Origin of the sequence: Paenibacillus sp. OT2-17 (genome assembly GCF_009827695.1) — a bacterium.
Taxonomy (GTDB): Bacteria; Bacillota; Bacilli; order Paenibacillales; family Paenibacillaceae; genus Paenibacillus; species Paenibacillus polymyxa_B.
This window is the reverse complement of the sequence record NZ_WUDQ01000001.1, coordinates 1-57671: the sequence shown is the minus strand read 5'-3', so window position 1 is coordinate 57671 and position 57671 is coordinate 1. Positions and strand designations below refer to the sequence as shown.

Genomic DNA, 57671 nt, shown 5'->3' with positions numbered 1-57671 from the left:
AATATAAGCATTATCAGTGCAGTAGTTACCGTTTCAGCAGTACCTGTTGTTCATAGTTTTTTACTTCGGCCAACCATTCCTCACGAACAGGAACGCCGTTTTGAGCGCAATAGTAATCCCATATGGCACCAAACGGATACGATTTAAACTCTTCGACCAGAGCAAGACGAGTGGTGAAATCCCGTTCCTCTTCCGCCTGCTTTAATGCTTCAATCGGTTCGAGCATAGCGCGAAGCAGCGCTTTGATCGTGTTGCGTGTTCCGATGACCCATGCTGCTACATGATTGATACTGCCATCAAAGAAATCAAGACCGATATGGGTTCGGGAAAGCAATTCACCGCGAACCAGCTCACGGGCAATGTCCAGCAATTCGTCGTCCATCGTCACGACATGATCACTGTCCCAGCGAACCGGTCTGCTGACATGGAGCAATAATTGGTCGGTGAACATCAGCACAGAGGACAGTTTGTTCGAAATGACTTCCGTCGGATGGAAGTGACCGGAATCAAGACAGATAGATTTACCCCGCGTTAGGGCGTATCCCATATAGAATTCATGTGAGCCTACGACATAGCTTTCCGAGCCGATGCCAAACAGCTTGCTTTCAACCGCATCGATGTTGTATTCCTCACTGATTTCCTCGCTGAAAATTTCGTCCAGCGCATCACGCAGACGTTCTCTTGGAGCCAACCGATCAACCGGAGTATCTTTATAGCCATCCGGCATCCAGTGGTTTGTGACACAGGGCTGACCGAGTTCTTTGCCAAAATGCTCTGCAATCCTGCGTGATTTTTTGCAGTGTGTGATCCAGAAATCGCGGATTTCCGAATCCTTGTGACTCAGTGTGAAGCCGTCTTCCGCTTTGGGATGGGAGAACAAAGTTGGATTAAAATCAAGCCCGAGCCCTTGCTGTTTGGCCCAGTCTACCCAGTTCTGAAAATGGCGTGGCTCCAGTTGATCCAGATCTACTTGTTCTGTGGTATCCGCATAGATTGCGTGCAGATTGACCTTATGCTGACCCGGAATAAGTGATAGGGCTTTTTCTAAATCCTGACGCAGCTCATCGGGTGTGCCTGCTCTGCCCGGGTAGCTGCCCGTTACGGCAATCCCCCCGCTAAGCTGTTTATCCTTGAACAGAAATCCCTGAACATCATCTCCCTGCCAGCAGTGCAGTGATATTTTGATTTGTGAAAGCTTCCGTAAAATGTCGTCAACTTGAATACCGTGGCGGGCATACAGCTTTTTCGCTTCGTTATAACTGGCTTCAATAGCTTCATTCATGGCTTTACTCCTTTATTGAGATATCTGAATAGAGGATGTTGCTTGTATCTTGAGGCGCTCCCAGCGATCCAGGAGTTCTTGCAAGCCTTCCACCGATTTCGGCTCATATAGCCGAGTCGGAAAGGAGCGGGCGATGGTTCGGCCAGCAGCTTGGAGATCTTCAAGAGCACCAGAGCTGATTAATTGCACGACAATATTGCCGATGGCCGTAGATTCGGAAGGACCTGCCTGAACCTCAATTCCCAAGAGATCGGCTGTTAGCTGACATAGTAACTCGTTGTTAGCGCCTCCGCCGACAATGTACAATCTGGTAATCGTTTCGTCTGTTAAACGTTGCAGTTCGTGTAAGGCATCGCGGTAGCTTAAGGCCAGACTGTCGAAAATACAGCGGGCGAGTGAACCCGGCGTCTTGGGGATGGGCTGGCCTGTTTCTTCACAGAATCGCTGGATTTCAAGGGTCATACTATCCGGGTTTAAGAAGGATGACTGGTTACAGAGGACGAGACTGACAAACGGTGTCTCTGCTGAAGCCAGTTCGGCCAATTCAGCAAAGCTATGTGCGGAACCGCCCTCTCTCCTAACCTCCTGAATCATCCACAATCCCATAATATTTTTCAGAAAACGGTACGTACCGTAAGCACCCCACTCATTCGTGTAGTTCGCCTGCATGGCTGCCTTGGTATTCAAGGCTTTGGAACGTTCCATTCCCAGTAGTGACCACGTTCCGCTGCTAATATAGGCCCAAGATTCTTCCCGCTGTGACGGAACACCTGCAACAGCCGATGCAGTATCGTGAGTAGGAGCAAGAATGATCTGACAGTCCGGAAGATCATATTTTTGAACAAGCTCCGGCAAAAGAGAACCCAGAACCCGTCCAGGCTCGGCAAGCTCTGAAAACTGATTGCGTCGCAGTTGGAGCAGGGACAGCAGGTCTTCATCAAACTCTCGGGTGTTCACGTTGAGAAGCTGCATCGTGGACGCATTCGTCATTTCATTGATCATGATGCCTGTCAGGCGATAGTACAGATAATCGGGGACCATCAATATTTTATCCGCACGGGCAAGCTGTTCCCGATCATGGACGAACAGTTGATATAGGGTATTAAAGTTTAGTTCCTGAATGCCTGTTTTCTCATACACAGCCTCTCGACTGATGATCTGGTGCAGCCTGTCGGGCGCATGGAGGGTACGTGCATCCCGGTAAGCGTATACCTCATGAATGCGGTTTCCTTTCTGATCAAGCAGCACGTAATCTACAGCCCATGTATCAATGCCGAGCGTACAGGAGTGAATCCCCGTCTGTTTAGCTTTTTGCAAGCCCTGAATAATCTCATTCAATAGTTCGTCGATATTCCAGTAATCGTGTCCGTTTTTTTCGGTAAAGGAGTTGTTGAAACGGTGAAGCTCTTGCAAGTGTAGCTGGTCACCTTGCAGAGTTGCACTTACGAGCCTTCCGCTTGAAGCTCCAATATCAACAGCAAGATAATTATTCATACCCAATCTCCTTGCATGGATAAAATACGGGCAGCCTGAAAGTCTGCCTTTTGCTTTCTTAACTAACTCCATACTACTTCCGTTTTTCTTTGTAGTCAACATAAACGGAAGTATAATTTGTGGTTTTATTTTTGTTTTCTAAAATTATAATTAAAATTAAATGTTGTTTTGCATGTATTTTTGTTTTTTATCTGTTTTCTACAATCAGGATTATGCAAAGTCCTCACAATATATATACCTTGAACAAAGGTCGATTTGATTTTACGATATTCCAATTGTGGAAGGTTCTCCAAATGCCGCCGTCTGTATGAAAAATAGTCTTGAAACCGCCCGCCAGAGGGTGTAGTATACAAGATATCAATTTCATATGACTCGTATAATATTGGGGATATGGCCCAAAAGTTTCTACCGGATGACCACTGTAATCGTCCGACTATGAGTGATAGCGCATCGGCTTTGGATGAATGCGGGCATTTATTTGTGCGCCAATCCGTCAGGGATTACAACCCCAAGGACAGGCTTCACTTGAGAAACAACTCAAGGGAGCCTGTCCTTTTTTTGGTTTTATACTATTTTAAAGTACAGAAGGAGCGATACTCGCATAATGAAAGCTTTGGAGGAACGTATTCGTCAAGAGGGACAAATTTTATCTGACACCGTATTAAAGGTAGATTCATTTTTGAATCATCAGGTAGATACAGCATTAGCATTGGAGATTGGTAAGGAGTTTGCACGCCTTTTCGGCAGTGCTCCGATCACCAAGGTGCTTACAATTGAAGCTAGTGGTATTCAATTTGCTATGGCTACTGCTATTGCCTTGGGGGTCCCGTTCATTTATGCGAAGAAAAAGAAGGCAATCACGCTGAATGAGCAGGTATACTTCGCTGAGGTTCATTCATTCACTCGGCAGGAAACCTATCAGGTGAGTATTTCCCAAAAATATCTCGATGCCAGCGACCATGTGCTAATCGTAGATGATTTTTTGGCTACTGGCGCAGCATTGGTTGGACTTACGGATATTGTGAAGGAAGCAGGAGCGGAGCTGGCCGGGGTTGGCTGTGTGATTGAGAAGAGCTTCCAGGAAGGTCGTGGACTGTTGGAGCAGAGAGGCATTGCTGTGCGCTCTCTTGCGCGTATCGCTTCCATGGCACCAGGCGAGGTTCATTTTATAGAGGAAGCTGGCGCGGTGATTCCTCCCGTTAAGGAGAATGTGGGATGTTAAGTAAACAAAAGTTATTCGCGCTGGGCTTCCAGCATGTCATGGCGATGTACGCTGGAGCAATTGCTGTACCTCTAATTGTAGGGGGAGCATTGCACCTGACGCCAGCCCAGATGGCTTATTTGGTGGCTGCCGATCTGTTCACTTGCGGGATTGCTACGTTATTACAGATTATGGGGACACGCTTTTTCGGTAGTAGACTGCCTGTCATTTTAGGTTGTACGTTTACGGCAGTAGGGCCCATCATCGCGATTGCTTCGACCTCAAATTTAGCGACAGCGTATGGTGCCATTATTTTGTCTGGTATATTCGTGGTGTTAGCGGCACCGTTGTATGGCAAGCTGCTACGCTTTTTCCCGACGGTGGTTACGGGTTCGGTGGTTACGATTATCGGTCTATCCCTTATTCCGGTGGCGATGAACAATGTAGCAGGGGGGCAGGGCAGCGCGGATTTTGGACAGCCACGTAATTTGCTGTTGGCGTTAGTCACACTACTGGTTATTCTGCTTGTGAATCGGTTGGCAAAAGGCTTTTTGCGCTCGATTTCCGTGCTTATTGGGTTGTTCGCGGGCACAGTGGTTGCTTATGGAATGGGAATGGTGCATTTTGCTCCCGTGGCGGAGGCTTCATGGGTGAGTGTTGCACAGCCGTTTTATTTTGGTAAGCCAGAGTTTAGCATTATGGCAGTTTGTACGATGATTATCGTCAATATTGTCAGTATGGTTGAGTCTACAGGCGTTTATTTGGCAGTTGGCAAAGCAATTGATCAGAAGGTGGAGCAGAAGCAGATCGTCAATGGTCTGCGTTCCGAAGGACTTGCGATTATGCTTGGGGGTATTTTTAACGCGTTTCCTTATACAGCTTTCTCGCAAAATGTGGGTCTGATTTCACTCACACGCGTCAAATCGCGGAACGTTATTTTTGCTGCGGGCGGTATCATGGTTGTTCTTGGTTTGCTTCCTAAGCTGGCTGCCTTAACGACTGTGATTCCTAATGCTGTGCTGGGCGGAGCGATGATCGTCATGTTCGGCTCGGTCGCTGCATCAGGCATGTCTATTCTGTCAGAAGTGGATCTGCGGAAGGAAAGCAATCTGCTGATCGCAGCATGCAGCATTGCTGTGGGCCTAGGCTCTGCCGTTCTGCCACAAATGTTCGACCAGCTGCCGAGCTTTGCCAAAATGCTGTTGCAAAATGGTATCGTTTCGGGCTCGATTACAGCGATTGTCTTGAACATCGTTTTGACGAGAAAACAGGGCGAATCTGTCAAAAGCGTGACGGTTCAGGAGGTTCCACAGAAGGTTTGATGATTAGGGATAAATAAACCCTTGCCGTCTGGGGACATATAGATATTGACCCTGTCCGACTGTGCAGTGGCGCTAAAGTTAGCTCTTAAGTTGATTTATTTACTAGAGGAATTTGCTAGAGTAGTGGGCGAGGTAGTGGTATAATTTACCTTATGGATTTTGAATAGTGGTGGATGTTTTCGGACCACGGTGCAGCTTCCCGAAAGGGGGTGAAGCCGATGGTCACACTTGTGTCGTGCTACGATGTGTTGCGTTGGATGGTTACGTTACTAAGCCTGGTGTTTAGCATTCGTAAACTTTATCGCTGGCTACGTCGGAAATTTCGGAACAAGCGAAAACCCACCGCGTAATTAGGTTGGCCCCTAACGGTGGGTTTCGTTTGCATTAACCATTAGTTATGCAGCGCGCCGTGGGTGATCCACAGCCTTTCAAGTCCTAAGAGTCTTTGCCGTTGGCGCGGCGAAGACTCTTTTTAGTATACGGACACGATGATTATCTATATACCTAATTTTAGCACGTTCATTTCGTGCACGCAATGAATAGACATCACCTTCATTCTCGCCACATCGTTCAAATTTAAATTATTGTGCAGCATTTATTGACAAGCCTGTGACAACAAAATAAGATCGTAATGGAAAGAAATAAAGGAAGAAAACAGGTGTGAGCCGGACGACTCTATGTACGGGGTTTTGTTGAGACCATGTGGATAGTTGTTGAGCGTGTTCACTTAAAAGGGAAGTTCGGTAGATTCCGACACGGACCCGCCACTGTATACAGGCATCAGCAGGATACTGCTGGAGCTTTCAGAACAGCCACTGGAACTGTGAAGAACCGGGAAGGCCTGAAAGATACGCCTGGAGTCAGGAGACCTGCCTGTTTTGACATCACTGTCAGACCCACGGGATGCTGGGGAGGTGGTTAGGCGTGCTGCATACAGAATGTCTGAAACCGATCTGATCCCTTCTATGTTTTTGGAGCTGGCTTCGAGGTGAGTTTTGACATTTTATAATGAAAGCATTTCTGACTGCTGATCAAGTGGTCCGGAATGCTTTTTTCGCGTTTTGCGTTAGGTTTATATGATTTTACAAGATAGAGGGGGATTCATTGAATGATTAGCAATCGTAGCAGGCGTTCATGGTTGATATGTACAGGGGGGATGCTGTTGCTGGCAGTTATGGCTCTTTCGGGATGTGCCAGCAATAAGACGTCGGATAGCTCCGGCAAAGGTGAAAACGCGTCAGCACAACAAACAGCGACAGGTAAAAAGCTGATAATGGCGTATACATGGAAACCGTCAGGCGTTGACCCGCACGGAGATAATAGCTGGGATGTGATGCGATCCGGTGCAGGTGAGACACTGGTACGTTTGAATGAAAAGCTGGAGCCTGTGGCTTGGCTGGCAAAGGAGTGGAAGCAGGATAGTCCTACAGTTTGGACGTTCAGCTTGCAGGATAAAGTCACTTTTCATGATGGAAAGAGTATGGATGCAGCAGGTGTAAAAGCGTCTTTGCTGCGCTCTATCGAGAAAAGCCATCTGGCAAAGGATTTACTGAATGTGAAGTCCATTGATGTAAGCGGCCCGCTGGCCTTGAAAATCACGACAAACCAGCCGAACGCGGCGCTGGTGTCCAATCTAGCTGATCCATCGACGATTGTACTGGATGTGGCATCGATGAAAGATGAGCAGAGTTACCCAGCAATGACAGGCGCCTTTAAAATTAAAGCGTTCAACAAGGACCAATCGTTGGTCGTAGAGCGTTATGACGGATATTGGGGCGAGAAGGCACGACTGGCTGAAGCGACGATGAAGTTCATTACGGACGGGAATTCGCGTCTGATGGCGCTGCAATCCGGCGAGGTGGACGTAGCGACGGATATTCCGGTTGATAACGCAGAGGTACTGAAAAAGAACGACAAGCTACAAGTGCTGTCGGCTCCCTCCTTGCGCACCCATATGATCGTGTACAATATGGAATCGCCAGTATTCGAGGATGCGGCGAACCGTAAGGTGGTGGACAGCCTGATTCCGCGCACATCGATTGTGAGCGCCGTCATGAGAGGCTTCGGTACGGAAGCAAGCAGTCCGTTCCCGAGCATTCTTCCCTTCGGTAAAGTTGAGCGTAAAGCGCTGGACGGAACGGCGGATCAGCTGTTAACGAAGGATGGCTGGCAGAAGGACGCCCAAGGGACATGGACTAAGCAAGGCAAGCCGTTCGAGGTTACGCTGCTGACTTTTCCTCAGCGTCCGGAACTCTCTGTTATGGCTGAGGTCATCCAAAGCCAATTGCTAAAAGAGGGAATCCAGGTCAAGATTCGCAAGGTGGAAAATATCGACGAGGCGTTGACCAAAAACGATTGGGATTTTGCTATGTACAGTATGCTTACTGCTCATACAGGAGAGCCGCAATATTTTATGGACATGTTTTATTTTTCGAAAAGCGAAGCCAATGTAAGCCGTTATAGTTCCAAACCGCTAGAGAGTATTCTTAACAGCTTGAAGCTGGCGAAGGATACAGCGCAGCGTAATGCCGTGACACTACAAGCGCTGGATATCATCAATACGGATTTGCCACAGTCGTTCATTGTGCATCCTGACAATGTGTTTGGTGTGAAAAAAGGGGTAGAGGGTTTTACACCCCATCCGATCGAGTATTACTACATTACAGCGCAATCCGATATTGCGGAATAACGAGCGGCGTATCCTATGATTCGTTTTATACTGGAACGTGTGGCGCAGCTGCTCATCATTGTATTCGTTGTATCCACGCTGACTTTTGTACTGATGCGCCTGGCTCCTGGAGACCCTGCTACCATTTTGCTCACCGCGCATAATGTCCCTGCCTCTGAGGAGGCGTTGACGACGCTACGGCAGGAACTGGGCTTAAACGAACCGTTTCATATTCAATATGTGAACTGGCTGCGGGATGTGTTCACAGGGCATTGGGGCACCTCGTATGTATCCAAGGAATCCGTGCTAGCCGAACTGTGGAACAGACTGCCTGCTACTGTGGAGCTAGCTGCTGCGGGCTTTGCCGTCATGACGGTGCTTACGCTGGGGTTGGGGCTGGCTGCCTCGCTAAAAATCAGCGGTCCACTGGATCGCCTGGGTAGGCTGTTTGCCCTGCTGGGATCGTCGATCCCCTCTTTTTGGCTTGGGTTTCTGTTGATCTATCTATTCTCCGTTCGCTTGGGCTGGCTCCCATCCATGGGAAGGGAGGATTGGACACATTTAGTGCTCCCTGCGCTGACTCTTGGTGCAGGTTTGGGAGCTGTGCAAGCCCGTGTACTACGCGCTCAAATGCTAGAGCTGGGTGACCGGAATTTTGTGAAAGCAGCGAAGGCTCGAGGCTTTTCCCGAATGCATATCCTGTTTTTTGAGATATTTAAGCATGCGGTTCTGCCTATAATTACACTGCTAGGTACCAATCTATCATTTATGCTGGCAGGTAATGTCATCGTAGAGACCATTTTTTCATGGCCGGGGTTGGGCAAGTATTTTATAGATGCAATTACACAGCGAGATTATCCGGTGATTCAGGGGTATGTTATTTTTGCCGTATTTTTAATTGTAGGAGTTCAGTGTTTGGTGGATGTGGTCCAGACGGCGATAGATCCGAGGCTACGTTTGCGTTAAGGGGGAAGCTGAAAATGAAAAAGATACGGCTTTCCTTTCAAGGGAGCTTGCTGGCAGGAGGCGTACTGTTTGGTCTGATCGTGCTGCTTGGGTTATTGGCTCCATGGGTCGCTCCTCATGATCCTCTTCAAGTGGATCTTTTGAACCGTCTGGCACCACCCAGTCGGAAATATCCTTTCGGTACGGATCATCTGGGTCGGGATGTGCTGTCACGGCTAATTTACGGGATACGGACGAGCGTGCTAATCGCATGTGCAATTACTGTAGCTACGCTGTGCTTTAGTCTGCCTATAGGGTTGCTCATTGGTTATGTGCGTGGACGTGTAGATCAGCTGATCATGCGGGGAATTGATGGCGTATTGGCTTTTCCTGATATTATTTTAACGGTGGCAATTGTGGGCATTTTGGGCCCGGGTTTTGTTAACATGACCCTTGCGATTATTGCGGTACGGTGGGCGGGCTATGTCCGGTATATCCGTAGTCTGGTTCAAAAAGCCTGTCAGGAGGACTACGTTCGGTATGCCCGTTTATCCGGCAATTCACACGTACGTATACTGAGACGTTATGTATTGCCACAAGCGTTGCCGCAGTTGTTGGTTTATGCGGTATGGGATATCGGACGCGTGGTGCTGATGATCGCGGGGCTATCCTTTCTTGGACTGGGTGTACAGCCGCCCAAGCCAGAGTGGGGCGTGATGCTGCATGATGCAACCTCGTATTTTCAGGTGGCTCCGCATGTCATGATTTTCCCGGGCTTGGCGATTATGCTGTTCGTACTTGCCTGCCAGCTTTTGGGAGACCGCTTTTCGGAAAAGGGGGCGGCCAAATAGTGGGAGATCAAATAGCCCTTGGGGGCAAGGATACGATAGAACAAGTGGCAGGGCGAAAACCGTTGTTACACGTGGAACATTTGGAAATCTGCCGCACAGGCGTAGGAGCAAGCGGAAGTGGGAGCAAACCACTGCTGCGGGATGTGAGCTTTTCCATATATTCAGGGGAGATTGTGGCCCTGACCGGACCGAGCGGATGCGGCAAGAGTCTGACCGCACACGCAATCGCAGGCATGCTGGAGCCAGGTATCGGTGTTACGCAAGGGCGTATCTACTATAACGGGGAAGACATTCTCCCGTTCCAGGAACGGCGCTGGCAAAGGCTGCGCCGAGAGGATATTGCCCTGCTCATTCAACAATCGCTGAGCGGGTTGAATCCGATCCGGACTGTCCGCGCCCAGCTGATGGATACGCTTAGACTGCACGGGCGGCGTCGGATGCCGCACGACCAGATGGAGCCGGGGCACGCTGGTGCTGCCCCATCCCACACTGCACCGCAGCAAGTCCACCCGCTGGGCGTGCTGCCACGGATGCGGCAGATGCTGATCCGTGCCATGGAGATAGCCAGAGGAGGCGCTACTCCAGTGCGGGAGGCCTATTTGCGCTCTCTGCTCCGCAAGGTTGGGTTTACAGATCCTGAGCATATTTTGTCGTCATATCCTTTTGAACTAAGCGGAGGCATGTGTCAAAGGGTGCTGCTGGCTGCAATGTTAAGCTCAGGTCCAAGCCTTTTTATTGCCGATGAGCCTACTACGGCGTTGGATGTTATCAACCGCGACAAGGTTTTGGCATTGCTGCAACAATTGAGAGAAGACTTTGATCTCACCATATTGTTGATTTCACATGATCGCCAAGGTATGAGCCGCATAGCAGATCGAGTGTTGGAGATGAGCCCGGAAGGAAGGATGCACCAGTGATGCTGGAATTGAAGAATGTGACCAAAGCATACCCTGTCCGCAAACGGAGAAAAGGCTGGTTCAGCACGCAAGATAGCGAGCAGGCCGTGAAGAAGGTGAGTCTGGAGTTATGGCAGGGGGAGTGTCTTGGATTGGTTGGAGAAAGTGGAAGTGGCAAAAGCACGCTGGCACAATGTATTCTAGGGCTGGAGTCGTTGACCTCAGGGGAGATTTGGCTGGATCATCAGCCTATACATTTTGGAAAGATGAAGGATGTTCAGCTGTACAAGCGAATCCAGTTGGTTGCACAGGATTCGTCCTCCTCATTGCATCCCCGTATGACCATTCGAGATATTTTGGAGGAGCCAATCCACAATTATTTTCCCGGACGAAAAGCGCAGGCGCTGGATATTTGTCTGTCTCTATTGGAATCAGTAGGAATGGAGGCTGACAGTCTGGAAAAATACCCAGCACAGCTGAGTGGCGGGCAAAAACAGCGGGTATGTATTGCCCGAGCGTTGGCGGTGGAGCCGGATATTATCTTGTTCGATGAATCGATCGCCAATCTGGATACGACAACGCAGTCTTCTGTACTGGACATGCTCAAGAGAATGCAGATGGAGCGTCAGTTGTCCTACCTATTCATCACTCATGATCTCCAATCTACTCGTCAGTTTTGTGATCGAGTTGCCGTCATGGTTCAGGGGGAGATCGTGGAAATATTTAAGGAATGGGATGAAGACTTGTTACAGCATGAGTACACGCGTACTCTGTTTCAAGCGTTGGAGAATTAATCCATAAATTTGATATTATACAAATTTAAAATAAATAAGAGGATTGCTTGCCGAATATTGTTGACAAAATAGAACATGGTACCTATTCTAAATATGATTATGATAATCATTATCACATATATAGAAAAGGGGAAATACATTGATGTCCGTTCGACACCGCAAGACTGCCACCCTTATGTTGGTGGCGCTCCTCTTATTATCCGTTGTTTTGGGCTGCGCGAAGCAGGAAAACACCCCTGCATCCACCTCTACTGACGGAGCTGCCAATGAAAAGTCGATCACGCTATCGTGGCCGCGTGACATTGGTACGATGAATCCTCACGTATACAATCCTTCCCAACTTTTTGCACAATCCATGGTTTATGAGCCGTTAGTCAGCTACAAGCAAGGAGGCAAGCTGGAGCCTGCTTTGGCTGAATCCTGGACTATTTCCAAGGACGGCAAAATATATACGTTTAAGCTACGCAAAGGTGTGAAATTTTCGGATGGAACGCTATTTAATGCGGCCATTGTCAAAAAGAACTTTGACGCTATTATGAAAAATGAGAAGACGCACAGCTGGCTTGGTATAGTAGGCGTTCTCGACAAAACTGAAGCTGTAGATGACAGCACCTTCCGAATGACACTCAAAGAACCATACTACCCAGTGCTTCAGGATTTGTCTGTCGTTCGCCCGTTCCGTTTTCTGGGTGAAGCGGGGTTCCCGGATGATGGAGATACGTCCAAAGGAATCAAGAAACCTGTAGGTACAGGACCTTGGATGCTGGATGAATACAAGCAAGATGAATATGCAACCTTTAAGCGTAATCCAAATTATTGGGGCACTGCACCAAAGGTGGATAAAATTACGGTAAAAATCATTCCCGATGGCGAAACCCGTGTAATGGCCTTTGAAAAAGGCGATCTGGATCTGATTTATGGAGAGGGTGTCATTAGTCTGGATGCTTTCAAACAGCTTCGCGACACGAATCAGTATGTTACCACGCTGTCCGAGCCTGTCGGTACGAGAAGCCTGTTACTCAACTCATCCAATCCCAAGCTGGCAGACCTTCGGGTACGCCTGGCACTCCAACATGGCTTTAACAAGCAGGCAATGGTGGAAGGTGTAACCTCGGGGCTGGAGGAAACAGCGGATACGGTTTTATCCAAAAACTATCCGTATACGAATGTAAACTTACAGCCTGTTGGCTATGATGTGGAAAAATCCAAATCGTTGCTGGATGAGGCTGGCTGGAAGCTGCCCGCAGGCGGTACAGTACGGGAAAAAGACGGACAACAGCTGGATTTTGAGCTGATTTTTGATAAGACTGATCCGATCCAAAAGGCGATGGCTGAAACCATTCAGGCTGAATGGGGAGAATTGGGTGTCAAAGTGAACCTGACCGGACTGGAGCTGACGGTTCAAATTAAGCGCCTTAGATCCAACCAGTTTGATCTGTACTTCTGGTACAACTATGGTGCGCCTTATGATCCGCACTCCTTTATTAATGTCATTGCCAAGAAGAGCTTCGGAATTTCCGAGGTGCTGAGTGCCCTTCCGATGAAGAAAGACCTGGATCAGCAAGTACACGAAGCGCTCTCATCGACAGATGAAACCAAGCGTCAAGAGCTGTATGCTTCGATTCTGAAGACGCTTCAGGAGCAATCTGCCATTGTGCCTATTTCTTATATTAAGAAAACGGCAGTGTACCAGAAAAAGATTACAAACTTTGTATTCCCGGCTAATCGGGATGAAAATCCGTTTGAGGGAATTGAAATCGGAAAGTAGCTGAAGCCGATAGGTAACGGTAGTTTACAGGATAGGAGGACAACTCATGATCAGCTATATCGGGAAGCGAATGGTAGCGGTCATTCCTATTGTTCTCTTTGCCACCCTCGTTACCTTTGCACTGATTCATATTTCACCAGTTGATCCGGCCGAGGCCTATTTGACGGCTGCTCATATTTATCCTACTCCAGAGATTCTGGAGCAGAAAAGACATGAGTTCGGGCTGGATCAGCCTTTGCTGACGCAGTATATGCATACACTTCAAAGAATCAGTCAATTGGACTTTGGTACTTCGTATCTGACCAACAAGCCGGTGTGGGATGAGGTCAAGGTTCGGCTGCCCGCCACTTTTGAATTGGCTGTGAGCAGTATGGTGCTATCTATTGTGGTGAGTATTCCACTGGGCGTGCTGGCGGCGATGCGTAAAAATGGATGGATCGACATGCTTAGTCGAGGAATTTCATATTTTGGCGCATCTATACCCCAGTTTTGGCTGGGATATTTGTTAATCTTCTTTTTCTCTGTCCGATTGGATTGGCTCCCTGTAGAGGGGCGAGGAACGTGGCAGCATCTGGTGTTGCCCACGGTGACCCTGTCGCTGGTTCTGATTGCTTTATATACGCGCCTGCTGCGTTCCAGTGTGTTGGAGCAGCTTCAGGAAACGTATGTGCAGTATGCCAGAACTAGAGGGATTCATGAGCAGGTGATTATGCTCAAGCATGTACTGAAAATTGCCATTGCTCCACTGATTACAAGTCTGGGTATGAATCTGGGCAAGCTTCTGACCGGAACAATTATTGTGGAGCAGGTGTTTTCATGGCCCGGGTTTGGCCGTTATTTTGTGGAAGCGATTTTTAACCGGGATATTCCCGTCATACAATGCTATGTGTTTTTGGCGGCATGCCTGTTCATCGTATGCAATTTGCTTGTTGATCTGGTGCATTTGTATATGGACCCCCGAATTTCATCGAAGGGACGAGCAGAGCAGTGATGATAAGGTTGCGTACAATGTTCAAAGGTCAAAAGGTAATCGTGGTCTGCTCTGTCGTACTGGCTGCTCTTTTTATCATTATGGCGCTAGCTCCTTGGCTGGCTCCCCATGATCCGGTTAAAGTCAATTTACTGCACAAGCTGGAGGGACCTTCGAAAGAATACTGGCTGGGGACCGATCATTTGGGTCGGTGCAATTTATCCCGGTTGCTGTATGGAGCGCGGATTTCCCTCGGTTTTGCGACATTAATTTTCCTGTCCTCGCTTAGCATCGGCGTTGTGGTCGGGTCGCTTGCAGGTTATGTAGGTGGCTGGGTCGATAGTGTGTTGATGCGGTTTTGCGAAGGTATTATGGCGTTTCCGAATTTGGTGCTTGTGCTGGGCATTGTCGGTATTTTTGGGCCGGGCCTCATGCAGGTGCTGCTTGCCTTGATGATGGTGCAGTGGGTGTATTATGCCAGAATGTGCCGCAATATGGTCGTCAGTCTGAAAGAACGGAATTTTATAGCTGCTGCAAGGATTAGCGGGTCCTCCTCAGGGGCCATTATCCGGCGGCATATTATTCCGAATGTGCTGCGGCCGATTGTGGTCATTGGTACACTGGAAATGGGTTGGGCGATCATGGATATTTCCGCGTTGTCGTTCCTTGGTCTAGGCATTCAGCCGCCGACCCCCGAATGGGGAGCGATGATTCATGAGGGAACGGGATACATTCGCAGTCATCCGGAATTAATGATCTATCCGGGGGTTATGATTCTGGTGGTGGTGATGGCCTTCAATATATTGGGGGAGGCGCTGTCCGACCGATACGGAATTGCCAAACGTCAGTAAAACAGGAGTGAGTTACAACGATGGACGACAGGGAGAAGGTGCTGGAGGTCAGCGGCTTACAGGTGAAGCTCAAAACCGGTGCCGGGGCGGTATCTCTGCTGGAGCCAACTCATTTTGAGCTGAAAAAGGGACAGGTACTGGGTCTTGTCGGCGAGAGTGGAAGCGGCAAAACAGTGACTTGTAAAGCGTTGCTCCAACTGCTGGATCGCCAGACGATGGACGTGGAAGGTAGTGTCCGTCTGAACGGGCGTGAGCTGAACGGAATGGTGGCCGAGGAGATGCGCCGTATTCGGGGCAAGGAAATCGCGTTTATTATGCAAAATCCGATGAGCGCTTTTACGCCAGTGTATACGATTGGAGCTCAGTTTATGGAAACGGTCCGCACGCACACCGGATTAACCAAACGACAGGCCCATGAACTTGCCATAACGGCTCTGGAAAATATGAATCTGCCCGATCCAGCCAAGCTGATGAAGCGTTATTCGTTTCAGTTGAGCGGCGGGATGCTGCAACGAGTCATGATCGCCATTTCCATGTGCCTGCGGCCAGCAGTGGTTATTGCCGATGAACCAACGACGGCGCTCGATGTGGTCAATCAGCTACAGGTGCTAAGAGAGCTGGATCGCTTGCGTACGGAATACAATACGTCCATTTTGCTGATCTCGCATGATCTGGGCGTCATTTCCCAATTGGCGGATGAAGTGGCTGTCATGCAGCAGGGTCGTATTGTTGAGCAGGCTGAGGTCCATCAGTTATTCGATCACCCGCAGGATGAATATACGAAAATGCTGCTGCATGTCAGACCCAAGTTGTCCATTCGGGGCATAAATCAGGTAGGTGGTTAGTCGCCTGTTCGACGGTTACACTTTCAAAAGGGGAGCGAATGCGCATGCTACAAGTGAAGAAAGTAACTCATAGCTATGGAAGGCGCAAATGGCTGGGCCGCTCTGAACCACGTCCTCCTGTGTTGGCTAACGTTTCGCTTACTATAGAAAGTGGGTTTTGCCTAGGCTTACTTGGTACCAGCGGAGCCGGTAAAAGCACGCTGGGCAAGGTTATTCTGGGGCTGGAGAAGCCGCAGGAGGGTCAGGTGCTGTTCCAGGGACAGGACATTTATAATGCGAGCCCCCAAGTCCGCAGGGGACTGCGACGGGATATGCAGGTCGTATTTCAGGACTGCTACTCTGCTGTAAATCCCCGAATGACCGCCGGGCAGATTATTGGTGAGCCATTGGACAATTACGAACGGTTATCGGTGCAGGAACAAAAAAGAACGGTCGAAAGTCTGCTGGAACGGGTCGGCCTCAAGCCGGAAGATCGGATTAAATATCCGCATCAATTCAGCGGCGGACAATTACAGCGGATCAACATTGCACGGGCGATTGCGCTCAAACCAAAGCTGATCGTGCTGGATGAGTCCGTCAGCAGCCTCGATATGGTTCACCAGATGCATATTTTATCCCTGCTGGGAGAACTGAAGTCTTCGTTTGGATTGTCATATCTGTTCATCACGCATGATATTCGGGCGGCATATGCCGTCTGTGATGGCATTGCTGTGATGGAGCAGGGAAGATTGATTGAGCGCTGTGATGAGAAGGATCAGATTTTTGAATCTGCTCATCCGGCTGTACGACGGTTGATCTCGTCCATTTTGCCGGAACATCCAGCAGAGCGTTTTCCGCTTCATGGATAACAGTGGACCCGCAAGGGTCCTTTTTTTGTGCAACATATGGATAAATAATCGAAATGAAATTTACTTGTTGTATTATTTGAATAACCCGTTATAATATAAAATCATAGTAAATTACTTGGATATTAAAAAGGGGATGTCATATATGAAGAAATCTGCTTTGGTAGCAGCGATTGGCCTATCTCTTGTGTTATTAACGGGTGCCTTGAGTGGATGTTCCTCGAAGGATGCGGCATCGGGGGATAAGGTAATCTATGTAGGCACACAAAATGACTACCCTCCGTTTGCTTTTACGAATGAAAAAAACGAGCTGACCGGGTACGATGTGGAAGTAGTCAAGGAGATCGACAAGAAGCTGGACGGCTACAAGTTTGAGTTTGTACCTTCTGGCTGGGACGGAATTTTCATGGCGCTGGAATCGAACAAGATTCAGGTCGTAGCAGATGAAATCGCCAAAAATCCTGAGCGCGAGCAAAAATATTTGTTCTCGGATGAATCCTACTTTCAGGCACAATCCGTCATTGTTGTGAAAAAAGGCAGAACGGATATACACTCTCTCAAGGATTTGGAAGGCAAGAAGGTAGCCGCATCAGTAGGCGATTCCTACACACAATTGCTGGAACAATATAATGCGAAGAATGGGAATAAAATTATTTTGAAATACAATGATACAGGCACTTCGTCCGATAACCTTCAAGACGTACAAAATGGCCGGGTGGACGCTTATGTGAATGATCCAGTCATGACGGCTGCTACGATCAAGAAGGAAGGTTTGCAGGTCGAAGCGATAGGTGATCCTGTGCAAACGGATGATATCAATCTGGTGTTCAAAAAGGATAAGCAGGGCGAAGAGCTGAAAGCTAAAATCGACCCGATTATTAAAGAGTTGAAAACGGACGGAACACTGAAAAAATTGTCTGAACAATGGACAGGTGGGGAATATATCCCGCAGTAACAACAATGTAAAGGGTAAAGTGAGGTTCCTATGGAAAAGCTGTTTGACCTTGATTATATGCTGAAAAGCCTTCCCCGGATCGTTGAGTATCTACCCGTTACGCTATGGATTGCATTTTTGTCCATGCTGCTGGGTACGATTATCGGGTTGGCAACGGCGTTAATTCGGATATACAAGGTGCCTGTCTTGGCGCAACTGTCTACGCTGTATGTCTCCTACATCCGGGGAACACCGCTCATTGTGCAGCTGTTTCTCGTATATTATGGAATACCCAAGTTTTTATATTATTTTCAGAGCGAATACGGTTTCTTACAGCAATTAAATATCTACGTGATTCCACCCGAGGTTTTCGCATTGTTGTCATTTTCACTAAATCTCGGGGGTTATCTGTCGGAGACGTTCCGGGCGGCGATTCATTCAGTCGACCGGGGACAATTTGAGGCAGCTAATTCCATCGGCATGAGCCAAACACAAATTATGCTCAAAATTGTATTGCCGCAGGCGTTGACGGTGGCTTTGCCCAATCTGGGAAACACGCTGATCAGTACGGTGAAGGATACGTCTTTTATTTTTATGATCGGTGTCGTCGATATGATGGGACAGGCTAAAATTATGGGCGCGCGGGCGTTGGCTTTTTTTGAGGTATATGTTGCGGTGTCCCTGATTTACTGGTTGGTGTGCATTATTATTGAGCGCGGGCTTGTCGTGCTGGAGAAGCGTATTCGAATTTACGAAAGAAGTGAGTAAGAGCATGATCAAGCTTCATCAAATTCATAAGCATTTTGGACAGCATCACGTGTTGAAGGGCATAGACCTGACGGTAGGCAAGGGAGAAGTCGTGGTGATCCTGGGCCCAAGCGGATCGGGGAAGTCCACGTTGCTGCGCAGCATTAATTTTTTGGAGCAGCCGACCAGCGGAGTCATTGAAATTGACGATGTAAAGGTCGATGCCGCTAAGGCGGGAAAAAAGGACATTCTCGGACTACGGATGGCAACGGCAATGGTATTTCAGCAATATCAGTTGTTTAAAAATTTGAATGCACTCCACAATGTGATGATTGGTCTGACCAGTGTGAAAAAGCTGGATCGTAAGCAGGCGAGAGAGATCAGTGAAGGCATTTTGGAAAAGGTCGGGTTAAAGGATCGTATGACCTATTATCCTGCCCAGCTTTCGGGTGGACAGCAGCAGCGAGTTGCGATTGCCCGTGCTTTGGCACTAAATCCGCAGGTGTTGTTGTTCGATGAACCGACATCCTCACTTGATCCTGAACTGGTGGATGAAGTGCTGTCCGTGATCCAAAAGGTGGCGAGTGAAGGCAATACGATGATTATTGTCACGCATGAGCTTGGTTTTGCGAGAGATGTAGCGGATCGGGTTGTGCTGATGGAGCATGGCGTGATCGTGGAGCAGGGACCCGTGGAGCAGTTTTTCACCAATCCGAAGGAAGAACGGACACGGCAGTTCCTGGGCAAAGCGTTGGTACAGAGAGCGCCACAGGAGCAGCCTGTATCCCCATAAGAAGTACGTGGATGGGTTATAGGTATGTGCAGCGCTGTAGAGTTATTGCACCTATAGTAAAAAGCACGTTAGACAAGTCGCAGGAGGCAGGAAAGCCCGCGCTTGTTTGTCGTGCTTTTTTTGGCTCCTCATATCCCAAATTCTTTTCCATTGCAAAGTAGCTTATCACACTTATTCATGATAAATTCTAAGAACAATACAGTGAAGATGTAATCGGGAAGGAACATTGGCATATGAAAAAGGTTTTGTTCATTAATACCGGAGGGACCATTTCTTCCTCCTATCAGGAAAACGGCCTGACACCGACCCAATCGGCTGAAAATATTTTGGCGGAAATTCCGGAGCTGAAGGAGATTTGCGAGATTGATGCCCATAATCTGATGAGCATTGATAGCACAAATACACAACCAGAGGATTGGGCTTCCATCGCCCGGATGGTACATCGTTCGCTCGATCAGTACGACGGCATTGTCATTGCACACGGTACGGATACGATGGCTTATACGGCTTCAGCCTTGAGTTTCATGCTGGGAACCGTAGACAAACCCGTCGTTGTGACAGGTTCACAAGTTTCCATTTTGGCGGAGCACAGCGATTCCAAAAAAAATGTAATTGACTCATTCCTGACCGCATGTGGCGAGGTGGCTGGGGTTTTTGTCGTGTTTAACGGCAAAATTATCAATGGTAGCCGTAGCTCGAAAATCAGAACACGCAGCTATAACGCCTTTGAGAGTATTAACTATCCGTACATTGGCCTCGTGGAGAACGGTAAGGTGGTCTATACGGAGGGCGTATTTGCAAATCGCAGTACCGTTCGTCATCCATACAACGACGGGTATGCTTCCGAAGTATTTCTGCTCAGGCTGATTCCGGGTACGAATCCGGCGATTTTCGATGCCATTCAGGGCTTGGGCTATAAAGGTATCGTCATTGAGGGCTTTGGTATGGGTGGCGTCCCTTTTAAAGAAAGAAGCCTGATCAGTAAAATCGAGGAACTGATGAAGGACGGTATGAGTATTGTCGTGACTACTCAATGTCCTTATGAGGGCGGGGATTTGACGATTTACGAAGTGGGGCAAAAGGTACTGGAGAAGGGGGTTATTCCGGGGTATGACATGACAACGGAAGCGCTGGTGACGAAAATGATGTGGGCGTTGGGGCAGACGACCGATCCGGCCGGGGTAGCCAAGATTATGGCAACGAACTACGCAGACGAAGTTTCCCTGCCTGCGGATACAGCTTCCTTATAGGAAGCTGATTTCCGTAGATACCGGGTTAACGCTGGCCTTGCCCCAGTCTGCTTTTAATCTCAATAGCCACTTTCAGCGCTTGTACAGCCGATTCCAGTGGAATCAGGCTTTCCGAATGTCCACCAAAGCATTCAAGTGCATGATCCAAACTTTTTTCGTATGGATTGGCAGATTCGAGGTTGATTTTTTGCTGTCCTGATGCGGTATACTCATATAATGCGGTAGGTATAAGATCGTTTTCGTCGCTTTCATGAAATACCAGCTTGGCCTTTTCGAAATAAGCTTCATAGGCCACTGTGAAGGGGTAGCTTCCCGGCATGTGGGATGAGGCGATGACTTCTGTGAATGTATCCCGATGCTGAAAGTAAGCACGAACCTGTGCTTGTTCAGGATGGGTAACTTCTGTACCCCAGACTGTACATGGATCACAGGGGCCTAATAGCCAGGTCAGTAAATCCAGTTCATGAATCATGAACTGAGTAGGGATGGAGCTTAGTCCAAGATCCCCCCACAGAGGAGGCGTTTCTCTTTTCAAAGATAAGGAGATAAGCTTTCCGTACTTCTGTTGGCGGTATGCCTCATACAGATAGGTATAGGCGGGATCAAACTTAATGAACTGGTTGACCAGAATCTTTTTGCCATATTGCTCCGCAGCTTGTTGCATAAGAAGAGCGTCTTCGAGATTAAAGCAAACGGGTGTTTCACAAAATACATGCTTACCGTGCTTTAGCGCATCCACAGCATATGACCTATGCAGGTGGGAGGGCAGGCATAGATCGACGATATCCACGTCTGGATCCAGCAGAATATCCTCTATATTTTGTGTGACTTCTACGTTTAGCTCCTCTTTCAGCTTTTGCAGCTTGGTTTCGTTCCTTCCAAATACCATGATTCTGTTTACCTTGGGATGGTTGTTTAACAATGAGGCATGATATGCGCCGAATCCCGTCCCCAATATTCCAATATTCATCATCCATTACACCCCTTTACTTCTATGATACACACCTATTGCTGCCAACAGGGTGTCAACAATCTTTGCATCATCTTTTCAATTCGGGTTAACCATCTATTGTGGAGGTATGATTGTGAGACTGCATCGTTTAATCGCGATTTTATTATGTATCGAATCTAGAGGGAGAATGAAGGCCAAGGAATTGGCGTTGGCACTGGAAACCTCTGTACGCTCCATTTACAGGGATATCGACCTCCTGGCTGAAGCCGGCGTTCCGATTGTTACCGCATCCGGACCGAAGGGCGGAATTTATTTAATGGAGGGTTATACGGCGAACCTGAAACAGTTGAATGGCGGGGATGTCATTCAGTTGTATTTAACAGGGATGGGCATTTATACAGGCGGGCCCACCGAATCGGGTTTGAAGTTAAAGAATGCTCTGCTCAAACTGGAACAGACGATGCCAGACCCGTATCAGTCCGATATTAAGAAAGCCAAAGCGCGGTTTTATTTTGATGATACGCCGTGGTGGACGGAACGTATAGCAATTCCTTGTCTTGAATCCGTAAGAGCTGCAGTGTGGGGGTCCCATAAAATAACCATTCAATATGAGAAGGCTGACGGAATCTGTTCTTCCCGTCATGTGCATCCCTATGGACTTGTGGTGAAAAAAGGAGATTGGTATCTCATTGCCTTCTGTGAAGTTGGGCAGGAGATTCGGACCTTTAAATGTGAGCGAATCAGGGAGGTTCAGCCGTCTACGGAAGTCTTTGAGGTTCCGGTGGATTTTTCGCTGGAACATCATTGGATGAGGCAAGAAACCGCGTTTAAGCAGCTTTGTACAGAGAAAGAATACTATCCCGTTTTGATCCGAACGAATAAGAAGCAAGCGGGAATTATAGCGAAAAGAATGGAAATCATCCAGTCTGTACAGGAAGGCAATCATTTCATTCTAACGGTCAACATGTATAGTTATGAAGCGGCTTGTCGCGATGCTATGGATTGGATCGGTAGGGTTGAAGTTGTGGAGCCTGCAGTACTCCGACAGTTTGTGAAGGAAGAAATTAACCGACTCCAGAGGATATATGGATAAATGATTAAAAAAACACCTGCCTAGGGCAGATGCTTTGCTTGTTAAGTCCAGGCCCAGAGAAATCCGTCACGATCCCATGCAATTCTGCCACCATGAAGCTTGCGGAATGCTTTTTTGATTTCTTTTTCCAGAGATACATGACCATGCTCGCTTATAAACACATACTGCTCTCCATACTCAGAGCGTACATATGCAATTGCATCTTCTTGTTTCAGGGTGCCCACTTCACGGATCTGCGCGACCATCCATTGTGCAATCTCTTGTTCTGTTGTAGGGGTGTTGTCCATTTGTCGCATCCTTTCCTGCGTACCGATTGGGTGTAGCTGTTCGGCTCACCTCCCCGTAGTATACGGCAATTCGGAGAATTATTGAATTTTCTGATATAAATTTACTTGAGCGGTTGGCTAAGTGGGCTTTCTTTTGTATAATTAAGGGAATATTCACGGGAATTTTCTTTTTTTGTATTGTAATCATGCAAGTAATCCCTGGGGGTGCCTGATTTGAAGGAAACAACCACAATTCGCGCAGAGCTGGAGCAGTACATCAGACGAGAAGGAATTACGATTAGTAAGTTTGGGGAGAACACAGGTATTAATGCAGGAACGATCAGTGCCATTATTAACGGTAATCGTCCGATTGCGATGCTGCTGTTGGATCGGATTGGTGCAGGCATGGGGCTTGAAGAAGGAAGCCTCTATGAGTTATACATTGATGAATTTATACGGAATACGGCACCGAATTGGCGACGGGTTCGCCCCTTTTTGCATCGCTGTGCAGAGCTGAACAAACTGGATTGTATTAAGCAAGTCGTGGAGTTTATGATGGACTATCTCATATACGCCCCAGCTTTGTTTGAGACAGCAGAAGAATTATTCAGTGAAGGTAAGTTCGAGGCTGCGGCAATTATTTATAAAAATGTTTCGGAAAGTGAAAAGTACCAACATTCAGAGCGTCTGGCGCTCTGCCAATACCGTTTATTTACGATTGCCGTTGGCGATGACCAGGACGAAAACTTATGGGCAGCCACACATTTCGAAAGCTTTGTGGACCGACTGGGTGAAGCAGACCAACTGGATGCCTTAAGAGACTTGGCCAATACCTATGCCTCCTTGCGGCGTTGGGATAAAGTAGAATGGTTTGCTGAAAAAATGGCTCAAAAAGCCAAGGTACAATACGAGCAAAAATACGGAAATACCAGAAGATCGGAGCGTGGCAAGGAACCTAAGGGTCCTTTGTTTATGTATATTGTATACTCTTATGTGCTGCGCGCCGGGGTGTGGGATGAGCGCGGGGATTACCAAAAAGCGCTGGAATTTGTATCCCTATACTCTGATTTGAGCTGGGTGCAAGAGGATACGGAAGAAGCTCAGCGTTTGAAGGCCCTTTGTAGCAACTGGGCTGAGGCCAACGGGTATTTATATCAATTGATGTCCGGCAGTCTGGATGTGATTCCACAGTATGTAGATTATTTGGAAAAAAACGAAGGTGAAATTCTGGTGGGGCTACATAAAATTATGGTAGCGGCCAACCGTTATGATTTTAATGTAGATCATGTACTGCAGCGCTTTGAAAAACAAATTGAGGCATTTGCAGATCAGCATGTCAAGGTAGGGACCTATACGGAGCAAATGTCAGCAGATCTCTATGCACGATTTTTGGCAGAGATGGCTTGTTATGATCTCAACAAACATCGTTATTCCAAAGGTATGAAATTCCTGCTCGAGAGCCTTTCCTATTCCGTCGTGCTGAATGGTAATCCTGTCACAATCAAATGTGTAGGATTATTTGAAAAGTTTCGGCATACTGCCACTTCTGAGGACAAAGAGGAATATAAAAACTTACTTGGAGAGGTAGAGTACATCCATGATAAAAAAGATCGTTTTTTCTCTGCTCGCATTTAATGTTTTTGTCCTATTGAATTTTTCACCCGTTCCCCCCCCTATGGAAGATCCTAGCGACGTCCACAGCCATGGGCTGGGGGGATGGGCTTTTTCATCCCTTGATACATCTACCTGAAAAGGTCTAGATTGTCGTAACCCAAAAGGTATCCTCTTATGAAGAAGAGGATACCTTTTTTTGATGTGGAAGTGCATTTGAAGGAGCACTTTTGCCGTCAAGAGTGGGGAGTTGGAAGTTGAGCAGGCGGAAACCAGACATGACGCAGATCCACCCAGCCCTGACTGTTAAAAGATACACCGCGCACAGAAGGAAGATAGGCCGTCTGAACGGGCTTTTCATATAAAATATGCAGCTGGTGCTCATCCATGAGCCGAGTTTCGATATGTTCAAATTGCTGCGCCCTAACAGTATGATCGGCCTCCCGTGCAATTTCACGCAGCAGTCTTTCGATATCCACACGGCTATGAGGCTCCACATGCCCAGATACATTGAGATACAAGTCAAACAGGCGTAATTGCTCATCACGGTCACGAAAGAGAGAAAAGATGATTAAGTCTGACTCCATACGGATAGATGAGCTTTTGAATTCGTTCATAGATGCGGCCACGATGTTACAGGTATACCCACAGGATTCGAGCTGAGCCGCAACCCGGTCTGCGTCTGCTTTATACTCGGGAATGGTAGCAATTTGCAGCGCCGCCAGTGGTTCATAAGAATCGTTAGATGAATCCACTGCTGGAGGAAGGGGGCGATGATCCAGACATGCTACAATGCGGGCACGTATTTCTGGATTGCGTAGTGGTCCATCCTTGTGTGTATTACATGTGATAAATTTGCGTACCGAAGCCGCCGAGTGAATCTGGCTCCATGCGGTATCCGTATCTCCCGCCGATACGGGATTATGGATAATGTGAAAAGAAGAAGCGGTGTCTTCCGTATCCGACGATTCCAGCTTAGTCGCCCATGGGAGTTGGACAATTTCCACTCGGTCCAGATGAGCTCGGCCTTGAAAATAAGGTGCGAAAGCCTCCAGTGTACACAGGCTTTCGTTCATTTCCGTGACTTTGAATGCCCCTGTACCGACAGGGCGGATGCCAAAGGCGGCTTCACCCACCTGATTAAGCTCACGCGGCACAATCGCAGCCCGGCTGGTACACAGGAAGGATAGAAACAGCTCGTTCGGCTCCTTTAGTACGAAGCGTACTATCGTTGGACTTAGCGCCTGGACGTGCTGAATTTGCCGGACGATAAAATGGTAAAGTCTCCTTCCCGGCGCTCGACTCAGTCGCTCAAAGGTATAGACGACGTCTTCAGCGGTCAGTATTTTTCCGTTATGAAACAACACTTCTTTACGCAGGAAAAAGGTCCACTGTGTACGAGTGGTATCCACCTCCCAAGCGTGCGCCAATCCCGGCAAAATCTCGCCGCTTTCGTTCGCCCGGCGGGCCAGACCATCAAAGACGTGGCTGGATACGAAGGACTCGGCGAGCCAGTTCAAGTACAACGGGTCCAGCGTATAGAGTTGCTGGCGAATAGGCAGACGCAGCGTGTCGATCTGCTGCTGATCACTGCGCACCTCTGCGTGATGCCCAAAATAATTCAGCAGCCAGCCTTGCAAATGCTCCTGCATGGTGGAGGAGCGTGAATGAACTCGGATCTCATCCAGCGCGCGTTTGATATCATGGCGGTCTATGGCTTGCATCATGGATTGCACGGCAATGTCTTCCGGCTGAATGAGGAAGCGCAGACTGGAGCGGCGGCCTCTGCCTCGGCGGGGAGTCCATTGTATCCAGTCGTGCTGCTCCATTTTCTGAATGATCATCAAGGCGTTGCGGTGAGTACAGTCAAAAATAGCCGCCAGCTCATCCAGCGTCGTCTCTATGGTATGGTTTTCGTCCTTGTCGTCAGCTGCGTGTGAGTGAAGCCGTAAAAATTGGGCATGGAGTTTCATTCAAGGTTGCTCCGTTTCCCCTATATTTGATTAAAAGCGTAGCCACTTTTATAAAATAGGAAATTTTGTTTGAATTAATTTCTCTTTATCTTCTTATTTTATCATCTACAATAAGGGTTATAAAGCATATTTGTGGAGGTATTTACCATGCATGACAAGATGAATGGAACGTCTTTGCCGAAAACGTCGTTTCTGTCCGCCTTTGCTGGCGCAATTGTGTTGGCGCTGGTTCATCAATATCTGTTTTACGGACATGGGCTGGGCGTGTCTATGCCAATTTTTGTTATTGTGTTTTACGCCTATATGTATGCCTTTAATCGAGATCGTTTCCAGTTAGGATCATGGATAGGGCGTTTGCTGTTTGTGATCATTTTCATGCTGGCATTGACATATGCGCTGTTCAATAATCCGGTCCTGTATGTGTTAAATGCGCTGGCGATACCTGCTCTGATTAGCGTACATATGGTGCTGCTGTTTGGGGAGAAAAGGCATGGCTGGTCAGAACCCGGTATTATTGGTCAGGCGTTAAGCCATTGGTTTTATCAAAACTTTCGTCATATCGTGACCCCCTTTCGGATGGTCAAGACAGTAGCCCTTCGGAATGTAAAGGATGAGCGTAAGCGTGTATTGGGCAAAGTGATGATTGGTTTACTTATTGCCTTGCCGCTACTGTTCATTATCATATCTTTGCTGGCTTCGGCGGATGGGATGTTCGAAAAGTTGTTAGCTGGAGTACCCGAATGGATCGGAACGCTGTCCTTTGGGAATGGCATGCTGCGGCTGATCTGGACCTGCTTTTTCACCTTCTGTTTCTTCTGTTATTTGTGGGGATTTGTACAGCCTGCTCCGCGTAATACGCAGAGAGAGACCCAATCATGGCACGGATTAGATGAGCGCACGAATGGCCAAACCACCGAGTATGATGGTCACTCTTCAGTGATGATTGACCGACCAACGGTGCCTTACCACGAGCCGGTCGCGATTAAATTTGACCCTGTCATTACCGCTACGGTGCTGATTGTCATGAATCTGGTGTATGTTGTGTTCGTCGTGTTGCAGTTTGGATATTTGTTTGGTGCATGGGAAGGTGCTCTGCCCGAAGGAACCTCGTATGCCGAATATGCGAGAAGAGGATTCGGGGAGCTGGTTATGGTAACAGGTATCAACTTTGTGCTGATGATCAGTGTATTGAAGTGGACTGAATTTGGCTCAGGCATAGTGCAAAAAATGAACAGCGGCCTGCTGTACATACTCGTGGGTTGTTCGGGTGTGATGCTGTATTCGGGATATACCCGGCTGGTTATGTACGAAGAAGCATACGGATATACGTACACCCGCTATTTGGTACACGCGTTTATGATTTTTCTGGGCTTGCTACTGCTTATTGCAGCAATGCGCATTCATTTCCGTCAACTGCCGTTGGCGAAATATTATATTGTACTCGCTCTGGTCGCCTATGTCGTCGTGAACTATGTGGGCATTGATATACAGATTGCTGAAAATAATCTCGAACGGTATCGCACGACATCGGTGATAGATAAGGAGTATTTGAGTGAGCTATCGGCGGACGCGATTCCGCTGCTGATTGACTTTAGTCGTAAGGAACATGGATCACTAGATGAGTTCTTACAAGCCCGTTTGACGAGCATGACGAGAGAAGAATCGGCTTGGCCTGAATTCAATTGGGCAAAATATCGAGCGCAACGGGAATTGCACGACTATATTTTGGAATGAGAGGTGTTTGGGAATGATCGGAACAGAAACGGCACAGGGTATGGTACTGGAGCTACAGGATGAAATGTCACAGTATCAGCATCAGTTTGGGGTAAGACGGAACGATTTTCTCGTGGAGGCTATGTCTTACGGAATGAGTGAGGAGGAAGCTCGGTCTTATGCTATCCAGAGTATCGGTCCGGTCGTTCCCGTCGCCTATATGCCTACGTTGGCTCCCGGTAAAATCCGACCACTCAGTCCAATGCTGGCAGCGCGGTACCGATATGCGGGGGATTGGAAGGATATCGACGAGCATCTGCTCCTACCTGATGAAGTCCTGCGGATCGCAGGTACAGAGCAGTTCCGCAGCTGGATCAGCGATATGCGGAATTACTGGGTGGAATCGGCTCCGTACCGATTCGGGGATGATCGTCTTTCGCTACTGTCGGTTGCGAGCGAGGAAGAGGGTCACTTTTCCATGCTCGTCTGGAAGGAGCCTGGTGAAGAGCCTGAAGTATGGACGTATGCTTTGCAGCATGAATACCGATTCAGTCATCTGCTCCATTGGTTCAAGTGGCTGAACGGGCGCAGTGAAGAATGAGAGGTACAGATGATGAAAAAGAATCGTAATTGGGTCGTGCTATTTATCGGCATCGCTCTGATGATGGGGGCAGCAGACTATTTAACACAAGCTAAGCCTACGACTCCTCCTGAGCTTATCGTTCCAACCGTAATCAGTGAAGAAAGCCTTCAGTTGTGAGAATGAAGTTAATTTTTTGTAGTATTACGTTGTTAAAGTAAGCCGGAATTCACCCTAATAGTTGAGAGGGAATTGAGGCCAACATCAATGAATGTGGAGCCATTCAGATGTTCAAGCGACTCCGTCATTTCCTCTACAGCTTATATTCAGGGGGAATTTCAATGGCTAGAAATGCAAGTACTTACGCATCTGTAATTGACGGTTTTAAGGTAGAAACGAACAAAAAGTATTCGCCAGTAGGTGGAACGAAGTGTAATATTTTTGCACAAGATGTGATGTCTGCGATGTCGGCTTCCCTGCCAAGTGGCTTAGCCAATCAAATGGCTGATGCTTTACTGGGCGACAATGCGCCGGGATGGTACACTGTAACCTTTCAGGATGCTCAAAAAAGAGCAAATCTCGGGTATCCTACCATCGGAATCAAAAAAGCAGATGGGCATGGTCATGTGGTCGTTGTCAGACCGAAGGGTTCATCGATCACGATTTTGAAGGAGGTACAGGTTGCACAGGCGGGGACCAAAAATTACAACAGTAATACGATTAATTATTCGTGGGTGGCAGCAGATCTGCCTGGGGTAAAATTCTACACACACGACTAATTGTATACAAGATATTGGAAATCTAATGACCCCGGAAGCAGATCCACTCGATCTGCCTCCGGGGTCGTCTTTTTTATTTTGAAACGGAATGTTTAGATACAATAAACGCTTTGCCTGGCTTGATAAAAGCAACAGCATAGCCATTGGAGAAGGAGGAGGATTCCACTCTGTACTCAAGTTTAGTTAGCAGTTGCCCTTGACGATTGATGTAGCCAAATTTGCCGTCTGAGACGGATGATTGTGTTTGTTTACCGACTAAAGCTAAGCCTTCTTTGAACGGAGAAGTAACATCATATTTTTGTTGATATTTAATGACCAGCGTTCCGTTTTTATCAATAAATCCGACTTCGTTTTTTGCATTTTTCACACTCGCCAGGCCTTCACTAAAATCCTGGGCATCCGTAAATTTAAAGGGAATCGCGACTTTTCCCTGTTTATTGATGAATCCCCATTTCCCCTTGGTATTTTGCACCGGGGCCAATCCTTCCGAAAAGTCTCCGCCAGATTTATATTGAGGAGGAATGACTTCTTTCCCTACTGTATTGATATATCCGTATAGCCCTTTGCTATTCTGAACAATAGCCAAGCCATTCGAGAAACCACGACTGTATTTGTATTTATAAGGAATCGCTAGTTGACCAGAGGCATTCACAAAACCGATCTTACCAGTGTTAGGAGCGTAGGCGAGGGCCAGACCGTCTGTAAATACATATTCTGACTCCACATTTTCTTTAAAATGAGAAAGGATTTTTCCCGTTCGATCTATAATTGCATTTTCTTTGGTGTCTGCTATGGTTACCTTTGCTTTTCCTTCAGAAAAGAAATTGGCTTCGGTATATTGGCAAGGGATGACCAGTGCCCCTTTGGTGTTAATGTATCCATAGAGATTGGTTTTTGTATTTTTGACTACGGCTCGCTGCTCATGAAAATCACCAATGGGTTTAAGCTCGGCGGGAAGTGAGAAAGCTTTCTCTCCTTTGGAATTGTAATACAAGAGGTTTCCAGCAGATGTTTCAGCGGCTAATAAGCCATCATGAAAAGCACCATCGCTCAGCGGGCGAGCAACGTTGTAATCCAGAGCAGTTTTAGAAACTTCAATGGTTGTTGTGCTGGATGCGGCCCAGCCTGTTCCAATAACGGAGAGGCTAGTAACCAGAATCAATGCAGCTAATCCTAACTTTTTTAACATGCATAAGCTCCTTTGTGAGTTGACTTTTTAACTTCAGGCTTCGAAAAATCTTACCCTCATACGTAAGGTCTTCCATAATATAGACGATAAAAATGTAGGAATGTTTCTTGATATTCTAAATTTTTCTAATTTTCAGCACATGAGAAAGCCCTGCTTCCAAGTATGTCGCTTGCTCCCTTTCACACCTATCGAGTAATCCTCAAATGTGGGGCAATAAACACATTGATTTTCTCAAAAAAAGTGAAGAAGTAGTGTCATTTTAAAAAAAGTCTATACATATAAATTAAATGTATAGACAAATCAAAAGACTGGATTTATAATTACGCTGTAAACGTTTTCTAGTACTTAACATCCAATCAGACCTTGAAGGGAAGGAATAATCATGAAGAAAATTTTACTGGCTTGCAGCTCAGGTATGTCTACAAGTTTGCTGGTTACTAAGATGCAGGAATATGCTAAGTCCATTGGGGACGAGGCTGAAATTTGGGCAGTAGGTCAAGATCAGGCAGCAGAAGACATGGCTAAGGCTGACGCGGTATTGATTGGCCCACAAATGAGCTTTCTGAAAGGACAACTGGAAAAGGAAGCAGCTCCATATGGTATTCATGTAGAAGTGATCGACATGATGGCCTACGGAATGGTTGACGGTAAGAAAGCCTATGAACAGGCCGTGAAACTGGTGGAACGCAAAAATGGATAAAGTTAATATAGCTGAACTGACGGAAGAGCAAATTAGTTTCCAACTTATTCTTCATAGTGGAAGCGCTCGCAGTAAAGTAATTCAGGCGCTGACCGAATATCGAAAAGAGAATGTAGAAGGTGCGGACGAACTGCTCAAACAAGCCAAGCAGGATTTACGTGCTGCGCATGATATCCATTTTCAAATGGTTAAGAAGGAAGCGGGAGGTACCCAAACTCCTTTCTCGCTCCTTCTAATGCATGCCGAGGATCATCTGATGTCCACGGTTACCATGAAGGATCTGGTTCTAGAATTGCTGGAACTGTTCAAATCCAGAAATTTATAACGGAACATGTAAGTTTGAGAAATTTGGGACATGAAAAGCTTGCAACCCTATTGATGCAAGTCACTTCGCGGGGAGGAATAGGCTTTGTTTGAAAAATTAAGCCGGATACTGATACCTATTGCCGGTAAACTGAACAACAACCGCTATCTTACTGTACTGCGTGATGCATTTATGCTGTCATTTCCATTAACGGTTTTTGGCTCCATTATCGTCGTTATTATCAATCTGCCGTTTCTAAAAGGGTGGATGGGCGACGGCAATTATGCGACTTTTAGCAGTCTGCTGAACATTGCGCCTAATGCCACACTGAATATCATGACCTTATTTGTAATCGTCGGGATTGGGTATTACCTATCTCGAAGTTATAAGGTCGAGCCCATATTTGGCGGCATGATTGCGTTGGCTAGTTTCTTGATGCTCACCCCGTTTGTGTTGACACAAGAAAGCGGTGCCACGATTGCTGGTGTCATTCCGGTTGATCGGATTGGTGCCAAAGGCATGTTCCTTGGTATGATCGTCGCTTTTATTGCGGCAGAGATATACCGAAAGGTGACGCAACGAAATTTTGTCATTAAAATGCCTCCAGGCGTTCCGCCGGCAGTTGCCAAATCATTTGCCGCTTTGCTTCCGGCATGTATTACATTGGGCATATTTTTGATCATTAATGTTGTAGTTACACTGACCCTTCATAATAACCTGCATGATCTGATTTATCATGCTGTACAGGCACCTCTGGTGCATTTGGGCAGTGGCATTATACCTACATTGATTGCTATTTTCTTTGTTCAGCTTTTATGGTTCTTTGGGCTTCATGGACAAATTATTATTAACTCGGTTATGGACCCAATCTGGAATACGCTGGCACTTGAAAACTATGAAGCGTACTCCAAAGGAGCAGAACTGCCGCATATCATCACCAAGCAGTTTGTGGATATTTACACCGTAGGTATCGGTGGTACAGGTATGACACTGGCTGTCGTGCTTTCGATTCTGATCTTCCTGAAGAGTAAGCAATTGAAGCAGGTCAGTAAGCTGGCCCTTGGACCGGGTCTGTTTAATGTCAACGAACCCGTCATATTCGGTCTGCCGATTGTGATGAATCCGCTTATTTTTGTTCCATGGGTTATTTCTCCAATGATCGTTACGCTGATTACTTACTTTGCCATGACCACCGGGATTGTGCCGCCGCCAAACGGAATACAGGTTCCTTGGACGATGCCGTTGTTCTTTAGTGGAATGATGGCTACGGGCTCCCTGATGGGTGGCGTGCTGCAGTTGTTTAATATGGCTGTCGTCTTTGTCATCTGGTTCCCGTTCCTGAAAATTATTGACCGGATGAACGTTCGTAAAGAGCAGGAAGAGGAGCTTAGCCAAGCAGCCATTGCTGGTAAGGATCAAACTGTTGGAATGTAATGTGGATAAGCTGCTAGATTAGCAGCTTATTCATTGCAAAAGAGAGAGGAGTAGAGCTGTGAATCATACCGAAATGAAAGATATAGAGCAGCAAACCATTCAATACCGTTTTCCATCCGACTTCTGGTGGGGCTCATCGGCCTCGGCTACCCAGACAGAAGGAACCGTGGAGGGAGACGGCAAAGGACCGAACATTTGGGATTATTGGTTTGAGCAGGAGCCGAACCGTTTTTATGACGGGGTTGGACCTGGCGAAACGTCCCGTTTCTATACCCGTTACAAAGAAGATATTGCACTCATGAAAGAGCTTGGTCACAACTCCTTCCGGTTCTCTATTTCCTGGTCACGTCTGTTTCCGGCAGGGAGAGGTGAATTGAACCAGCAGGCGGTTCAATTCTATAATGCCGTCATTGAAGAGTTGCATCAGACGGGTATTGAGCCGTTTGTGAATTTGTATCATTTTGATTTGCCGATGGCTTTACAGGAAAATGGAGGCTGGGTGAACCGGGAGACGGTCGAAGCTTACGTGGATTACGCTAACACTTGCTTTGAGTTATTCGGGGATCGTGTAGCCAAATGGTTTACACATAACGAGCCGATTGTCCCGGTGGAAGGCGGCTATCTATACGATTTCCACTATCCGAATGAAGTGGATTTCGGTAAAGCCGTACAGGTGGGATATCATACCCTGTTATCGAGCGCCAGTGCTATTAAGGCTTACAGAGAAGGCGGTTATAAGGGCAAAATCGGAATTATTTTGAACCTGACGCCAACTTATCCGCGTAGTCAGCATCCGGCAGACGTGCAGGCTGCTGAAATATGCGATGCGTTCTTTAACCGTTCCTTTTTAGACCCATCTGTGACGGGAGAATTCAATCCTTTGCTCGTGGAGCTGTTACGCCAAGAGGGATATGTACCAAGCATGGAAGACGGAGATCGGGAGATCATACGCCAGGGCACTGTGGACCTGCTGGGGATTAACTATTATCAGCCACGCAGAGTTAAGGCTCGCGAAAGTCTGCCGAACCCGGATGCGCCTTTTGTGCCGGAACGTTTCTTCGATTATTACGTCATGCCTGGTCGCAAGATGAATGAAATGCGGGGCTGGGAGATTTATGAGAAAGGCATTTACGACATTCTGACCAATGTTAGAGAAAATTATGGCAACATTGAATGCTTCATTTCGGAAAACGGAATGGGCGTTCAAGGTGAAGAAAAGTTCAGAGATGAACAGGGCATGATCCGCGATGACTATCGTATTGATTTTATCCGTGAGCATCTCAAATGGGTCCAACGAGCGATCTCAGAAGGCTCCAATGTGAAGGGCTATCACTTATGGACGTTTATGGACAATTGGTCCTGGACGAATGCTTATAAGAATCGCTATGGTTTTGTGTCTGTCGATCTTCAGGACGGTGGCAAGAGATCCGTTAAACAGAGTGGGCACTGGTTCAAACAGGTGATCGAGAATAACGGATTCTAAGGTGGTCCTCTGGACCGCCTTTTTTTCTTCATCATCGTCAAAGAACTGTGCTGTACGCCGCTGGTGAGAAAGTATAATGTTCGGTATACTTACTTATACCGTAATACCTTAACGTCCCGCCTGCAGAACAAAAGGAACCAGCGCTACCGATGCTTTGGTAAAATGCTGACATAAAACAATTTTTAGTACAGGTGGTAGACAGATGAACAAATACGAGCGGATTGCACAAGAGGTCAAAGAGCGGATTATGAATAAGACCTATAGCAGTGATGATCCGATTCCCGATGAGATCTCACTGGCAAAGGAGTTTCGTGTAAGTCGGATGACGATTAAGCGGGCATTGGACACATTGGTGATGGATGGGTTGCTGAATCGTAAAAGAGGACACGGAACCTTTATCGTCAAATCAGTTCACAATGGCCCTGTTAACGTTGTCGTAAATGAAATGCTGGGGTTAACCAACGTACTGCGCGGGAAAGAGATCAAAAATAAAATCGTCGCCTTTGACGTTCAATTTCCATCCGAAGAGGTAGCGACCCATTTATTTATTGATGCCAATTCTCCTGTATATCATGTGATCCGTCTGCGTGTCGTGGAGGGTGAGCCCTACGTTATCGAGCGCACATACATGCCCACGAAGCTGATCAGCGGTATTACAGAGGAGGTGCTGTACGGCTCGGTGTACAAACATATTAAGGAGGAGCTGGGACTTAATATTGTCGGTTCACACCGTACCATCCGGGCCTCCAAGTCAACGGAACTGGATCGTGAGCATTTGGACTGCGCAGCGGATGATCCAATCTTGGAAATTGAGCAGGTGGGTTATCTGGATACAGGTATACCATTTGAATACTCGTTCTCGCGGCATCGGTACGATAAATTTGTGTTTACCACAGTGAATCGAATGCGTTGATTAGTAAAAAAATAAGCATAAGGGTTCGAGCTACATATTCTCGAATCCTTGTGCTTTTTTGTGTTTACAATAAGTTTAAGGGAAAATGAGATGCTTTATTTTTTACAATAAGCAATAAAACTTTCTATCCATTGTATGGTTATAGTTTCGCGTAAAATAGCACCATCTAATACAAGATAATCGCCAAAATTATCACTATCAAGAGGAGGAATAGTTTCATAACGTTCTTTATTTTTGCGTAAATGTTCCAGCCTATCTTGATGTTGAAGCAGCTGATGTTCCAACAAATATAATCGGGTTGTTATATCCAGATGATTAGAAAAATACATTCTCAGCTTAAACACATCTTTGGGAGTGGGTTCAATAGGCTCTGCTTTTTTTAGCCATTGTAAAAAATCTTCTTTGCCATTCTCCGTAATCGAATACAATTTTTTTTCTAAAATTTCTCCGCTAATTTGGATCTCGTAGACGATAAGTCCCTCATTAAGCAGTTTTTTTAATTCTGGATAGATCTGACTATGCTTTGCAGTCCAAAATTCGCCTAAATCTTTACTGAATTCTTTACCTATATCATAACCAGTCATAGGTTCTTTATTTAACAAGCCCAGAATGGCATATTTTAAAGTTCTCATAAGGCACTCTTCCTAACATTTTCGTCGTTTATTGGTTAAGTATAACATATTTAGCGAGTCCACAATAAGATTGATATATTATTGAAAACATATTTAATAAAACATATAACTACATACATGTTCCTGTTGATATATTGCAAAGCACGTGTTAATATTATTTCGAAATATGTGAATGATTTCACAATACAACGACGAGGGAGAAGAAGATCTCAGTGGAACTTACAAAAAAGAGATGGATTATTCTGATTGCAAGCTGTTTTATTAATCTGTGTATTGGATCAATTTACGCGTGGAGTGTATTTTCTGCCCCAATGGCAGAATATTTGAGCAGCGTCACAGGACTTAGTTTAACACCGGGGAATTTGGCTATTGCATTTACGATTACAAATTCGGTAGGTCCTATCACGATGATTTCAGGTGGCTGGATTAATGATCGATTCGGGCCCAAGAAAGTGATCTTTGTAGGGGGCTTGCTATTTGGAGGCGGTATGATTTTATCAGGATTTGCAACATCTGTAGGTTACCTGGTATTGGCTTACGGTATCGTACTCGGCCTAGGAACGGGAATGGTTTACGGATGCACAATTAGCAACTCTATTAAGTTTTTCCCTGACAAAAGAGGATTAGTTGGCGGTATAACAACGGCTGCTTATGGAATAAGCTCAGTTATTATACCTCCTATTGCCAATAGTTTAATCAGTAGGTCTGGTGTGACATCAGCATTCATTATCATCGGTATAGCATTTCTTATTATTGTATGTGCTGCTTCTTTCTTCATTGAGAAATGTCCATCTGACTTTGTTCCTGCAGGATGGACACCCAAGACTGTAAATGTTGGCCGTTCTATTCAGAACGACAAAGACTGGAAAGGCATGCTCTCAAGCCCTCTGTTTTATATCATGATCTTGTTATTAATGTGTGGTGCTTTTGCCGGACTCATGTGTACATCACAAGCTTCTCCTATAGCTCAGAAAATGATTGGTATGTCTGCGGCAGCCGCTACGACAGTTGTTTCCGTATTGGCATTGTTTAACACGGGCGGACGAATCGTTGCAGGCTATATCTCGGACAAAATCGGTCGAATCAATACCCTGGCTTTTTCTTCTGTCTTTTCGGTCATAGGACTCACATTGCTTTATTTTTCAGGCGAAGGTAGTGTGTTGACATTCTATATTGGTATTTCAGTTATTGGTTTATGTTTTGGTGCACTGATGGGGGTATTTCCTGGATTTACTGCCGATCAGTTTGGTGTGAGAAATAATAGTGTGAATTATGGAATTATGTTTATTGGATTTGCAACAGCAGGATACTTTGGCCCATCGATTATGAGTCATGTTTACAGCACAGACAGTAGCTATCAGAGAGCCTTTGTCATTGCGGCCGTACTTGGCATAACCGGACTTGTTCTAACATTTGTATATAAGTTCACTACCCGAAAAAATAAGAAGATGGCTGTGGATATGAATCAGAAAGCTATCAATTAACCCATAGCAATAAATACAGATAAGGAGCATGAGATCATGCAAAGAAAATATCCCAATCTATGTAAACCAATCACAATTGGAAATGTGACTTTCAGAAATAGAATGTTTGGCTCTCCTATGGGAGGTACAGATATTACAGCTGACTGCACTATTGGACCGAAATCTACAGCTTTTTATGAATTAAGAGCAAAAGGCGGTGCTGCGTCAGTTACGGTCAGCGAAGTCGTGGTTCATCCTGAGACGGAAGCTTCCCATATGTACCATCTGGATCTGGGGACAGTAGATTCTCTTGCTAGTTTTACCTATACTGCAGACGCTATTCGCCGTCACGGGGCAATTGCCAGTGTGGAATTGTCTCATTCTGGACAGTATGCAGGAACTTATCTGACTGACAAAAATAAGAAACAAGGACTTGCTCAGTGGGGACCCAGCCCCGGAGTACGCCCGGATGGCAGAGAAGTAAAGGAACTTTCGCAAGAACTAATTGATGATATCGTAGCAGCTTATGGTAGATGTGCTGGACTGGCCAAGAGAGCAGGTTATGAAATGATTATGGTTCATGGCGGACATGGATGGTTGATTAATCAGTTTTTTTCTCCTTATTTCAACCGCAGAACAGACAAGTATGGCGGATCTTTGGAAAACAGGGTGCGTTTTGCACAGGAGGTTCTTGACTGTGTTCGTAAAGCTGTGGGTTCTGGCTTCCCAATCGAGTTTAGAATGAGTGGCTCAGAGTTATTTGAAGGCGGCTATGGTCTGACAGAAGGTATAGAAATTGCTAAATTAATCGAATCAAGAGTCGACTTGCTTCATGTATCTGCAGGAACCTATCAGACAGGATTTGGTATCACACACCCTTCGATGTTCTTGCCTCATGGAAGTAATGTTTATCTTGCAGCAGAGATTAAGAAGCATGTAAGTGTTCCGGTTGCAACGGTCGGCGGATTAAATGACCCGGCACAAATGGAAGAAATCATTGCCAGCGGTCAGGCGGATGTTGTTGAAATGGCTCGCGCACTGCTTGCTGATCCAGAGCTTCCAAGAAAGGTGATGAGCAACCGCGACGAGGACATTATTAAATGTCTGAGATGCTTCACCTGTATGGCAGAACGTGCAGAAACATCCACAAGACGCTGTACAGTTAACCCATTAATTGGTCGTGAGATGGATGGAACAGAAATTTACCCTTCCCCTAATCCACGCAAGGTTTTAGTAGCCGGTGGAGGCCCAGGCGGGCTTTATGCAGCTCTTACTGCAGCCAAACGCGGACATAAAGTTATTCTATGTGAGAAGGCTGACGAGGTAGGCGGTATTTTGAGGGGAGAGCAGGCGATTCCTTTTAAATATGAGATGTATGAATTAGGTGTTACTCTCGGAAAGCTGGCTAAAGACGCTGGCGTTGAGATCCGTTTGAATACACCTGTTACTAAAGAGTATGCAGAGAAAGAAAATGCTGATGCGTTAATTATCGCAGCTGGTTCCGCAGCAATTGTTCCTCCAATTCCTGGATTGAATGGTGATAACGTAGTCATTGTTAATAACTACTATCTGGAGAAGGATAGGGTCAGCGATAGCGTAGTCGTATTGGGAGGCGGTCTGGCAGGCTGTGAAGCAGCAATTCACCTTGCCCAGGAAGGTAAGACGGTTCATCTGGTAGAGATGAGAACGGAGCTGGCTCCGGATGCTAATATTAGACATCGTCCGATTATGCTAAAAGAAATCGAAAAGAATAACATTCAGGTTCATTTAGGATTTAAAGGGCTGAGTGTTACACAAGAAGGTGTTGCTTGCGCTGATCAAAATGGTGAAGAACATTTTGTTCCAGGTACTTCAGTCATTTGTGCGCTTGGACAACGTCCAAGAAGAAACGTAGTAGATGAGTTAATTGATTGTGCACCTTATGTTGCACAAATCGGAGATTGCGTTAAGGCATCTACTATCACGACTGCAATATATCAAGGATATCATGCAGCGCTTGATATCTGATTATCTGCGACTCACTATCATTGCCCGGCATGGGACACTTCAGGAGTCTAAGAGAGGTACTCGAACATAGCGGTTCAACACAAATTGCACAGCTCCTGCAAATGGGTACAACATTGCGCAAGAGCTGTGCGATATTTTTTTAAGGATTAAGGCAATATTCCAAGTGTGAAAGTTAATTGCCAAGCAATCTTACTTCATGCACCGTCGGGGTATACCAGTTGTTCGGGTTATTGAATAGCACTGCATTTACAAGGTTGATTCGCACGTAGCGAGCTTGAAAATTGACTTTGTCACTGGTAAAACCATACGTGGTATTACCTGTACGATCAATCGTGGAGTAGTTAACTCCATCCATGCTGTATTCAATTTTATATTTGTAATACGCTTCAGATCCTTTGTACATAAACCATGAAATATCCACTTCGCTGATGGTCTTGGTACTGCCTAAATCGACCTGCCACCAAGCGGGCCAGGATGCGGAGGCAGCCTTCCACGAGGTTTGGGCGTTGCCGTCGTTCGCCAGTGAAGCTGGAGAACTGGATGCGGCTGAGCTAGCAGTCGCTGTTTTGCCCTGTGCGTGATTCACAAGGGACGGCAGGATTACTGTGCCTGTCGCAGCATCCAGATCCCAGCTACTGTACCAGTTCAGGGTTGCTGTTTTGTTGGAGTCATTCAGAGTTAGTGGCAACCAGATGAATTTGTGGTCGCTCAGATTGAGCGGATTCCAGCGATCGCCCATATAGATGTAGCTGGTTCCTGCGCTACCTGTAATCGTGGCGATGGAATGGATTTGCGAGCCGTAAGCCGCCGGATCACCGAAGGGTGACAGAGCAGACCAGCTTCCAGTCATGGAACTGGCGGTTGCGTAAGCGCCCTGATTCGGATACCAGCCAGATGCCTGCGAGGTGAACAGGTAGTAGATATTGTTCTTTTTCACAACAGCAGGAGCTTCGCGATAGCCATTTTCAAAAATCCAGCCAACGAACGACTGCACACCTGTATAATCGGCTGTCAGCTTGAAGATCGCCATCGTATCATTGGCGCCGCCATTTTTACGGGAAGCTGTAATAAGGTAGCCGCTACCGTCAGTATCCGTGAACACCGTCATATCACGAGACTCGTAATTCAGTGGGCGGAAGCTGCCTTGGTAGGCAAAATTTCCGTCGGGTGTATCGCTGGTAGCGACGGCTACACGACCTAGTGAGTAGTCCGTGCCATTTTCATAGTGCGCCCATAGTACATATTTTCCGGTGGTTTTGTTGTAGATAACTTTGGGACGCTCGATTTTGCTCGAATTCAGCTCAGGGGCGGAATCTTTGGTGAGAATACTGCTGCGGAAGGACCAATTTTTCAAATCGGTTGAGGTATATACGTTCACTTTTTCAAATTTCCAGTTTTCGGCGTGCTCGCCGTACCAATAATAAGTAGAACCTACTTTTAGAATATTACCGCTGTTCGCCTGAATCGGGTTACCTGCGGTGTCTTTCCAATCCGTTCCGTTCGTAATGGCTGTGCTTGCTGTTGCGCTCAGGGATAGTTCAGCATTGGCGACGTCCAAGCCATTCAGCGCTTGGTTTACCTCGGTCCCATAGGTTGCTTGCGTAACGCCTCTTATATTGGCATGTGCTGTGTCGGGTTGAAGACCCGCACTGGTCACTGCGAATAGGATACAAATCCATGCGGCTAACCATTTGCTGCTGTTGATCCACTTCACGATATCATCTGCCTCCTTTAACACGGATAGGATGGGTCGGAATGGCTTGTCCGGCACCTCATCTTCGATTTTATCGTAATTGGAAGCGTTTACAAGTGGAATAAATTGAAGTCTTTAGCATGGTGAAACTGTTGTTACGAGAAAGGACAAATCTGATCACTGCATACAAAATAGGTATATAGATATTTGAAACTTTGGGGAAAGCTCGTCAGTTATGTGGGAAGCGTTTGTAATTGTGCGTTTTGTCATTGACACGTTCACATTATTTCAAATTTAAAGTGACTGGAATCACATAAACGGTTACTTTATGTGGGTATACTTGCTTTAAATTGAGGGTTACAAATGGAACATATGTTGAAATACCCTTTGTTATCTTATTTTGGAGAGAAGAGGGATACAAAGATGCTAAGTGAGCAAACCATTGCAACGATCAAATCGACTGTACCTGTTTTGGAGGTACACGGAACTACAATCACCAAGCGTTTTTACCAGATGATGTTTGAGGCCCATCCCGAGCTTCTCAATATATTCAATCACGCGAATCAGAAGCAAGGACGTCAACAGGGAGCGCTGGCCAATGCTGTATACGCGGCTGCACAGCACATTGACCGTCTGGAGGAGATTCTTCCGGTGGTACGTCAGATTGCACATAAGCATCGCAGTTTGGGAATTAAGCCCGAGCATTACCCTATCGTCGGAAAATATCTGCTCGCTGCGATCAAGGACGTACTGGGAGATGCGGCTACAGACGAGATCATTGCCGCATGGGCCGAGGCCTATGGTGTGATCGCTAATGTATTTATAGACATGGAAGCTGAAATGTACAAGGAGGCTGGACAGCAGCAGGGAGGCTGGTCAGATTTTAAGAGCTTTGTTGTGCAGAAAAAGGTTAAAGAAAGCGACCAGATTACGTCCTTTTATCTGGTGCCGCAGGATGGACAGGTGTTGCCTGAATTCGAACCTGGGCAATATATAAGCTTAAAAATGGAAATTCCGGGTGAACATAATACCCACATTCGTCAATACAGTCTTTCGGATGCACCGGGCCAACCTCACTACCGAATATCTGTAAAGCGTGAGAATGCTGTAGAGTCCCGTCCGGCAGGTAAAGTATCCGTGTATCTGCATGAGCAGGTGCAAGAGGGCGATGTGCTTCAGGTATCTGCACCGGCGGGTGATTTTACGCTGGATCGGACAGATCGCAGACCTGTCGTGCTGATCAGCGGCGGGGTCGGGCTAACCCCGATGGTCAGTATGCTGGCTTCCTTGGTGAAATCTGCTCCGCATCGGCCTATCACCTTTGTCCACGCAGCAGTCAACGGGGATAACCATGCTCTGCGTAATGAGGTAGAAAAGCTGGTCGCCACACATGCACAGGCTGCAGTTCGCTGGTGTTACAGCAGACCAACGGAGCAGGATCGGCTGGCACAGGCTTTTCACAAGGAAGGCCGTTTGGATCTGGCCTGGTTACAATCCGTGATACCGGATCGGAACGCCCAATATTATTTTTGCGGCCCTGAGGGATTCATGCAATCGGTATACGGCCTGTTGAAGGAGTGGAATATCCCTGCTTCGGATATCCACTATGAATTCTTTGGTCCTGCTAGCGCATGGGAAGCAGAAGCACAATAAAACATCAAAAAAGACGAAGGATATTTATCCTTCGTCTTTTTTGCGATGATTACGATCGAAAATCCTGTTCATTGGGTACTACTTTTCAAAGTGCGCTCCTGTTTTCATAACAAGGGAGTACGCAAAAATTCCATACCTCGCGGCATATATGGGCGTAAGGCCTTCGGAATACGGATCGAACCGTCCTCTTGCTGATGATGCTCCAGCAACGGAATCAGAATCCGGGGCGAAGCGACCGCTGTGTTGTTGAGCGTGTAACAATATTTCAGCTTGCCGTCCGCATTGCGGTACCGGATGTTGGAACGGCGCGCCTGAAAATCAAGCAGCTGGGACGACGAATGTGTCTCGCCGTAAGCCTGGCGGCTGGGCATCCATGTCTCAATGTCCACCTGCTTGTAGGTTTTTTGCGCCATGTCGCCTGTACAGACAGCCATCTTACGGTAGGGCAGCTCCAGCAGTTGAAGCAGGTCTTCCGCATTGCGCGTAATTTCCTGAAACATCTGTTCCGAAGCGTCCAGGCTGGCTTCGCAGATGACGACCTGCTCAACCTTGGCAAACTGGTGCACACGATACAGTCCGTGCACATCCCTTCCGGCCGAGCCAACCTCATTGCGGAAGCATACGGACACGGCTGCCAGCCGAATCGGGTCCGTAACATCCACGATCTCACCGCTGTAATACGAGACCAGCGGCACTTCCGAAGTGCCTACAAGCCACTGATCCTCTCCTGAGATGCGGTACGTCTGATCCAGTCCGAGCGGGAAAAAACCAGTGCTGCGCATCGCCTCTGCACGTACCATCAGCGGAACATCCAGCAACTGGAATCCACGTTCAGTCAGCAGATCGACCGCAAGCTGCTGCACAGCCCGATGCAATGCAACCCCTGCTCCCGTCAGATAATAATTACGGGTACCAGCTGTTTTGACACCCCGAGGGACGTCGATAAGCTTGTGAAGCTCACCGAGCGCCATATGATCCTTTGGTTCAAATTCGAAGTTCGGAACCGACCCGACCCGCTCCAGTTCCACATTATCCTCATCCGATCTCCCCCGTGGTGTATCTGGCGATACGATATTAGGCATCAGAAGCAAGAGCTGTTGAAACTGTTCCTCTACTTCCTGTTGCGGGGTTTCCAGAAGATCTAGCCGTCCGTTAATTTCTTTAACCTGCCGCTTCGCCCCTTCTGCCTGTTCACTCTGGCCGGCATGGATTAGCGCGCCAATATCCTGACTACACTGATTACGCTTCTGTCGAAGCTGTTCCACTTCCTGAAGTAGCTGTTTTCTCTGATCATCCAGGGTCAACAGCTCCGCGACCGATACCTGTATTCCTTTGCCGTCTGCTGCCGTCTGAACTTGCTCTTGATGCTCTCTGATCCATTTGATATCCAACATGACACCGCACTCCTTTTCGGATAAAAATACAAAAAGCGCCCTCATCCACATGGGACGAGGAGCGCTTTGATCTCGCGGTGCCACCCAAATTGACCAGACAGCATGACAGATGTCATAACTCTCCAATCCACTTTGCTCCGCTGTAACGGGCGGCTCCGGTTTACTTAGGTACATATCGCCATATCCTACGCTAACGTATGGTCCTTGGCGTAAACGCCTCCGAGTTGGATGCTCTTCATAGGCATAATATCGTTTGCTTTTTTGTAAGTATACGGATTTTCGGCAGGTTAATCAAGGGCATGACTCTGCAACACATCCATGCGGGTTTCATGTTTGCGAAGGGAAGAGGTAGGCTTTATTTCATATGTATATCCATCCTACTTCATCTGCGCTCATAAAACTGGAAGAATATATAAGTAAAAGCCCCAATTTAACGCCCAAAATGGGCTATAGTCTCTATAATGACTTTTTAATTTCATGTAAAATGTAATGATTACCAAAATGGACAGCAATGGAGGAGAACATGGAGGATTTTAAAGATCGTTTACATACGATCCGCCAAGAACAGAACAAGCTGCTCAAGGAGTATCAAACATTAATCGCGGACTATGAAGCCTCAGATATCATTTTGGAGAATGAGGTTCTGCGAAAAAAGTTCGAGGATTATCAGGCTCGCTGCATTCACTTGGAAGAGCGAGTACGACATATTGAGCAGGAAAATGGAAAGCTGCGCACTGCGCTGACGGAGCAAATGCTGAGTGAAAAAGCGAATATGATCCGCATTTCGCGTGAAAAGCTGGAGACCTATTTTGCCTCCAGAACTACAGAAGGGGAAAATCGGCTGACAGCCTTTGAATATGGGGCTAAAAACCGGGTGGACCAGCTTATTCAGCAAACTACGCATGAGCTTAAAGAAGATCAGGACGAGATCGTCGCCAGATTACGACTGTTCTCAGAGGAGATTCGTGACCGGATCATGGAACAACGCGAGCGGTTTCAGGAGGCCGAGCGCCAATTGCTTCATCAGACGGCAAGCGAGTTCCAGCAGTTCGGAGAAGAAGAGATCAGCGAGGAAACGATGCAGAAGCGCATGAAGCAAAATCAGTTTGAAATGAAGCTAGGCTTGAACTGGATCAACAAGCTGGGGATTTTGCTCATTATATTGGGTGTGGGAGCCGCTTTTAAATACTCATACTCGAACTGGTTTACAGGAAATATGAAGGGCGTGGCCTTCTTTCTGCTAGGAGCGCTGATGCTGGGCGGCGGGGAATGGCTGTACCGCAAGCAGAAGCAGACCTTTGCGCTCGGTATTTTGGGCGGCGGTATTTCTGTGTTGTACGGATCGATTTTTTACAGCTACTTTTTGTTAGAAATCATAGGAATGTATACAGGCATAGGCTTATCCGTACTCGTTACGGTGACCGCTGTGCTACTGTCATTAAGGTATGAATCCCGAACGATATGCTCTTTTGGTTTAGTAGGGGGATATCTCCCGCTCTTTTCCTATATGGCAGCGAACGGACTGGAAGGGAACGCCGTGTATATCGCCATGGGCTATTTGTTCCTGTTAAACTTGCTGATTCTGCTTGTATCCTTCCGCAAACGGTGGGTCGTCGTGCAATATATCAGCTTTTTACTTAATACGCCCTTGATGATTGTGCTGGCGTGGTTATCGGAAAGTGCCGTAGCGAGCATGCTGTATGCAGTCATTACATTTGCGATGTACCTCGGGATGACGCTGTGGGTGCCGTTCCGTTTAAAAACAAAACTGTCATGGCTGGATTTCTCCCTTTTGGCTCTGAATACAGTCGTGAGCTGTTCCGTTCTGTATTCTCTGTTCGGCGATGCAGGCCTGGATGATTATAAAGGCTTGCTGGCTCTCGTCTTTTGCTTGGTGTACGGGGGTCTGGGACAATGGGTCCGTCGATATATTCCAGAGGAGAAACAAACCAAAATATTATTTTATGCGACTTCGTTGACCTTTGCCATCCTTATGGTGCCGTTCCAGTTTGGAGTTAGATGGTTATCCATGGGCTGGTTGATCGAAGCGGTTCTTCTTACATTATATGGGCACCGTTACCGGTTGAAGGAATTGGAACGAGCTGGCTGGGGCATTTTATTACTGTGTCTGGGCGCATTCTTTTTCGTCGATTTCCCTATATATCTGTTGTCAGGATTTGAGACAGACTATTTTGGACTCAAATATACGCTCATTACACTGGGAATGTTGATCGTTACCGTCTTCTATGCGATTCAATTTAGCCGTCCGAATGCTTTCAAAAACAATCGTTTGTACGAAATGCATATCATGCAAGGATTTAAATATGTAGCTTTGGTGAACGTGTATTTCTACCTTTTGTATGAAGCCGGGCATTGGTATAACATCGTTGTATCCGACGGGTTTGTCCATTACACCTTGTACAAAGTGTTGTTGTACACCTGCGTATCGCTGGTGTTGGCTTATTTCCTGCCTAAGGTGAGGTTGCTGTATGATCGGGTGATTAAATACTACAGCTTGGCGTTGTACGTCATAGGCTACGCGCTGGCACTGGTGATCACCGTAACGGTTCCAACCTTGCATGAAAATTATGCACAAAATACGGCTGCTGATTATGTGGCGTTAGTGGTACTCGCAGCCTTTAATGTGCTGGTATTCTTCAGCAGCAGGGATTTTCTGAACGCACTGATGACCCGACATTATAGAAGCAATGAGTTGTATCCGGTCATTATGGGTGTATATTTGCTGGGTATCATAACCGCCTTTCTCGGAGTTCAGTTCCGCCTGGGGGATGCTGGTCTTGTGTTCAGTCTGGTGTATTTGCTGCTGGCCATTTTGTATATTGTATACGGCTTCCTCAAGCGAGTGGTCTACATTCGCAGATTTGGATTGGGCTTGACCTTGCTGTCGACAGGTAAGCTGCTGTTGTATGATCTGCACCTGTTAACGACGGGGAGCACGATTGTAGCCTACTTCTCTTTTGGTGTTGTACTGTTGGCGATTTCGTATATTTATCAAAAAGTATCTAATCGCATGGGAGAGACCATAATAAAGAAGGATGTTGAAGAAAATATGTAGTTTTCTGTTGTATTTTGTAGATACGGAACATTATGAAAATAAATCCGGTAATAGTGAAAAATTATGCATGACCTTACATCCTACTTACGCTATAATGAGTAAAAATTATTTATGTACGCATGCTCATGTTTATGCGTAAGTAGAGAGAATGAGGGGGATATAATGAATTTGAGCAAGGGGCAGAATAGCCTGTCTGATAAAAATGAACGCTTCTCGTCTGCTGGATTCATATTGGCGGCGATCGGGAGTGCGGCAGGACTAGGTAACATATGGAAATTTCCATATATTACAGGACAATATGGCGGAGCTGCATTTTTCTTATTGTTTATTGTCTGCCTATTGCTTGTTGGTTTGCCTGTACTTTTAGCAGAGCTTGCGCTTGGTCGTGCAGGTCGAGGAAGTGCTGCTTCTGCAATGGTAAAAGTAGGCGGTCACCCGATTTGGGGCAAGATGAGCATTATGTTTGTTATCGTGCCTTTTGTTATCTTATCGTTCTATGCCATTGTAGGAGGCTGGACACTGCATTATGCCGTAGAGGCATTTAGCGGAAATCTGTTTTCAAATAATGATTTTGCTGGACAGTTCGCTTCTTTTTCCTCCGGGTATGCGCCGTTGGTTTGGCTGTTAGTTGTTTTTGCATTTACAGCAGTCGTGGTTACTCTTGGGGTATCAAACGGGATTGAAAAGTTCAATAAAATTTTGATTCCTGCCAAGGTCATCCTGTTGCTCGTTTTGATGATTAACGCTCTTATGCTGCCAGGCTCTGGTGCGGGCGTATCCTTCTTTCTGAATCCCGACTTCTCTAAGCTAAGTATAGAGTCTGCATTGGTTGCTTTGGGACATGCCTTCTTCTCACTCTCACTGGGGATGGGAATTATGATCACGTACGGTGCGTACGTGGATCGCCGTCAATCGCTGGGTGGAGCCATGCTGGCAGTTGGTGGCGGAGATTTAATCTATGCGTTTATCGCAGGTATGATTATTTTCCCTACAACCTTCTCCTTCGGAATTAACCCAGCTCAAGGACCATCGCTGGTTTTCATTGCTTTACCGGCTGCTTTCTCGGCAATGCCTTTTGGTGCATTCTTCGGCGGTTTGTTCTTTGTACTGCTGGCGGTTGCTGCATTAGGTTCTATGGTATCCTTGCTGGAAGTTCCAGTAGCCTATGTCATGGAGCGTATGCGTTGGAGCCGGGTTCGCTCTGTTATCGTCGTATCGGTCCTGTGCTTGATGCTGGGCGTCCCTTCTGCATTGTCCATGGGCCTGGTGCCGGAATTAAAAGTGGGGGATAAATCATTCTTTGATTTCGTAGACTTCACCGCTTCCAACATCTTCTTACCGTTAGGCGGTTTGTTGATTGTTATATTCACAGGTTATTACTGGAAGACTGCGGCTGAGCATGCGAACATCAAACCCTTCTGGTTCAACGTGTGGTTATTCGGTCTCCGGTATGTTGCACCGATCCTGATGTTGTTGGTCTTCCTTCATACCTCAGGTATCATCAAATTTTAAGAGCATAGAATACTAATAAAAAGGCATTTTCTTCCTAAGGGAAGAGATGCCTTTTTTTGTATATCTATCAGTGGTTACCTAACTGTGGAAAGGAATGATATAATAAAAACATTGTCATTAATTTTAACTTCATTGAAATCATTACGATTATGAAGTTTTATATAATGAATGAAAAGGCTACAGGGCATCGCACAGACGATGTGCAGGAGAGGGAAAGGGCAGAAGAGCATTGAAACAGACAGGGAGCTTGAATTTGCAAGAAGGACGGCGGCTGAAATGAAGTCTAAACAATTGCCGTCACAACGTCGTTATATGCCAGGTTTGGATGGATTAAGAGCGCTGGCGGTCATCGCAGTCATTGTGTATCATCTGAATCCGGATTGGTTGCCGGGTGGTTTGTTGGGTGTAGGCGTGTTTTTTACTTTGTCGGGGTATCTGATTACAGATATTTTGGTGAGTCAGTGGGATACATATCATAGTTTTAAAATGAAAGATTTCTGGTTGCGTCGTGCCAGAAGGTTGCTGCCTGCCATGTTGACGGTTGTGGCTGTCATTGTCCTGTGCTCGTTGCTTTTCGATCCGTCACGGCTAACGGCCTTGCGCGGAGATGTACCTGCCGCATTGGTGTATATGAGCAATTGGTGGTTTATCTTCCATCAGGTTTCGTATTTTGAAAGTTTCGGCCCACCTTCTCCGCTTGGACATCTGTGGTCGCTGGCGGTGGAGGAGCAGTTTTATATCTTATGGCCTTTACTGCTGGCGCTTGGGCTAAAATTCATGCCCAAGCGTATTGTGCTCGCAGGCTGGGTGACTTGTCTGGCGTTAATATCTGCACTCCTGATGGCCGTGATTTACGTACCAGGAAGCGACCCGAGCCGGGTGTATTATGGCACGGATACGCGCGGATTTGCTCTGCTGATCGGTGCGGCGCTGGCCTTGGTATGGCCAAGCGGCAAACTGAAAGAGCAAGCTTCAGCTAAGGCGCGTATGCTTTTGGATAGCATCGGTGCAATAAGCTTGCTGCTGCTTTGTCACTGGGCGTGGGCCTCGAATGAATACGACCCATCTCTGTACCGGGGCGGCCTGCTGGGCATAGCTTTGGTCACTGCTATTGTGATCGCAGCGTTGGCACATCCGGTAAGCCATCTTGGTCGTCTGCTTGGAATCAAGCCGCTACGTTGGATTGGAGCCCGCTCCTACGGACTGTATCTGTGGCATGTTCCGGTTATTACGCTAACGACGCCTCAAGTAGATACCGATGGCGTGCATGTGATGCGTATCATTTTACAATTGCTAGCTACCGTATTGCTGGCGTCTCTCTCATTTAAATATATCGAGGAGCCGATTCGCCATGGAGGATTCCGCCACTGGATCACAGAAATCCGTTCAGCGGTTCGTAGACAGGCGCGGTGGAGATGGATGCCTACAACTACAGCGGCTGTGCTTTTTGCAGGTATTCTCGTGGGTACCGTCCACCTGTACGTGGCGTCTCCTGATGCAACGATTCAGGCGGCATCAAGTGATGAGAAGCCAGTCGCAAAGGCAAAAGCGATGCCGCCGCTTCACGGAGCGGTATCCGTGGCTTCCAAGGAGCCCAAAGCCATCAAGCTGCAAGGGTCCGAGGGCAGCAAGGTGCAGACCCCAGTCCTGTCTCAAGCCCAGATGCCTAAAAACACGGCGGTCCAGGCTGGTACTACGGACGATGTTACGAAACCGTCGGAACCTTCGGACAAACCCAAAGAAGCTACGCCTATTACAGGTGATGGCTCGAGTGTTACCGCCATTGGAGACTCTGTCATGTTGGATGTACAGTCGTACATTCAGGATTCCTTCCCGGGAGCTGTTGTAGATGGACGGATCGGCCGTCAGATGGCGGAGGCACCTGCCGTATTGGAGCAGCTAAGACAGAACGGACAGCTGGGTAAGACAGTTATTATAGAGCTGGGCACGAACGGCGCTTTCACCAAGGATCAGTTAGCGAATTTGCTGGCCAGTCTGAAGGATACGAAGCATATTATACTCGTGAATACCCGTGTGCCTCGGCCGTGGGAGAGTATTGTGAACAAGCATCTTGCTGAGGCGGCGTCCCAGGACCCGCGAATTACAATGATTGACTGGTATGCAGCCAGCTCTGGTAAAAATTCATATTTCGAGCATGACGGAGTACATTTAAAACCTAGTGGTGCTAAAGCTTATGCGTCCTTGTTGGCTCAGGCCTTAACAAAGCAATCGTAATAAACTGCAATGATACTCATAAATTATGCAAATGCAAGACAAGAAAGCCACCGGGAGTAGGTTGTCCTCTGGTTGAAGTGCATCCCTAAATTTTCATCGGCTAAACCTAAGGGTTTTTCCCATGGCCATTCTAAGGCGTGTACATCAACCCTGATCCGGTGGTTTTTCTTATTTTAGTGGGAGGTACATAAGCTAATGGAAAAGGGCTATTCACATAGTAGGACAAGAGAACACCGCTTGAAGAGGAACAGAAAAAGACTAATTTTACTTGCTATTATATTATTTGTGGCAGGCTGTATTACTTTCATTGCGATAAAGGTCTCAGATAACAAAACGCATGCGCCAACACAGGAGCTTGCTAAAAAAACAGATTCCGTATCCAAGGACTCATCAAAAGGTAAAGTAAATGCGGGGGCAAAAGGTAAAGCGGTCTCTCCAAAAAGCGACCCCGAAGTAGAAGATGGTGCCTTTGTCGAAAAATATTTAAAACAGCAAATGCTAGGGCAGATGCCCGATGGAGCCGATGGTAAAAAAGTGGCCTACTTATCCTTTGATGATGGTCCATCCGTGACGGTAACACCTAAAATATTAGACATTCTGAAAAAACAGAAGGTCAAGGCAACCTTTTTTATCGTAGGAAAAGAAGCCGATGAAAATGAACATACCAGGAACATTATCAAAAGAATTGTTAAAGAAGGTCATGCGATAGGAAACCACACGTACTCTCATAATTATAAGTATTTATATCCTAACAAGAGGGTAAGCACGGACCATGTTATGCAGGATATTGAGAGGAACAATAAGGTGTTAAAAAGTATTCTGGGGCCAGAGTTCACCACAAGAATGATCCGGTTTCCGGGGGGCCACATGACATGGAATAGCAGAGATCCACAGGGGATGGCTGCTTTGGATAAAGTTTTACATCAAAAGGACTATCATCAGGTAGATTGGAATGTATTAACGAAGGATGCAGAGGGGAAATCCAAGAAGGCACCGGCACTAATCAACCAGTTTATAAGGTCAGTCAAAGGTCGTGAAAAAGCCATCATACTCATGCATGACACCTATGGTAAAGAAGAAACCGCAAAAGCGTTGCCGCAAATTATAGAATTCCTAAAGAAACAGGGATATGAGTTTAAGGTTATGAAGTAGGATATGTTTATATGTAAGAAAAGGACGGGGCTGATGGCCACCGTCCTTTTTGCAATTAAGGTTTATACTTCGCGTGTTTAGATGCGTTCTGCTTCACCCATCGCCTGAATGAAAGCTCCGATACCTTTGGGATCGTTGGTTATAATCGGCTCGCTGATATAGTAAGCGAAGGTGCCATCCCGACGATCTTTACCACCCAAACCGCTTACTTGCACCGTTTTGTTCAGATTCACGAGTCCTTCTTCAGTAATCGTGATAAATTCATCGATAATTCCCTTACGGATAATTTCTGCCTCTTGACGATATTGCTCTGGCAGATAGCCTTTGCGAACGCCCTTGGCAATAGCATAGAGAATCATGCAGGAAGCAGAGGCTTCCAGATAGTTGCCTTTCACATGGCCCAGGTTGAGCACTTGATAAAAGACTCCACTTTCTTTATCACGCACTTTCAGCAGGGCTTCCAGTGTTTCCGTCAGCATATCAATCAGGACGGGACGGTCTGCATGATCCTCTGGAATATAGTCCAGCACGTCAACGAGTGCCATAACGAACCAACCCATCGAGCGTCCCCAGAAATTTTTGGAGCAGCCTGTTTCCGGGTTGCACCAATGCTGCTCACCTTTCTCATCCCAGGCATGGTAGAGCAGGCCTGTTTTAGGATCACGTGTATGTTCATAGCAGAGCTTGAATTGCAGGGTCACATCGTCAAACTCTGACGGATCTCCGAATTCACGGATAAATTCAGCGTAGAACGGGGCACCCATGTACAAGCCGTCGAGCCAAATTTGATACGGATAAATTTGCTTATGCCAGAATGCGCCTTCGCTTGTGCGCGGGTGTTTTTCCAGCTGACTGCGTAATTGGTAGGCTGCCTTTTTATATCGTTCATCTCCTGTAGCACGATACAGAGAGAAGAGCAGCTTGCCGTTATTCACATGGTCAATATTGTACTCATCTACTTTATAGCGCTGAATAACGCCATTTTCGTCAACAAAATGATCCATATGTTTCTTTATATATTCCATATACTTGGGATCGCCTGTCAGTTCGCCAACCCATTCCAGACCTCTGTAAATGACGCCGTGGTCATATTCCCATTTTTCATAAAATTCCGGACTTCGTTGTAGAACGGAATCGCTCATACGTACTGCCCAAGAATCTGTTTTTGTAGGACTGGTGGTTGGTTGTGATGTTGGATTTGCCATGATACAGTCACCTCTTTAGTAAATGTTTAATCTGTATTTGTTATTGTTATTACATAGACGGAGTGTGTGTTTTAGGGTCAACAGGTTTGTTCTTGAAGCCCACGTTATTGTTGCCCCAGCACCGATCGTAATGGAAACCTGTCAGTTCCTCGAATACCTTTCGTGCTTCCGGTTTGGCTGATTTCATGGAGCCACCGTTTTTGAGGCGGTCAATTTCGGCGATCAGCTTCTTGTGGCTGTCAATATCCAGCTTCATCACGACAGAAGCAATCATACCGATGATCGCGAGAACGATGGTACCGACCACGAGTACATAAAAGATGGCGTGCTGAGCAGCGACTGGTTGACTATCAGCCCCGGATACAAAGCCAAAATGCTGTAATACCCAGCCAAGAATGAAGACGACAACGGCCCGCACCATTTTTCCGGCAAAAGTCATCATACCTGCATAAATACCTTCCCGGCGACGGCCGGTCAACGCTTCATCCACATCGGCAAGGAACGTGTATTGATTCCAAGGGATGTAGTAGACGCCCCCTGTACCAAGTCCCATGAACAGTGTGATGACATATAGCCATACCATCGTATTAGAGGCTCCCGTTATATAGAGCAGGCCATAACCTGCTACGCTGAAGCAAACGACAACGAGTGCGGCGATAAAAGGCATACGGAACCCTTTACGCACACAGAATTGGATGAAGAAATAGGTAGAAATCAATTGAATGACAGAGTTAAAGCTGTTCAAATTGGATACCATCTCCGAGCTTTGGAACAAGGAGAAGACAATAAAGTACGTAAAAGCAGAAGTAAACAGCCACTCAGCTGAAAAGCCGCCTAGGTACATACCGAGATGATGACGGAACGTCTTGACTCGGAAGGTAGAGGAAATGTCGACAAACAACTTTTTCATCGAATCTATAAAGGAAAGCGGAGCTTCACCTTCCAGTTCCTTTTGCAGTTCCTCACTTGGACGTTCCCAGGAGTTTTTATACAAGAATGCCATCGCAATCAGCAGAATAGCTGCAAAAACGAGACCGGTATAAAAGAAAGGCAATGGAGAGTCTTTGCCATACTCAGCAATAAAACGACCAGGGATAAAAGCAGCCGCAAAATTGGCGATTTTGCCAAACATGGCCTTCCATCCGGTCAATCTGGAGCGTGCGCCGAAATCTCGGGTCATCTCTGACGCTAGTGCTTCATACGGCACCATGACAGAGGTATACACCAGTTCAAACAGTACGTACGTACTCAGGTAATACCAGAAGCCCAACCCATCTACCCAAAGCATCGGATACACGAGCATCAGCGGGATACCCATCATGATGAAAAAGCGACGTCTGCCGAATTTACGGCCCAAGCGGGTCCGGTGAAAGTTATCGCTGATAAAGCCCATGACCGGATTGCTGACCGCATCTATGATGCTGGCAACAGAGAAAATGGCCGCGGCCTGAACGGGAGACAGTCCGCAAAAGGTTGTATAAAAGTACATTAACCACGCACCGCTAATAGCAAGTGCGCCACTTCCCAGCATGTTACCGCTTCCATAGGCGAGTGTATGTTTCAGTGTGATTCTTCGTTCCATGATCTGTTCACCTCATATTTTGTCTGGTTATGAGGACAATCACCGGTCGCTATATTATGCAGAATTGTCTAAGTTGGTAGATGGGCCAGGGCGTCCTGAGTTGGAAGGGGCGTTTAGCGTGCCCCTATATTAGTGCCGCTCGGTGTTCCCGAGCCGATCAGATCGCTTCCTTTGGCCAGCTTAAGGAAATCACCTAGCTGGATGGAACCGTCTGCACTTCGAGTGATAGAAGGCGTGAGACTAACAAAGTCGTCTGCACTGACTACCAGACCTTTGGCATTTGTCGATTTTTTGTTTTTCCACCAAACGCTAGAGTTGTCTTGATCTGTACCGCTTGTTTTGTCACTAGCGCTTCCCTCAAAGGAAAGATTGTTTATGAACACGTGATCACCCTTGTCAAAAGCAAAATTACTTTGTCCATTGTCCCACGAAGTATTATTGGTCAACGTAATGCTGCCGGGGTTGCTATTGTAGGTGAAGCCGTGTTTTTTGTTCTGGAAAGCAATGCTGTTTTTCACAATATGGTTGACTTTGATTTTGTCTCCACCCAGCTTAAATCCGTTGCCGTCGCTGTTCGCGGTAGACGTTCCATCTGAGGTCTGCCCGTTGTGGTGGGCCACACTGTTCAAAATGGTTACTTCGCCGATGGGACCCGTTTCGGTTTTGCTATACAAATCCCAGCCATCGTCTACGTTGTACGCAGCCAAGCAGTTATCAAACACATTGCCTGATCCTACAGTTAATTTAGCCGCGAAGCCATCGGCATCCTCACCATTATCGGGATCAGCGTTATCGTGAGAGTAAGAATTCAAAATCAAATTGTTCGAAGGCCACTCACTAGTGGAAGCGTTAGGCGAGTAACGTCCAAGCTGGAGTCCAGTATCCCGGTTGTGGTGGGTTTCCACGTTTTCGATTCGGTTATTGCTGCCGCCGATATAGATACCATTATCTCCGGCACCCTTTACTTCAAGGCCCTTTACTAGCCAAAAGTCTCCGTTAAGCTGAAGTCCACGATTGGCTGAACCAAAGGCTTGAGCAGAGAAATCAAGTACCGGCTTTTCACTACCGTAAGCGACCAACCCTTTGAGTGAGCCGTTATTGCCGCTGTTTTCACGCTGAATTGTAATCGTTGAGGAGTAAGTGTAGTTACCACCGCGCAGATAAATAGTTTTACCAGGAGCAATTTGTGTAAGTGCTGCTTCGAGCGTGGTAGGACTGGATATTGTACCCGGATTGGACACGTTACCATTTGGCGACACATACAAATCTCCTGCCGCTAACGTTGTGGAGACAGTTGTTGCGTCGGTTGTACTAACTGCCTCTTCTGTGAGTGCAGAAGAAGGGATGTCGTTGGATGACGTATCTGCGTAAGCGGTTCCAATAAGACAAGAAGAAGCGAAAACAAAAGAAACACCGAGCCTTAGAGCGTTAAATCCGTTTTTTGGACGATCATTTCGTTTAAACATGTAATTTCCTCCTTATTTGAGCTCATATTTTAAAAGAAGATAGCATCTATAAAAGTGACTCATGCTGTCTTTCCACTAAAAACAGGACACCTCCTGGGGGGACAGATTGATCTACCATTAGTCCAAAACGCTCTAAGAAGTATATGCACAGTGTAATATATGTTAACGTTTGCATCAACAGTTTTTTACTGTTTTTTTGATATTGTGAAAAAAAGTTCACACTTTTGTTTCAACTAAAAATGCAATTTTGCCAGACTGGGAAAATTTGATTATACTTAAACATTATACATATAATAGGAATGAAAACTGTGAGAAAGGGTGGGTTTAGTGCATGGAGAGTGGAAATCATTTGACGGATTCAACTGTCGAACAATTGCAGGAAAAGCAGCCACGAGTGAAAAATGAGATGATCGATTGGCTTAAGGCCATTATTGTAGCCATTGTGCTCGTGTTCATTATACGTTGGCTATTATTTGCGCCATTTATTGTTGAGGGAGCGTCTATGGAACCGAATTTCAAGACAGATGAACGAGTGGTCGTGAACAAGATGATTTATGATTTTCGTGATCCCAAGCCGAGTGAGGTTGTTGTATTCCATGTGAAAAAGGAACAAAAAGACTTTATTAAGCGTGTTATCGGAGTGGCTGGGGATACGATTCAGTATCAAGGCGATCATCTTTATGTGAACGGTAAGAAAGTAGAGGAGCCATACATTCAGGGAGCTATTCAGAATGCGCACGCCAAGGGAGAACTATATAACAATGTTGATTTTCCAAATGGAACCATAACCGATTCCAAGGTACCTGAGGGTTATATTTTTGTGATGGGCGACCACCGCAATAATAGTAGGGATAGTCGTGCTATTGGCTTTGTTTCTATTAAAGATATCGTTGGCCGTGCGGATGTGATTTTTTGGCCGGTGGATAGCGCGCAATGGGTTAAGCATAAATAATATAAGAGCGCCTAAGAGGGGGGGGGGATTCCTCACTTAAGGCGCTTTTTACTTTATAATCTCATTATATTTTTTTCGTAAACGGGTCAGGAAGCTTGCTATGGACGAAATGCTAAAGGCGCTAGGCCAATTTAAGGCTTAGCATGTGTACCATGGACAAGCCTGTTTAGGCCTGAACAGGTTGAAACCAAGAGGACTTGCGC

At 46.7% G+C, this 57671-nt stretch carries 47 protein-coding genes and 2 riboswitches; of the genes, 35 read left to right on the top strand and 12 right to left on the bottom strand.

The features are described 5' to 3' along the window. Positions 1-25: 25 nt before the first annotated feature. Together rhaA and rhaB are read right to left on the bottom strand one after the other, a co-directional pair. Complete coding sequence (rhaA, locus tag GRP75_RS00230; RefSeq protein ID WP_160788307.1) at positions 26-1282, bottom strand: L-rhamnose isomerase; 1257 nt, start codon at positions 1280-1282, stop codon at positions 26-28. Between the two features lie 12 nt (positions 1283-1294). After that, entirely contained in the window at positions 1295-2776 is a 1482-nt protein-coding gene (gene rhaB, locus GRP75_RS00225; RefSeq protein WP_160788306.1) for a rhamnulokinase, read from the bottom strand. 352 nt (positions 2777-3128) lie between these two features. Continuing rightward, positions 3129-3232, top strand: a riboswitch (purine riboswitch). 148 nt (positions 3233-3380) lie between these two features. Between rhaB and GRP75_RS00220 the strand changes: the two genes are divergently transcribed. The 16 genes from GRP75_RS00220 to GRP75_RS00145 all read left to right on the top strand — a co-directional run bounded on the left by GRP75_RS00220 (position 3381) and on the right by GRP75_RS00145 (position 20456). Next, positions 3381-3998 carry a xanthine phosphoribosyltransferase gene (locus GRP75_RS00220; protein WP_025720187.1) on the top strand — a complete coding sequence of 206 codons (618 nt, stop codon included), beginning with the start codon at positions 3381-3383 and terminating at the stop codon, positions 3996-3998. Continuing rightward, positions 3992-5299: a nucleobase:cation symporter-2 family protein gene (locus tag GRP75_RS00215; RefSeq protein WP_076156653.1), complete on the top strand. Its 1308-nt coding sequence runs from the start codon at positions 3992-3994 to the stop codon at positions 5297-5299. Before GRP75_RS00220 ends, GRP75_RS00215 begins: the two co-directional genes overlap by 7 nt. Before the next feature lie 687 nt (positions 5300-5986). Further along, positions 5987-6190: riboswitch (cobalamin riboswitch) on the top strand. Between the two features lie 217 nt (positions 6191-6407). Next, positions 6408-7988: an ABC transporter substrate-binding protein gene (locus GRP75_RS00210; protein ID WP_160788305.1), complete on the top strand. Its 1581-nt coding sequence runs from the start codon at positions 6408-6410 to the stop codon at positions 7986-7988. A gap of 15 nt (positions 7989-8003) precedes the next feature. Then, on the top strand, positions 8004-8933 hold the full coding sequence (gene nikB, locus GRP75_RS00205; RefSeq protein WP_039271928.1) for a nickel ABC transporter permease: 930 nt from the start codon (positions 8004-8006) through the stop codon (positions 8931-8933). Between the two features lie 14 nt (positions 8934-8947). Further along, a complete protein-coding gene (gene nikC, locus GRP75_RS00200; protein ID WP_053326421.1) occupies positions 8948-9763 on the top strand; it encodes a nickel transporter permease in 816 nt (271 codons plus the stop codon). Then, a complete protein-coding gene (locus tag GRP75_RS00195) occupies positions 9763-10680 on the top strand; it encodes an ATP-binding cassette domain-containing protein (protein WP_160788304.1) in 918 nt (305 codons plus the stop codon). Before nikC (GRP75_RS00200) ends, GRP75_RS00195 begins: the two co-directional genes overlap by 1 nt. Beyond that, a complete protein-coding gene (locus GRP75_RS00190) occupies positions 10677-11453 on the top strand; it encodes an ATP-binding cassette domain-containing protein (protein WP_160788303.1) in 777 nt (258 codons plus the stop codon). The genes GRP75_RS00195 and GRP75_RS00190 overlap by 4 nt, the downstream gene beginning before the upstream one ends. Before the next feature lie 142 nt (positions 11454-11595). Beyond that, positions 11596-13221 (top strand): nickel ABC transporter substrate-binding protein, encoded by a 1626-nt coding sequence (nikA, locus tag GRP75_RS00185; RefSeq protein WP_071558036.1) that lies wholly within the window; start codon positions 11596-11598, stop codon positions 13219-13221. A 46-nt stretch (positions 13222-13267) separates the two neighbouring features. After that, positions 13268-14212 (top strand): nickel ABC transporter permease subunit NikB, encoded by a 945-nt coding sequence (gene nikB, locus GRP75_RS00180; protein ID WP_160788302.1) that lies wholly within the window; start codon positions 13268-13270, stop codon positions 14210-14212. Continuing rightward, positions 14212-15042: a nickel ABC transporter permease subunit NikC gene (gene nikC, locus GRP75_RS00175; RefSeq protein WP_080682961.1), complete on the top strand. Its 831-nt coding sequence runs from the start codon at positions 14212-14214 to the stop codon at positions 15040-15042. Before nikB (GRP75_RS00180) ends, nikC (GRP75_RS00175) begins: the two co-directional genes overlap by 1 nt. Positions 15043-15062: 20 nt before the next feature. Next, entirely contained in the window at positions 15063-15887 is an 825-nt protein-coding gene (locus tag GRP75_RS00170; protein WP_068939150.1) for an ABC transporter ATP-binding protein, read from the top strand. Between the two features lie 38 nt (positions 15888-15925). Next, the gene (gene nikE / locus GRP75_RS00165; protein ID WP_028540875.1) at positions 15926-16735 is read left to right on the top strand and encodes a nickel import ATP-binding protein NikE; all 810 of its coding nucleotides are present in this window, start codon (positions 15926-15928) and stop codon (positions 16733-16735) included. A gap of 142 nt (positions 16736-16877) precedes the next feature. Beyond that, positions 16878-17687 (top strand): transporter substrate-binding domain-containing protein, encoded by an 810-nt coding sequence (locus tag GRP75_RS00160; RefSeq protein WP_023990976.1) that lies wholly within the window; start codon positions 16878-16880, stop codon positions 17685-17687. Positions 17688-17717: 30 nt separating this feature from the next. After that, complete coding sequence (locus GRP75_RS00155) at positions 17718-18434, top strand: amino acid ABC transporter permease (protein WP_023990975.1); 717 nt, start codon at positions 17718-17720, stop codon at positions 18432-18434. Positions 18435-18438: 4 nt separating this feature from the next. After that, the gene (locus GRP75_RS00150; RefSeq protein ID WP_160788301.1) at positions 18439-19206 is read left to right on the top strand and encodes an amino acid ABC transporter ATP-binding protein; all 768 of its coding nucleotides are present in this window, start codon (positions 18439-18441) and stop codon (positions 19204-19206) included. A 233-nt stretch (positions 19207-19439) separates the two neighbouring features. Next, a complete protein-coding gene (locus GRP75_RS00145; protein WP_013312613.1) occupies positions 19440-20456 on the top strand; it encodes an asparaginase in 1017 nt (338 codons plus the stop codon). 25 nt (positions 20457-20481) lie between these two features. Here GRP75_RS00145 and GRP75_RS00140 read toward each other — a convergent pair whose 3' ends face one another. Next, complete coding sequence (locus GRP75_RS00140; RefSeq protein WP_049828356.1) at positions 20482-21429, bottom strand: Gfo/Idh/MocA family protein; 948 nt, start codon at positions 21427-21429, stop codon at positions 20482-20484. Positions 21430-21541: 112 nt separating this feature from the next. Here GRP75_RS00140 and GRP75_RS00135 point away from each other — a divergent pair, with 112 nt between their 5' ends. Then, complete coding sequence (locus GRP75_RS00135) at positions 21542-22501, top strand: WYL domain-containing protein (RefSeq protein WP_160788300.1); 960 nt, start codon at positions 21542-21544, stop codon at positions 22499-22501. 41 nt (positions 22502-22542) lie between these two features. Here GRP75_RS00135 and GRP75_RS00130 read toward each other — a convergent pair whose 3' ends face one another. Further along, positions 22543-22788, bottom strand: a complete 246-nt coding sequence (locus GRP75_RS00130; RefSeq protein WP_013312611.1) for a DUF6953 family protein — start codon at positions 22786-22788, stop codon at positions 22543-22545. Positions 22789-23001: 213 nt separating this feature from the next. Here GRP75_RS00130 and GRP75_RS00125 point away from each other — a divergent pair, with 213 nt between their 5' ends. After that, positions 23002-24402, top strand: coding sequence for a transcriptional regulator (locus GRP75_RS00125; protein ID WP_023990971.1), 1401 nt, complete (start codon positions 23002-23004; stop codon positions 24400-24402). Positions 24403-24614: 212 nt separating this feature from the next. Here the strand turns inward: GRP75_RS00125 and GRP75_RS00120 are convergent, their stop codons facing one another. Next, on the bottom strand, positions 24615-26351 hold the full coding sequence (locus GRP75_RS00120) for an ABC transporter substrate-binding protein (RefSeq protein ID WP_160788299.1): 1737 nt from the start codon (positions 26349-26351) through the stop codon (positions 24615-24617). Positions 26352-26498: 147 nt separating this feature from the next. Between GRP75_RS00120 and GRP75_RS00115 the strand changes: the two genes are divergently transcribed. The 4 genes from GRP75_RS00115 (at position 26499) to GRP75_RS00105 (ending at position 29423) form a co-directional block, all read left to right on the top strand. Then, complete coding sequence (locus GRP75_RS00115; protein ID WP_160788298.1) at positions 26499-28085, top strand: DUF4153 domain-containing protein; 1587 nt, start codon at positions 26499-26501, stop codon at positions 28083-28085. Positions 28086-28098: 13 nt separating this feature from the next. Then, entirely contained in the window at positions 28099-28665 is a 567-nt protein-coding gene (locus tag GRP75_RS00110; protein WP_160788297.1) for a hypothetical protein, read from the top strand. 9 nt (positions 28666-28674) lie between these two features. After that, positions 28675-28824: a hypothetical protein gene (locus tag GRP75_RS29075; RefSeq protein ID WP_179085434.1), complete on the top strand. Its 150-nt coding sequence runs from the start codon at positions 28675-28677 to the stop codon at positions 28822-28824. 161 nt (positions 28825-28985) lie between these two features. Next, the gene (locus GRP75_RS00105; RefSeq protein ID WP_160788296.1) at positions 28986-29423 is read left to right on the top strand and encodes a hypothetical protein; all 438 of its coding nucleotides are present in this window, start codon (positions 28986-28988) and stop codon (positions 29421-29423) included. Between the two features lie 73 nt (positions 29424-29496). On the opposite strand, the gene GRP75_RS00100 is transcribed toward GRP75_RS00105, so the two are convergent. Continuing rightward, positions 29497-30612 carry a WG repeat-containing protein gene (locus GRP75_RS00100; RefSeq protein ID WP_160788295.1) on the bottom strand — a complete coding sequence of 372 codons (1116 nt, stop codon included), beginning with the start codon at positions 30610-30612 and terminating at the stop codon, positions 29497-29499. A gap of 382 nt (positions 30613-30994) precedes the next feature. Between GRP75_RS00100 and GRP75_RS00095 the strand changes: the two genes are divergently transcribed. The 5 genes from GRP75_RS00095 (at position 30995) to GRP75_RS00075 (ending at position 35446) form a co-directional block, all read left to right on the top strand. Beyond that, complete coding sequence (locus GRP75_RS00095) at positions 30995-31312, top strand: PTS sugar transporter subunit IIB (RefSeq protein ID WP_029518773.1); 318 nt, start codon at positions 30995-30997, stop codon at positions 31310-31312. After that, positions 31305-31637: a PTS sugar transporter subunit IIA gene (locus GRP75_RS00090; RefSeq protein ID WP_069081043.1), complete on the top strand. Its 333-nt coding sequence runs from the start codon at positions 31305-31307 to the stop codon at positions 31635-31637. The genes GRP75_RS00095 and GRP75_RS00090 overlap by 8 nt, the downstream gene beginning before the upstream one ends. 84 nt (positions 31638-31721) lie before the next feature. Beyond that, positions 31722-33050: a PTS cellobiose transporter subunit IIC gene (gene celB, locus GRP75_RS00085; RefSeq protein ID WP_023990964.1), complete on the top strand. Its 1329-nt coding sequence runs from the start codon at positions 31722-31724 to the stop codon at positions 33048-33050. Between the two features lie 73 nt (positions 33051-33123). Then, entirely contained in the window at positions 33124-34533 is a 1410-nt protein-coding gene (locus GRP75_RS00080) for a glycoside hydrolase family 1 protein (RefSeq protein WP_160788399.1), read from the top strand. Between the two features lie 202 nt (positions 34534-34735). Then, entirely contained in the window at positions 34736-35446 is a 711-nt protein-coding gene (locus GRP75_RS00075) for a GntR family transcriptional regulator (protein WP_023990962.1), read from the top strand. Between the two features lie 95 nt (positions 35447-35541). Here GRP75_RS00075 and GRP75_RS00070 read toward each other — a convergent pair whose 3' ends face one another. Then, positions 35542-36078: a PadR family transcriptional regulator gene (locus GRP75_RS00070; RefSeq protein WP_023990961.1), complete on the bottom strand. Its 537-nt coding sequence runs from the start codon at positions 36076-36078 to the stop codon at positions 35542-35544. A gap of 212 nt (positions 36079-36290) precedes the next feature. On the opposite strand from GRP75_RS00070, the gene GRP75_RS00065 reads away from it, so the two are divergent. After that, positions 36291-37562 (top strand): L-lactate MFS transporter, encoded by a 1272-nt coding sequence (locus GRP75_RS00065; RefSeq protein WP_076264575.1) that lies wholly within the window; start codon positions 36291-36293, stop codon positions 37560-37562. A gap of 36 nt (positions 37563-37598) precedes the next feature. Further along, positions 37599-39548, top strand: a complete 1950-nt coding sequence (locus GRP75_RS00060; RefSeq protein ID WP_160788294.1) for an oxidoreductase — start codon at positions 37599-37601, stop codon at positions 39546-39548. A gap of 172 nt (positions 39549-39720) precedes the next feature. Here the strand turns inward: GRP75_RS00060 and GRP75_RS00055 are convergent, their stop codons facing one another. Then, complete coding sequence (locus GRP75_RS00055) at positions 39721-41262, bottom strand: family 43 glycosylhydrolase (protein ID WP_076295198.1); 1542 nt, start codon at positions 41260-41262, stop codon at positions 39721-39723. Positions 41263-41664: 402 nt separating this feature from the next. Between GRP75_RS00055 and hmpA the strand changes: the two genes are divergently transcribed. Then, positions 41665-42894, top strand: coding sequence for an NO-inducible flavohemoprotein (gene hmpA / locus GRP75_RS00050; RefSeq protein WP_160788293.1), 1230 nt, complete (start codon positions 41665-41667; stop codon positions 42892-42894). 104 nt (positions 42895-42998) lie between these two features. Here the strand turns inward: hmpA and serS are convergent, their stop codons facing one another. Beyond that, positions 42999-44288: a serine--tRNA ligase gene (gene serS / locus GRP75_RS00045; RefSeq protein WP_160788398.1), complete on the bottom strand. Its 1290-nt coding sequence runs from the start codon at positions 44286-44288 to the stop codon at positions 42999-43001. Between the two features lie 523 nt (positions 44289-44811). On the opposite strand from serS, the gene GRP75_RS00040 reads away from it, so the two are divergent. From GRP75_RS00040 to GRP75_RS00025, 4 genes are all read left to right on the top strand, one after another. Then, positions 44812-47364, top strand: coding sequence for a DUF2339 domain-containing protein (locus tag GRP75_RS00040; protein ID WP_160788292.1), 2553 nt, complete (start codon positions 44812-44814; stop codon positions 47362-47364). Between the two features lie 162 nt (positions 47365-47526). Continuing rightward, positions 47527-48876 carry a sodium-dependent transporter gene (locus tag GRP75_RS00035; protein WP_013312591.1) on the top strand — a complete coding sequence of 450 codons (1350 nt, stop codon included), beginning with the start codon at positions 47527-47529 and terminating at the stop codon, positions 48874-48876. Between the two features lie 276 nt (positions 48877-49152). Further along, positions 49153-51111, top strand: a complete 1959-nt coding sequence (locus GRP75_RS00030; RefSeq protein WP_237448874.1) for an acyltransferase family protein — start codon at positions 49153-49155, stop codon at positions 51109-51111. Positions 51112-51306: 195 nt separating this feature from the next. Beyond that, positions 51307-52263, top strand: coding sequence for a polysaccharide deacetylase family protein (locus GRP75_RS00025; RefSeq protein ID WP_160788290.1), 957 nt, complete (start codon positions 51307-51309; stop codon positions 52261-52263). A 77-nt stretch (positions 52264-52340) separates the two neighbouring features. On the opposite strand, the gene GRP75_RS00020 is transcribed toward GRP75_RS00025, so the two are convergent. The 3 genes from GRP75_RS00020 to GRP75_RS00010 all read right to left on the bottom strand — a co-directional run bounded on the left by GRP75_RS00020 (position 52341) and on the right by GRP75_RS00010 (position 56516). Further along, positions 52341-53468: a glycoside hydrolase family 88/105 protein gene (locus tag GRP75_RS00020; RefSeq protein ID WP_023990952.1), complete on the bottom strand. Its 1128-nt coding sequence runs from the start codon at positions 53466-53468 to the stop codon at positions 52341-52343. Between the two features lie 49 nt (positions 53469-53517). Further along, the gene (locus tag GRP75_RS00015) at positions 53518-55050 is read right to left on the bottom strand and encodes an MFS transporter (protein ID WP_025719365.1); all 1533 of its coding nucleotides are present in this window, start codon (positions 55048-55050) and stop codon (positions 53518-53520) included. A gap of 113 nt (positions 55051-55163) precedes the next feature. After that, a complete protein-coding gene (locus GRP75_RS00010) occupies positions 55164-56516 on the bottom strand; it encodes a right-handed parallel beta-helix repeat-containing protein (protein WP_075154931.1) in 1353 nt (450 codons plus the stop codon). Positions 56517-56847: 331 nt separating this feature from the next. On the opposite strand from GRP75_RS00010, the gene lepB reads away from it, so the two are divergent. After that, positions 56848-57468, top strand: coding sequence for a signal peptidase I (gene lepB / locus GRP75_RS00005; RefSeq protein WP_023990950.1), 621 nt, complete (start codon positions 56848-56850; stop codon positions 57466-57468). The last annotated feature ends 203 nt before the right edge of the window (positions 57469-57671 follow it).

Coding starts and splice junctions, on each gene's coding strand:
- rhaA (WP_160788307.1), bottom strand. CDS start 1,282: ATGAATGAAGCTATTGAAGCCAGTTATAACGAAGCGAAAAAGCTGTAT.
- rhaB (WP_160788306.1), bottom strand. CDS start 2,776: ATGAATAATTATCTTGCTGTTGATATTGGAGCTTCAAGCGGAAGGCTC.
- GRP75_RS00220 (WP_025720187.1), top strand. CDS start 3,381: ATGAAAGCTTTGGAGGAACGTATTCGTCAAGAGGGACAAATTTTATCT.
- GRP75_RS00215 (WP_076156653.1), top strand. CDS start 3,992: ATGTTAAGTAAACAAAAGTTATTCGCGCTGGGCTTCCAGCATGTCATG.
- GRP75_RS00210 (WP_160788305.1), top strand. CDS start 6,408: ATGATTAGCAATCGTAGCAGGCGTTCATGGTTGATATGTACAGGGGGG.
- nikB (WP_039271928.1), top strand. CDS start 8,004: ATGATTCGTTTTATACTGGAACGTGTGGCGCAGCTGCTCATCATTGTA.
- nikC (WP_053326421.1), top strand. CDS start 8,948: ATGAAAAAGATACGGCTTTCCTTTCAAGGGAGCTTGCTGGCAGGAGGC.
- nikA (WP_071558036.1), top strand. CDS start 11,596: ATGTCCGTTCGACACCGCAAGACTGCCACCCTTATGTTGGTGGCGCTC.
- nikB (WP_160788302.1), top strand. CDS start 13,268: ATGATCAGCTATATCGGGAAGCGAATGGTAGCGGTCATTCCTATTGTT.
- nikC (WP_080682961.1), top strand. CDS start 14,212: ATGATAAGGTTGCGTACAATGTTCAAAGGTCAAAAGGTAATCGTGGTC.
- GRP75_RS00170 (WP_068939150.1), top strand. CDS start 15,063: ATGGACGACAGGGAGAAGGTGCTGGAGGTCAGCGGCTTACAGGTGAAG.
- nikE (WP_028540875.1), top strand. CDS start 15,926: ATGCGCATGCTACAAGTGAAGAAAGTAACTCATAGCTATGGAAGGCGC.
- GRP75_RS00160 (WP_023990976.1), top strand. CDS start 16,878: ATGAAGAAATCTGCTTTGGTAGCAGCGATTGGCCTATCTCTTGTGTTA.
- GRP75_RS00155 (WP_023990975.1), top strand. CDS start 17,718: ATGGAAAAGCTGTTTGACCTTGATTATATGCTGAAAAGCCTTCCCCGG.
- GRP75_RS00150 (WP_160788301.1), top strand. CDS start 18,439: ATGATCAAGCTTCATCAAATTCATAAGCATTTTGGACAGCATCACGTG.
- GRP75_RS00145 (WP_013312613.1), top strand. CDS start 19,440: ATGAAAAAGGTTTTGTTCATTAATACCGGAGGGACCATTTCTTCCTCC.
- GRP75_RS00140 (WP_049828356.1), bottom strand. CDS start 21,429: ATGATGAATATTGGAATATTGGGGACGGGATTCGGCGCATATCATGCC.
- GRP75_RS00130 (WP_013312611.1), bottom strand. CDS start 22,788: ATGGACAACACCCCTACAACAGAACAAGAGATTGCACAATGGATGGTC.
- GRP75_RS00120 (WP_160788299.1), bottom strand. CDS start 26,351: ATGAAACTCCATGCCCAATTTTTACGGCTTCACTCACACGCAGCTGAC.
- GRP75_RS00115 (WP_160788298.1), top strand. CDS start 26,499: ATGCATGACAAGATGAATGGAACGTCTTTGCCGAAAACGTCGTTTCTG.
- GRP75_RS00110 (WP_160788297.1), top strand. CDS start 28,099: ATGATCGGAACAGAAACGGCACAGGGTATGGTACTGGAGCTACAGGAT.
- GRP75_RS29075 (WP_179085434.1), top strand. CDS start 28,675: ATGATGAAAAAGAATCGTAATTGGGTCGTGCTATTTATCGGCATCGCT.
- GRP75_RS00105 (WP_160788296.1), top strand. CDS start 28,986: ATGGCTAGAAATGCAAGTACTTACGCATCTGTAATTGACGGTTTTAAG.
- GRP75_RS00100 (WP_160788295.1), bottom strand. CDS start 30,612: ATGTTAAAAAAGTTAGGATTAGCTGCATTGATTCTGGTTACTAGCCTC.
- GRP75_RS00095 (WP_029518773.1), top strand. CDS start 30,995: ATGAAGAAAATTTTACTGGCTTGCAGCTCAGGTATGTCTACAAGTTTG.
- GRP75_RS00090 (WP_069081043.1), top strand. CDS start 31,305: ATGGATAAAGTTAATATAGCTGAACTGACGGAAGAGCAAATTAGTTTC.
- GRP75_RS00080 (WP_160788399.1), top strand. CDS start 33,124: ATGAAAGATATAGAGCAGCAAACCATTCAATACCGTTTTCCATCCGAC.
- GRP75_RS00075 (WP_023990962.1), top strand. CDS start 34,736: ATGAACAAATACGAGCGGATTGCACAAGAGGTCAAAGAGCGGATTATG.
- GRP75_RS00070 (WP_023990961.1), bottom strand. CDS start 36,078: ATGAGAACTTTAAAATATGCCATTCTGGGCTTGTTAAATAAAGAACCT.
- GRP75_RS00060 (WP_160788294.1), top strand. CDS start 37,599: ATGCAAAGAAAATATCCCAATCTATGTAAACCAATCACAATTGGAAAT.
- hmpA (WP_160788293.1), top strand. CDS start 41,665: ATGCTAAGTGAGCAAACCATTGCAACGATCAAATCGACTGTACCTGTT.
- serS (WP_160788398.1), bottom strand. CDS start 44,288: ATGTTGGATATCAAATGGATCAGAGAGCATCAAGAGCAAGTTCAGACG.
- GRP75_RS00040 (WP_160788292.1), top strand. CDS start 44,812: ATGGAGGATTTTAAAGATCGTTTACATACGATCCGCCAAGAACAGAAC.
- GRP75_RS00035 (WP_013312591.1), top strand. CDS start 47,527: ATGAATTTGAGCAAGGGGCAGAATAGCCTGTCTGATAAAAATGAACGC.
- GRP75_RS00030 (WP_237448874.1), top strand. CDS start 49,153: ATGAAGTCTAAACAATTGCCGTCACAACGTCGTTATATGCCAGGTTTG.
- GRP75_RS00025 (WP_160788290.1), top strand. CDS start 51,307: ATGGAAAAGGGCTATTCACATAGTAGGACAAGAGAACACCGCTTGAAG.
- GRP75_RS00020 (WP_023990952.1), bottom strand. CDS start 53,468: ATGGCAAATCCAACATCACAACCAACCACCAGTCCTACAAAAACAGAT.
- GRP75_RS00015 (WP_025719365.1), bottom strand. CDS start 55,050: ATGGAACGAAGAATCACACTGAAACATACACTCGCCTATGGAAGCGGT.
- GRP75_RS00010 (WP_075154931.1), bottom strand. CDS start 56,516: ATGTTTAAACGAAATGATCGTCCAAAAAACGGATTTAACGCTCTAAGG.
- lepB (WP_023990950.1), top strand. CDS start 56,848: ATGGAGAGTGGAAATCATTTGACGGATTCAACTGTCGAACAATTGCAG.